Source organism: Sporosarcina trichiuri, assembly GCF_030406775.1.
In the GTDB taxonomy this organism is placed as follows: Bacteria; Bacillota; Bacilli; order Bacillales_A; family Planococcaceae; genus Sporosarcina; species Sporosarcina trichiuri.
Genome location: NZ_CP129119.1, coordinates 2,307,501 through 2,364,266, shown reverse-complemented (window position 1 = coordinate 2,364,266; position 56,766 = coordinate 2,307,501). Strand labels below are relative to the sequence as shown.

Here is a 56,766-nt window from a genome sequence, read left to right as displayed (position 1 = left end):
GCCCAGCTCGATCATAAGAAAGCGACGGAAGGCAGCGCCGCCAGCAGCCTCATGGCAGCCGCACTCGCCACCGGCAACTGGCCGCTCGTCGGCCGCATGATGGACCGCGACATCTTCCACGAACCGTACCGGAAAGACCGGTTCCCGGACTTCGATAACATCCGGGAAGCCAGCCACAAGCACGGAGCTTATGGCATGACGCTGAGCGGCGCCGGCCCTTCCCTGTTCGTCGCCGTACCAGCCGGCCGCGAGCAGGAGATCGCCCAGGCACTGGAAACCGCTTTTCCGTACTACAAGGCGATTGCTGTGCAGCCTGTGGCGGTGGGTTCGAGCGGTAATTGATATGTTGAAATTGAAAAGACATCCTGGCACTGTCCAGTCTCCGTCGTTTTTACGCCAGGAGACCTGGAGGGGCGGGGTGTTTTTTATCATTTTGGATTGAGTGTGGAGAGCAGTCTAGCAGTGATGCAGGGAAACAGGAAGTAGCTCTTCAGATAGCAGTTAAATAAAATTAAAAGTTTTTTAATTAACAAGGATACAATGCAAGCTTTATATTGAAAACAAAAAGCTAACAAATTGTATGACAACCTGTATATTGCGCAATATAGAAGCAATTCTTTGATTTAAAGTTGGTTTGAGGACTAGCTAAAGCCATCATATAGTCATGATTCTAAGGAAAAAAATCAATACACACTACGAATAACTCTCTGTTAGCAGTCATTTACGACTATTTTACTTCTTTTTAATAGATGAGTAGTATGCTTACAAAGAATAGAATGGTTGATACACAAACAGGAGGTGACAAAGGCATTAAGGAGACTAAATAGTTTTTCACAGTAAAAAATAAAGGAAAGTGAAGTGAAATGAAAAAGTATTTCATCGTTTGTTTAATCTTAGTATTATTAAACCTTAATCTGACGAATGTGAATGCTAACGAATCTCTAGAAGTAAAAAGTGATAAAGACAGATTTACGACTCCTATACTAGATAAGTACTCAGGAGAAATTGTTGGTGAGAGATTATACAAAGTAGAAAAGGTTAGTGAATACTTAGAGGACGATGTAAAAATAATAAAGATTAAGGCACGTGTTGAGAGTACCAAATTTGAAAAAGATGAGACGGAAGTAAGCACTGTGACTGATATATTAGAATTTAGGGATGGAAATCTTACTAAGTTAAATGAAGATGCAATAACCGAAGAGACAAATGAACCACTTGTTTCACTGAGTGTATTTCAAAGCAAAAGAGTATTAATGCTTGGCAACATATATAAACAAGGTGAAATATCTATGGAGGAATATAGAAAGGCAGCTAAAGAAATAGCAACTACAATTATGATTGAAAATGATAACATTGATGGTTTTTATGACGCTTTTCATTCAAAAAAGCTCCATAATGCAATAGGGTATGAAAAACGCGCAAGTGGCTATTATGTATATGCAGGTAAAATGCTGAGAAGGGATAATTTAAATTCATTCATGTTAGATCCCAAAGGTGTGCAAGCTAATTCAAAGACATCTAGAATAGTATACGATTCTAGTTTCATTAATTCTTTTGTGGACAAGGCAGACGATGTTTGGAATGCTAGAACTGAGCTGCTTGCAGAGGGTGTTGTGTTAATGGGAATATTAGGTGTGACAGCTTTGACGTTTGCTACTATAGTTGGTGCCCTTGGAGGAGCCGGTTCTGCCGCTGTAGTGGCAGTGAGAATGAATGTAATATCTTCGGGAGCACACGTTAAAATTCAGAGTGCCTATGCACAACTGTGGAGATAGGAATAATTAGTTTCTGAAGGGGTAAAAAGAGGAGGTAATGTGCATTAATTTCATGATAGATGTAATGGTAGTAATACTCATTACGGGATCTTTATTTGCATTAATAGAAAAGAAAAGTATCAATAAATCCGACAAATTCATTTTCTACTTGATAATTCTTGGCGGGTTACTTGCTTTGAAGTATTGGACTTAAGTAGAATGCCTGAGCAACTTAGTGTAGGGTGCCTGTGCATTAAACTTTCATGTTTGTTTAAACATTCACGATAGTTTTTCGCACAGGCACCATTCATTTCAGGCACCATTCATCATTGGTACCGTCCGCCAGAAACTGGCGGACGTCTCAAAAGCCCCATTCACCTCTTGAAAGCGCTCCCTTGCCGGCAGGAAAAAACATCAAAGGAGTAACCGCTTTTTTCAGCAATCACTTGTCGGTTGTGAAATTACTCTTTACCGAAGTGGTTTCTTTCATCTTATCTAGGTTAATGACCCAAAAGACGCTAACGATTAGATAATAAAATATGATAATTGGAAGAGATGATTCGAATGCGCTCCAAACGTCATTGCTTCTCGATATCATTTTAAACACTGTCAGTAACGTTATGGAAATGATGTGACCGTCAAGTAGAATTAAGCAGTTTTCGGCAATTATCACACAACAGTTTTCAACAATTAAGATTCAACACCTGTTGTCGTAAATAACGTCTGACGATATTTCATTCGAATGCTGTTCTGCTCCTCGCTGAACGTTAAAATCTCGCTCCTATGCAGTAAACGATCCAGGATGGCTGTGGTCAATGTCGGATCTCCTAAAAACTTCCCCCACTCTCCAGGCCCCTTGTTGGATGTCAAAATAAAGGCTGCTTGATCATACAGTTCATAAATGAACTGGAAAAATAAATGAGCTTCCTGCGGCTCGTAGGCCATGTACATGACGTCATCGATAATGATTAAATCGGATTTGACGATTCGTTTGTAGCGGGTTTTAGACTTGGCCGTATAATCCTTGGTCTTCAATACATACATCAATCGGTCCATCGAGATGAAGGACACTTGGTGTCCTCTCTCAATCGCATGAATGCCTAATGCTGTAGATAGATGGGTTTTGCCGACACCCGTCGGCCCCATCATGATCAGTGTGAAACATTCTTCTACCCACGCTAGCTCCTTTAAGACATTCAGTTGCTTGGCCCCGATTGCGGTCTGTTCTTCCAACCGAAAGTTCTCCAAGGTGAGCAGTTCAGGAAACTCTGCCCATTTCATCAACTTATCCCGACTCTTTGTCTCCCGGCATCGCACCTCATAATGAAGGAATTCATGCATCAATTCATGATACGTCCATCCCTTCGATTCGGCCTCCCGTAAAATTCGGGGCAGCTCCTTTGCGGCCTCTGCTAAGCGCAGGGTCCGGCATTGATCTTGCAGATCTTCGTAGAGTGGCTTCATACCAGATCACCTCCTTGGAAAATCTGAAGGTAGATATCTTCTTTCCGTTCGGGGGCTCGAAGATCTTGATATTTTTCATTTACCGCTGCTTCACGCTGTCCAGTCTTCTTCTCTTCCATCTCCAACGAGATGGCGATGTCCCGTAAGTCATGAGCGCTGCTGAGTCGCAGTCGTCGCATCTCCTGAACAGCCGGGGATAAGAATTCAGGATACTGAAGGCCGACTGTCTGGACAATCTGCAATTGATCGAGCAGGTGACGCGGATATCGTTCCTTCAATACCTCAATCAGCCAGTTGGAGAGCTCAGCGTCCGCGATCATTTCGGTCACCTGTCGGATTGATGTGTCGCGTTTTGTCTGGTTCCGTTTCCGGTGGCCTGGATCGGATATAAGCTGGCCTTTTCCCTTCGCGATGGTATGTTTGGCGATCACCGGTCCTGTTTGCTGCAGACGGATCAGAAGGTGATCTTTATGTTCTTCTACATAGGCGATGTTCGGCGCGTCCGACCGGAACGTACCAAGTGGTACGCTATAGCGGTTCCCTCCAAAGCGAATCACATTGTCTTTGTGAATCTGTCTTGTTATACTGGACGTACAGACATTTTCGAAAATGTAGGTTCCTGAGACCGGTCTGAGGTGTTCCTTTTCCAGAGTATACACTTCGGCAGGTCTTTTTTTCGTCGTGTGATGAACGTTATAATTCCCGGTCCGTTTCAGCCATTTCATGCAGGTATCTTGCCAGTGGCGTAATTGATCGAATACCCGGTTCTTGGCGAAGTTTCCTTTTACGTACTGGATCACCCGTTCAATTTTCCCCTTTGTTTCCGGGTCAGCTTTCCGGCACAGATAAATCCTGAACTTCCGTTTCTGATGATACCTGGCGAACTCTGCGGTCAGAATAATATCTCCCGCATTTTCACTGACGGCCAGAAGGTTGTCCTGATCATATACGATTTCTTCGGTCATGCCTCCAAAATAGGCGAAGGCATTCTCATGCATCCGAATCAAATCCTTTGTGGTAAAGGGCCTGTCGAGCCACTCTACATATTTATAGCGAGAATGGGCCAGGACGAAACCGATGAAATAGAGTTTCTGGCTTTTTCCATCAACCGTTGGCTGTCGTGTCTGCCCGAAATCGACTTGTATCTGGAGTCCCTTAGGAAGTTCGGGCACAGCCGCATATTCTCGTTCTGCCAACTGTTTAGGAATACAATATTTCTCTCTAATTTCGTTAACGTAATTCCTCACAGTCCCTTCACTGACGAAGTTCACCTCCAGCTTTTCCTTTAGCCAGTCTGCGATTTGTGCACCTGTAAGATCTGGATGCTCTCTCAGCCATCCAAGGATCTGCTTCTCATACGGATCCAGTTTCTTCTTTCTTGTCTGTAAAGACAAGGCAAACTCGTGAAATTCCTCCGGAGTCTTTCCCCCATAATCTTTCACTCTGTTTCTAGAAATCTTAAGCTTTCTAGCGATCGCTGCGTCTGAAAATCCTTCCTCACGCAGTCGCTTCACTTCAAAATACACCATCCAAATTTCCACTTCCTCTTTCCTCACTTTCTATAGACTATCTCTAGTATATAGAAAGCAATATAGTAGCGGAAAACTGTTGTGTCTTATTTGTTGAAAACTGCTCTCTCTAGTTTAACGTTTACAAATGATCGGTACCAACAAAAAGAAAACGCTGAATATCTTTTTCTCCATAATCAGTCCTCTTTTCTTTTCAAGTTAATTTTAGGACCTCTTTCTAATTGTATCTATTCAATACTGACTTGAAAAGGGAAAGGATATATATAAAAGTAAAATTAATTTCACTATGAATTAATTATTTTCTTCTATGTGATGCATCGACAAATTCTCCTGACAGCACCATCACCTGCATTACAAACGCACCGTATACCGAGAGACCTCTCCTTCCGTCATCCGCAGCAGCCCCTCTTCGTCCAACACCTCCAGTATCGTCATCCCTTTATCAATCCAACATTGGCCGCCTTCCTCCATCACCTGCAGGCAGATGCCTTTCCGCACATAACAGACCGCCAGCTGCAGGAAGGCTTTATGTTGTTTGGCAAGAGGAATGGCCGCTTCCGCCTCCTCCAGCGCCTCGGCGAATCGATTCTCTTTCATCAGCAGCGCAGTCTGGGCGCTTTTGGAAACTGGCTGTAGCGGGCCAGACTGTACTCTGCCAGCTTGCGCACCTCGAGCATCGTTTCCAAAGGAAAGAGATAAAAGATAGCATTCAGCAAATACAAATCCGTAAGATACAGCTGATTTTTGCCAGACAGCCGTTCCCACACACTGGTGACAGAGGCTTTGAGCGATTCCTCATTGCTTGTATGGACAAACAAAAGCAACCCTTCAAACAAAGCTTGGATATCTCTGACTAACAGATCGTCCTCGCTGTCCAAATAGGCGTCTGCCCAACATACCAACTCGTTCAATTGTTCTTCATCATTATAGGAAATCGAGGTGAATGCGCTAATAATCCGGTTCTTTGCAGACGGACAGAAGCCGTTATGGATATAGAGAAACTCATCCATCGAGACCTCTAAATTCTCCAGGATTTTGGCTAACGAGAAAAACGAAATGTCCGTCTTATTCAGCTCGAACTTTGAATACGCACTTTGTGTCATGATGCCGTCGGTCACATAGCGCTGTGAATAATTTTTGTCCGTTCTGATCTTCCGTATCGTGGAACCGATCGTCCTCTCCACTCCCTATTCCTCCATTTGTAGTCATTTACGACTTTTTTAATCTATTATAAACTTTTTGGAGTATTATGACAATGAACGATAATATAGGAACAGGTGGTGATCCTCATGCTGGATATCGTTATCTCGTTGCTGGATATTTGGTTTATTGGAGGGGGTTGAGTCAGGGAGTAGCAGGTAAATGAAAGTGCCCGTGCCATGGGAAAGCTTTTAGGAAATTGATAACCTCATTGTCTAAAGGAATTCGTATGCCATCGCGTGACGGAGTATGTAAATTACGACTAGCTTGTACCAATCCACTCTACTAAATACACTACGAGGAGTGCTGAACGTGAAAAAAACGATTTTAGCTCTTTCTTTAACGACCACTATGTTATTTAGCCAAGCGGGTACTGCAGATGCTAGTTCAACGTTGCGTGAGATACTGACTCTCCAGCCGGATGTCTCGAAAAATGAGTTATTACAAGATGTTCGAACGATCGCTGCGAACACGGGGCAATCCGAAGAGAGCGTACTCAACCAAATTTACGAAGAGTTATCAGCCAACGAAGAAAAGGGGAAGGCAGAGAAGTTAGCCAGGGCTGATATCTCCGACTATGGATCTTCGGGAGGAACGGTCAGTGTTGGCTCGAGCACGAAAGGCAACTTTTACTACACGCCGTCTCAAACCGCTTATTTAGATCATGGTCACGTGGGCATGTATTACTCCTCCACCACCATTGTAGAATCTGTGCCTTCTGATGGGGTTCGGACCATTTCCACGACGGCCCGAAAAGTGGATAGCTCTGGAGCCATGGTGAAGTCGGTCACCACTACCGCGACGAATCGGAACAAGGCGGCAGATTGGGCAAAGACTCAAGTCGGACAGTCCTATTCGTATAACTTTGCAACCAATCGGAAAACCAGTCACACGGGAGCAAAAAACTGTTCCAAGTTGATCTGGTCAGCGTATAAGCTGAATGGCTCGCTCGATCTGGATGTGGATGGCGGATTAGGGGTCTACCCGCGCGATGTCCGGGATGCCAAAGCCACGAAGCTCGTTAGAAATATTTAACCTATCAGAAGGGCCGTCTACCTTATCCAAGACGGCCTTTTTTCAAAGTGGGAGGGGATTCACATGAAGAGAAAAGCGTGGATGAGCGCTGTTGTGATCACAGTATGTTTCGTTGCCCTTGCCTTCATTCTCACGAGGAGCAAAGACGCTCCTGCAAAATCGATTGTTTCGCTGGAGACGATCCCTGAATCGGAACTGTTGGATAAGACAAAAGCGGTTCTGTATGTGTCGACGACCGCCGACCAGGACATTGACAATAAGGGGGTCAGTTATGCCGTTTTCATACAAGAGGATCACTCCGTCCAAGCGTTGTCCATGAACGGGTTGGAACTGGGAGGTGTGGCGGTAGGCGGCAGGGACGTATTGTTGGAAGACAAAGACACCATCCATATTGTCAGCGATCACACTAAAAGTTTTAAGATGGATGCCTCCCAATATACGGGGGAGCGGACCGGGTACCTTCCAGGTAAGGAGCTGTTTTTCAGTATTTACAACAGCGGGTTTGTTGAAGATGGATATCGTTCCGATGTTCGTTTCGGAGATTCCCAGGGGTTCCGCACAGACAGCATCCCGTATTACATAGCTGCCTCGGGGACCACTGATGAGACAGTGACGATTCTTACGCAAGATTTGGAAGAAAACAAGTTCTACTTGAAGGAAGTTGTGTTTGATAAAGAACTGAAAGTGAACGATCTCACGACCATCCAGTCCGGTACGACTGAAAATATGCAAGTCCTTGCGCCGGTACTGGCGGATGACACGTACTACTATTTGACATTGTCGACCATTCACGATGATACGAATGAGACGGTATCGATCCACAGAGTGAACAAAAAGACGTTACAGCAAGACTCCTTTGAATTGGTGGACTATAAAAATGAAGACCTGACGGCGACCATTCCGTACAACTACAAAAATTCTGCAGCGCTGCATAACAAGAAATTATATTACGTAAACGGGTTAGGGCAGGTGTATTCATTTAGCACCGAGTCAACAGCAGTATCACAAGAGTTTACCCTGAAGAACGTCGATGCTTCGAAAATCCGCCACAATGAAGAGACGTATTTCAAAGAGGGCGATCTGTACGTATTGCGCTACAGCCCGGATAAACAGGAGCATTACTACTTGGAAACGTACGCGCTGGACAGTGGCGATCTGACAGATTCCTTCGATATCGAAGGGCTCGATGCAATCATCCAGAGCAACAAGAGCAAGAACGTCTACTCGTATGATTTAAAAGTGCTGGAGTAGTAGGTGTACGGCTTGTGAAGGCAGGAGGAATTTCAGCTGCGACCACGAAAAAAGCTGCCCGTCGGAATTCTCCGGCTGGACAGCTTGTTCTATGATATAAAAGTTCGTGCTTATGTATGGAGGAGGTAGAGGGATTCGAACCCCCGCGGGTTTTGACACCCCTGTCGGTTTTCAAGACCGATCCCTTCAGCCAGACTTGGGTATACCTCCGTAATCGGACAAGAACTACTATAGCAAGCGGAAAATCGGAAGTCAACAGATTTTCGAAAAAAGGGGTCCTGTTGACTCTGGCGCTCCGAGTTGATTTTTCCGCACCCACCCTCTATAATGGAGGATGCCGTGCTAGGTGGGGAGGTAGCGGTGCCCTGTCACTTGCAATCCGCTCTAGCAAGACTGAATCCCTTTCCTGAGGCCGTCCGTATTGTAGGGCCTGCCTCTTGCACGTAGTGTTGACATCTGGGTCCTGCGCAATGGGAACCCATGAACCATGTCAGGTCCGGAAGGAAGCAGCATTAAGTGGACTCTCTCATGTGCCGCGGGGTCGCCTAGATCGAGCCAACGACAAGAGTAACGCTTATGTGCGGCGGTCGAAGGAAGGTGCACGGTATACATACGCGAACGCCCCCCATCCCTTTTTCGGGTGGGGGGCGTTTGCATGCCTGCGGGGATGCGTGTCGGTTGTTTTCATCGGACAGCGGCTGCGTATTCCGCAGGCGTTTTTTCTGCCCGGCTGTGCTATAATGGAAGGAACGGACGTAACAGACAGAAAGGGGAGCGGACGGTTGGGTTATCAAGCTTTCTACCGGGTGTACCGGCCTCAGACATTCGACGAGATGTCAGGACAGCGGCATGTCAAACAGACACTTCAAAACGCTCTCCTCCACAACAAAACCACTCATGCCTATCTGTTTTCAGGACCCCGCGGCACCGGGAAGACGAGTGCCGCCAAGATCTTCGCGAAAGCGCTGAACTGTGAGAACGGGCCGGCCAAGGAACCGTGCAATGCGTGCGACACGTGCCGGACGATCACGGAAGGCTCGAACACGGATGTCATCGAGTTTGACGCCGCCTCCAATTCCCGCGTGGAGGAGATGCGCGATATCATCGAAAAGGTTCGGTATGCGCCGGCCTCCTCCAAGTACAAAGTCTACATCATCGATGAAGTGCATATGCTGTCCAACTCGGCGTTCAACGCGCTGCTGAAGACACTTGAGGAGCCGCCTGCCCATGCGGTGTTCATCCTCGCGACGACGGAACCGCACAAACTGCCGCTGACGATCATCTCCCGCTGCCAGCGGTTCGACTTCAAGCCGATCACCGCAGCGGAGATCACGGAGCGGATGGCGTACGTGCTCGACGAAGCGGGTATTGAAGCTGACAACAGTGCCTTGAAAGTCATCGCGCAGGCAGCGTCAGGCGGGATGCGGGATGCGCTCAGCATGCTCGACCAGGTCGTGTCGTTCAGCGGGGAGCGGGTGACGGCAGAAGAAGCCCTGCTCGTGACGGGCTCGGTCGGTGAGGACATCTTTTACGAGCTCGCTTGTGCCTTGCAGTCGAAAGACGCCGGCACCGCACTCACGCTGCTGAACCGGCTCATCGCAGAAGGCAAGGATGTCTCGCGGCTGGCGGAAGATCTGATCACGTTCTTCCGGGATCTGCTGCTGCTGCATACGGCGCCGAACCTGACCGACCTGCTGGAAGCGATCTCCGGGGATGACCGGTTCGTTGCGCTCGCCGCGGACTTCGATCCCGATCTGCTCTATGCGTATATCGATATACTAGGAGACACCCAGGCGGAGATGCGGTTTTCGAACCATGCGAAAGTGTACATCGAGTCCGCGCTGCTGAAAATGATCCAGACGAAAGGTGCGGTGACCGGCGCCGCCGGAGCTGCTGCCGTCCCGGCTGAACTGGAACAGAAGATCGCGAGTCTCGAACGGCTCGTCGGCGACCTGCAGAAACAGCTCGCTGACGGGGTTCCGGCCGGGACGCCTGCGGCCCAGGCACCCGCCGCACGCAAGAACTCATCCAACAATGCCCGGGCGTACAAGATTCCGACGGGCAAAGTCCATCAGGTGCTGAGTGCTGCGACGAAGCAGGACATCCAGGTGATCCGGGAGGAATGGGCGCGCATGATGCAGACGATGCAGCGGTCGCATTCGGCGCTCCTCGAAGAAACCGAACCGGTTGCGGCATCGGACAGCGCCTTTGTGTTAAAATTCAAATATGAAATTCACTGCCTGATGGCGTCCGAGAATGCGTCGCTCCGCTCGGGGCTTGCCGAGGCGCTGCGTCAGCAGACCGGCAAGGCCTATGACGTGGTCTATGTGCCAGAAGAAGGCTGGCTGAAAGTCAGGGAGGATTTCATCCGCAAGAACGGGCTGGCGAAACAGCCGTCTTCCGGGGAGTCCCGTCCTGAAGGTGAGGGAGCATCTGCTGAACCTGCAGGGCAGGAAGAGCTGCCTGCGTTCCTGGAAGGCGCGGAGCTGACGGAAGAGGACGGCCTCGTGTCCGAAGCGGAAAAACTGTTCGGCAAGGAATTCATTACCGTCCATGACGAGTAAGACAACTGACAAGGAGGAATTCACATGCGTGGTATGGGAAATATGCAAGGTATGATGAAACAGATGCAGAAGATGCAGAAACAGATGGCGGAGGCTCAGGAGAAACTGGGGGACGAGCGCCTTGAAGGTACAGCTGGCGGCGGAATGGTGAAAGTCATCGTCTCCGGCGATAAGAAAGTCGTCGATGTCGTTGTCGATCCGTCCGTGATCGATCCGGAAGATGCGGAAATGCTGCAGGACCTGATTCTCGTGGCGACGAACAACGCGATGGAACAAGCGGATGAATTAACGAACTCCACTATGGGACAATTCACGAAAGGATTGAACCTGCCGGGGATGTTCTAGGAGGCAGACCTATGCATTATCCAGAACCGATCTCGAAACTGATCGACAGTTTTATGAAACTGCCAGGTATCGGCCCGAAAACCGCGGGCCGTCTGGCGTTTTTTGTGTTAAGCATGAAAGAGGACACCGTGCTCGACTTCGCGAAAGCGCTCGTCGATGCGAAGCGGAATCTTCGGTTCTGCAGTGTGTGCGGCCATATCACCGATATCGACCCGTGTCACATCTGCCAGGATACGTCGCGCGACCGTTCGCTGATCTGCGTCGTACAGGATCCGAAAGACGTCATCGCCATGGAGAAGATGCGCGATTACAACGGGCTCTATCACGTACTGCACGGGGCGATCTCCCCGATGGACGGCATCGGCCCGGAGGATATCAACGTGCCCGACTTGCTGAAGCGCCTGCAGGATGACGAAGTGCAGGAGCTGATCCTCGCAACGAATCCAACCATCGAAGGGGAGGCGACCGCGATGTACATCTCCCGGCTCGTCAAGCCGTCGGGCATCACGACGACGCGGATCGCCCACGGCCTGCCGGTCGGCGGTGATCTGGAGTACGCGGACGAAGTGACCTTGTCGAAAGCGCTGGAAGGGCGGCGTGAACTGTGAGGCGGTCGGCCGGCCTGTTCCGCCGCAAGCACAAAATGAAGCGGGAGTACGATGACAAGCTGCGCACGCTTATGATGGAGACGCGCCAGGAATGGGAGCATGCGAAACAGATCGAGAAGTATGCCGATGACCTGGATGCGGAAGTGCTTATCCGGCGGAAAATCGCCGAATGCAGCCATTTCTATCTGTATAAAGAAGCCAAGCAGCGCAACCTCGGCCTGGAATGACTGTGCACGCCTCTGCATATACTGGTGACGGGCTGAGTGGAGCGGAAGGCTCCGCTTCTGCTGAGATCCTGGACATGCAAAGGGGGGAGTCTGCATGAAAGCGGCGATCATTCTGGCGCTCGGTGTGCTGTTTCTTTTCATTCTGCGGCTGACCAAGCCTCAGCTGCAGCAGGCGGCTGAAAAGATATCGGTCTTCTGGTTCCGTATCGCCTTTTCGTTCCTGGTTTTGTTTTTACTGAATATCGCAGGAGGATTTGTCGGCCTGTATGTGCCGATCAATCTCGGATCAGGCCTGCTGCTCGCCATTCTCGGTCTGCCCGGGGCGGCGTCGCTGCTCGTGCTGGCCGTTTTCCTGTAAGGGCGGTGTACCGCCGACCGCAGTACTGCCAGCCGACTGTCGCGCTGGCTTTTTTACATAGAAGACTACCAGTTTAGAAGGAGGATTCGATATGGATCAGCAAAAACGGCCGATCGTGGAAGCACTGGAAGCGTTCCAGGCGGCGGATCCGGTCTCGTTCCACGTGCCGGGTCACAAAACCGGCCGGCTGTCCGGACTGCCGGACGGCCTGCGTGCGGCGATGCGTTATGACGCCACCGAACTGACGGGACTTGACGATCTGCACGCCCCGATCGGTGCCATCCGGGAAGCCGAAGAGCTGCTTGCAGACGCGTACGGGGCGGATTGCAGTTTCCTGCTCGTCAATGGTTCCACTGCAGGCAATCTCGCAATGGTCCGTGCTGTCTGCACACCCGGCGACGTGCTGCTCGTCCAGCGGAATGCCCACAAATCCGTGTTCCATGCGGTTGAACTGGCAGGAGCCCAGGCGGTCTTCCTGAATCCCGAGTGGGACGGGATGACTTGTACCGCGGGAGCGGTCTCTGTCGACACGGTCCGGGAGGCGCTCGACCGGCATCCGGAAGCGAAAGGGATTTTTGTGACGTATCCGACCTATTACGGAACCGCCGGAGAGACCCTCTCCGACATCATTTCCTGTGCACATGGGCACGGCATTCCGGTGCTCGCCGATGAAGCGCACGGCGCTCATCTGCTGGCGGGCCCGCCGTTTCCGCCGTCTGCCCTCGCGCTCGGTGCGGACGCAGTCGTACAGTCCGCGCACAAAACACTGAGTGCGATGACGCAAGGATCGTTCCTGCACGTGAATTCGAGCCTGGTCGACGCCGACCGGATCGCCCGCGGACTGTCCATGCTGCAGACGAGCAGTCCATCTTATGTACTGCTCGCCTCGCTCGACGATGCCCGTGCACGGATTGCGGCCTATTCGGAAGCGGACAAGCACGCATTCCTCGAGTGGCGCCGGCAGTTCATCGACCGATGCCGGAAGCTGGCAAAACTCGACATCATCGAGCCGGACGATCCACTGAAAGTGCTCGTACGGCACAAACACGTATCCGGGTATGCCCTGCAGCAGGCGCTTGAACAGCAGGGGATCTACACGGAACTCGCGGACGAGCGTCAGGTGCTGTTCATCCTGCCGCTGCTCACCGAAGGGGCGGACTATCCGGCCGAGCGGGTGGCAAGCGCACTTGCGAAAGCCATCCGGACGCTCGAATCCGAGGACGAAGAGAAGAAACCTGAACCGGGGCCTGCGCTGCCGGCGGATCGTCCCGCTATCCGGATATCAGGCGGACCCGCCGGCAGTCCATCCGAATGGGTGCCTGTCGACGAGGCGGCAGGCCGTTCTGCTGCTGGAGCGATCATTCCGTATCCGCCAGGCATCCCGCTCATCCTGGAGGACGAACCGTTATCCGGTGAAACGATTGACACCGTCTGCCGGATGGCGGCTTCGGGCGCCGCTTTCCAGGGAGCGGTGCGGACGAGCGATGGAAGGGTCGAATTCGAAGTGAAAACAGAACAGGGAGGCGACGGAAATGGCTGACGGCGTATTCATATCATTCGAAGGTCCGGAAGGCGCTGGCAAAACGACGGTGATCCGCGAGATCCACAGGCGGCTGACGGAAGAAGGACGGGCTGTCGTGCTGACACGGGAGCCGGGCGGCATCCGGATCGCAGAGAAGATCCGGAGCATCATCCTGGATAACGACCATGCAGAGATGGACGGACGGACGGAAGCGCTGCTGTATGCGGCTGCGCGCCGCCAGCACCTCGTCGAAAAAGTGCTGCCGGCCCTTGCACAAGGGGCGATTGTGCTGTGCGACCGGTTCGTCGACAGTTCGCTTGCGTACCAAGGCTACGCCCGCGGTCTCGGTATCGATCAAGTGCTCGCCATCAACGAGTTCGCCATCCAGGGGATCATGCCCGACCATACGATCTTCTTTGACATCCCCCCCACGGCAGGGCTTGCCCGGATTGCCGCAAACAGCAATCGGGAACAGAACCGGCTGGACAATGAGACACTTGCGTTCCATGAATCCGTCTATGAAGGCTACCGTCTCGTCCGCGAGCGGTTTTCGGATCGGATCACTGCAGTGGATGCGTCGGAATCATTGGAAACCGTTACGGAGACTGTATGGGGGCAGATTGCATCATTCATATCCTGAGCCATTTCATGGTATACTAAAAGAAAGTGGAAAAAGGAGAGATCTCTGTGAAACTTATCGTGGCAGTAGTACAAGACCAAGACAGCAACCGGCTTTCATCCGCATTGACGAAAGGTGATTTCCGGGCGACGAAACTGGCTAGTACAGGCGGCTTCCTGAAGTCGGGGAATACGACATTCCTGATCGGGACGGACGACAGCCTCGTGCCGAAATGTCTGGATCTCATCCGGGACAACTGCCGGTCGCGTGACCAGATGGTCGCACCGGTCTCCCCGATGGGCGGCAACGCAGATTCCTACATCCCGTACCCGGTTGAAGTGGAAGTCGGCGGCGCCACCGTTTTCGTCCTGCCAATCGAACAGTTCCGTCATTTCTGATGACGCTCGGAGTGAACGCATATGAAAGTGAATAATGAGGTCCGGACGGGTCTCGATAAACTGAGGAACGATCCGCTGAAAGCGCCGCAGGGCGGGGACCGGTTCGGCCAGATGGTGCAGAAACAGGAATCCCGCCTGCATGGTGAGCAGATCACCCGCCTGCTCGGTGACATTTCATCGGCAGGCGATCGGCTGGCCCGTTCTCGGAACTTGCGCGACATGGCGAAATTCAAAATGCTTGTGAAACGGTTCTTGAAAGAGTCCGTCGAAGGCGGTCTCGGCTTGAAACAGTCCCATACATGGAACCAGTTCGGCGAAGGGCGTCGGCTCAAACTGGTGGAAACGATCGATCAGAAACTGGTCGAACTGGCGGAACAGCTCTTGCAGGATGAGGAATCGTCCGTCGATCTCCTTGCCAGAATCGGGGAAATCAAAGGACTGCTCATCAACCTATATACATGAGGGCGTTTTCTGCAGTTACGGGAAAACGCCTTTTTCAACGAAAGGGGGCAGCGGGATGGACCAGCAGCCTGCACAGCGTTTACAGACAGAACAGCCGCGGATTGCTGCAACCTTGCGTGCTGCCTTCCGCAATAACCGGATTGCACATGCTTATATTTTCGACGGTGAAACGGGGGTTGGAAAGAAAAACGCCGCCCTGTACTTTGCACAGCTGCTGCTTTGTGAGAATCCTGTCGAAAATGTTCCATGTGAAACATGCCGGGCGTGCAAACGTGTCGAATCGGGGAATCATCCGAACATACTGATCGTCGAGCCGGATGGCCAGGACATCAAAAAGGATCAGATGACACAGCTGCTGAACGTCATGACGAAGAAAGGCTACGAAAGCGGGCGACGCATCTACATCATCGAGCAGGCGCACCGGCTGAATACCGCTGCCGCCAATGCGCTGCTGAAATTCCTGGAGGAACCGGATGGCGACATTACAGCCATCCTGCTGACGGATGCCTATCATATGATGCTGCCGACCATTCAGTCGCGCTGTCAGCGGATATCCTTCCTGCCTCCCCAGCGCGAACAGATCATCCAGATGCTGACAGAGGAAGGGATTTCCCCTTCGCTTGCAGCGACGGTAACCTGCCTGACAGCAGACAGAAGCCGGGCAGCCGAACTGGCCGCAGATGAGCAGTTTGTCAATCTGCGAAAGACAGTGGTAAAATTAGTGCAGGCCATCGATCTGCATGTGACCGATGCGCTGATGCTGATCCAGACCGAGTGGGGTCCCTTCCTGAAAGAGAAGGACGACACCGAGACAGGCCTGGACTTGCTTCTCTATATGTACCGTGATATCGTGGCGAAGAAAGCGGGATTGACCGCAATAGCCGCCTATCCGGATCTGGAGGAGTTCACTGCCGGTCTTGCCATGAAACTGACCTATGAGCAGCTGGCCGCCAATCTGGAAGCGATATTGCAGGCGAAAAAACAATTGCATCGCAATATGCACCGAACGCTTTTATTGGAACAACTGGTGCTTAGTATGCAGGAGGGGTTATCCGTTGTATAACGTAGCAGGAATCCGCTTTAAAAAAGCGGGTAAAATACAGTATTTCGACCCTATGGCTTATGAGCTGAAGGCAGATGATTATGTAATCGTCGAGTCTGCCCGCGGCACGGAATTCGGCAAAGTCGTCAACGTCCGGGAAGGGGTGGATGCCGCCGACCTGGTCCTGCCTCTGAAGAAAGTGATCCGGCCGGCAAGCCCGGAAGATCTGGAGCAGGTGAACGAGAACCGGCTTGACGCCGAGAAAGCGTTTGATACGTGTGTGAAGAAAGTCCGCGAGCATAAGCTGGACATGAAAGTGGTCGATGTGGAGTACACGTTCGACCGCAATAAAGTGATCTTCTATTTCACGGCGGAAGGACGAGTCGATTTCCGGAATTTAGTGAAAGACTTGGCGTCCATCTTCAGGACACGCATCGAACTCCGTCAGATCGGTGTGCGGGACGAAGCGAAAATGCTAGGCGGAATCGGTCCTTGCGGCAGGATGCTCTGCTGCTCGACGTTCCTCGGGGATTTCGAACCGGTCTCCATCAAAATGGCGAAGGACCAGAACTTGTCCCTCAACCCATCCAAGATTTCGGGATTGTGCGGCCGCCTCATGTGCTGCCTGAAATATGAGAACGATGAGTATGAGGAAGCGAAAGCCCTGATGCCCGACATCGGTTCACGTATCGAGACGCCCGACGGACCGGGCAAAGTGGTCGGCCTGAACTTGCTGGAACGCCTGCTGAAAGTCAGGCTGCAGGATCAGGACCAGACACTGGAATATGCGTGGGAAGAACTTTCGAAGAGGGCGGGACAGCCCGTCAATTGATGAAGCGGTGAGGTGAAAAAGTTGAAAGAAGGGAACTTTCTCGACAAGGTAATCGAATACGAACAGCAACTCGACTCCATGCACAAGCAATTCCGGGAAATCATCGGTTTTGTTGCCAAGATGACAGAAGAGAACCATTCACTTCAACTTGAAAATCATCATCTGCGTACGCGGCTGAACGAACTCGACCTGGAGGCGAAAGCGGCAGCTGACAAGAAACAGTCCGAGCGGCTCCAGCGGGCGGATGTGGGCGAAGGGGTCGATAACCTCGCCCGCCTCTATAACGAAGGGTTCCATGTGTGCAATGTCCATTACGGCAGCACGCGCAAAGGGGAAGACTGCCTGTTCTGCCTGTCGTTTTTAAGTAAACAGAATCTGTAACAGAGAACCGATCCCTACAACCCATAGGAATCGGTTTTTCTTTATCATCATCGAGTGAGGAGTCCATTATGGAAACAAATTTACTGCGGGGCGATGAGCGCCTCGATTATTTGCTGGCGGAGGACTTGCGGATCATCCAAAGCCCGTCCGTGTTCTCGTTTTCCCTGGATGCGGTGCTGCTGGCGCGTTTTGCATACATGCCCATCCGGAAAGGGAAGGTCGTGGATCTATGTGCGGGCAACGGGGCGATCCCGTTGTTTCTGAGTGCCCGGACGAACGCCCATATCACGGCTGTCGAACTGCAGGAACAGCTTGCGGATATGGCGGAACGCAGTATCGCCTTCAATGGGCTCAGCGGACAGATCGGCGTCATGTGTGACGATGTGATCGGCATTGCCGCGAAGATCGGCTATGAGAAGTACGATACCGTTACGTGCAATCCGCCCTATTTCAAGGCCCATGAAAAGAGTGAGCAGAATTTGAAGGAACCGCTGACGATCGCCCGGCACGAGGTGAAGCTGACGCTGGAGCAGGCGGTACGATCGGCGAGTGAGCTGCTGAAACAGGGCGGGAAGGCGGCATTCGTCCACCGGCCGGGCCGGCTGCTGGATATCGTCACGGCCATGCGGGCGAACCGGCTGGAACCGAAACGGATCCGGTTTGTCTATCCGAAGGAAGGGAAAGAGGCGAACACTCTGCTGATCGAGGGCACGAAAGACGGGAAGCCTGATTTGAAGATCCTGCCGCCGCTGATCGTCTATCAGGCGGACGGTACGTATACGGAGGAAGTGAGGGAGCTGCTGTATGGAGCCGAAGACGGGCCATCTGTTCTACGTCCTTGAATGCAGCGATGGCTCCTATTACGGCGGCTATACAACAGATCTTAACCGTCGGGTGGATCTGCACAATGCAGGGAAAGGCGCAAAATACACGAGGGCGAAAGGTCCCGTCCGCTGCATCCATTCCGAGCCGTTCACAACGAAGCGGGAGGCCATGCAGGCGGAATACCGGTTCAAACAGCTGACCCGGGCCGCCAAAGAGCGGTATTTACGACAACAGGAGGCGGAGCAATGATCACACAAAAAAGTGCCGAGGCTGCCGGCGGGGTGCTCTACCTGGTCGGAACGCCGATCGGCAATCTGGAAGACATGAGCTACCGCGCGATCCGCATTCTGCAGGAAGCGGACCTGATTGCAGCGGAGGATACACGGAACACCGTCAAGCTGTCGAACCATTTCAAGATCGATACGCCGTTCATGAGCTATCACGAGCACAATCTCGAAGCCGGCGGACGCAAGATCTTGGACCTGCTGACGGACGGGAAGACGGTCGCCCTCGTCAGTGATGCCGGCATGCCGTGCATCTCGGATCCGGGAGCGGACATCGCTGAAAAGGCGATTGCGGCAGGAATTGCTGTCGTTCCGGTGCCTGGTCCGAATGCAGCGATCAGCGCACTGGTCGCATCCGGGCTGCCGTCACAGCCGTTCCTGTTCTTCGGCTTCCTGGACCGGCAAAAGAAGAAACGCCGTCAGCAACTGGACCTGCTGGCCCGCCGGCAGGAGACGCTGCTGTTCTACGAAGCGCCCCACCGTCTGAAAGAGACGCTGCGTGCCCTGTCCGAGCAATTTGGCGCAGACCGGCGCATCACACTGGCCCGCGAGCTGACGAAACGCTATGAGGAATTCATCCGGGGGACGGTTGAAGAGGTTCTCCAATGGGCAGAATCGACAGAGATCCGCGGAGAATTCTGCCTGGTTGTCGAAGGTGCCGGAGAACTGGAAGAGCAGGCCGCAGACGCCTGGTGGACCGGACTGTCAGCGGCTGAGCACGTCACCCGTCTCATGGAAGAGGAAGGGTGTTCCTCCAAGGAGGCTATCAAGAAAGCAGCGGCAGACCGTGGAATGAGCAAGCGGGATGTCTATCAGGCGTATCATGTCGAATGAAAAAAACACTTATTTCCCGTAATAAGGAAATAAGTGTTATGTAAATAAAAGTATTAAATCAAGACATCTTGTTTTCGATTTCAGCGATCAGCTGTTTTGCGCCTTCAGGGCTGAGAATGAGCTTTCCGTCGATGAGAGAGAGGTTATCGTCGGACACTTCGCCTGTTACGGAACAAGTCATGTTCGGCATATATTTCTTCAGGATGATTTTGTCGTCATCCACGTAAATTTCCAAAGCGTCTTTCTGGGCGATGCCGAGTGTTCTGCGCAGTTCGATCGGAATGACAACACGGCCAAGCTCGTCGACTTTACGTACGATTCCAGTGGATTTCATAAGATCGTGCCTCCTAAAATGGGTTTGTATTCGTCAAAAATCGACATTTTTCTCTTGTCTGCTTATCATCATACCAACTCTTCCAATTAACGTCAATAGAGAAACCCGTAAACTATGAAATGAATAACAAATACATGAAAAACTCACAATCAAATGAAATAAAAATACAATATGCAGCACTGTGGATGATTGGTCATAGCGTAAAACGGAAAAGTCCGCTAAACTAGAAACATCGATCTTGATACAGGAGGAATTAGAGTGGCGGAACAGAACAATACATTTTACATCACGACACCGATTTACTACCCGAGCGGTAAATTCCATATCGGGACAGCCTACACGACGATTGCCGCAGATGCCATCGCCCGCTACAAGCGGCTCCGGGGCTATGATGTCCGCTTCCTGACCGGGATGGATGAGCATGGTCAGAAGATCCAGGAGAAAGCGGAAGAAGCCGGCAAGCCGCCGCAAGAGTATGTCAACGAGATCGCAGACTACGCGAAAAACCTCTGGAAACTGATGGACATCACCTACGATGACTTCATCCAGACGACGGAAGAGCGCCATACGAAAGCAGTCGAAAAGATCTTCCGGAAATTCCTCGACAACGGCGATATCTATAAAGGTGAATATGAAGGCTGGAAGTGCATCCCGTGTGAATCGTATTTCACGGAAACCCAGCTCGTCGACGGCAACTGTCCGGACTGCAACCGCCCTGTGGAGCGGGTGCGGGAAGAGTCCTACTTCTTCAACATGAAAAAGTATGCGGACCGGCTGCTTCGCTATTATGAGGACCACCCGGGCTTCATTGAACCGGAATCCCGCAAAAATGAAATGATCAACAACTTCATCAAGCCGGGGCTTGAGGACCTGTCCGTGTCACGGATGTCGTTCGACTGGGGCATCAAAGTGCCGGGAGACCCGAAGCACGTCATCTACGTCTGGGTCGACGCTTTGACGAATTACATCACGTCACTCGGCTATCTGTCGGATGATGACTCGCTGTTCAAAAAATACTGGCCGGCGGATGTGCAGGTCGTCGGAAAGGATATCGTCCGCTTCCATACGATCTACTGGCCGATCTTCCTCATGGCGCTCGATCTGCCGCTGCCGAAAAAAGTGTTCGCACACGGATTTATCATGATGAAAGACGGCAAGATGTCGAAATCCAAAGGGAACGTCGTGTACCCGGATATGCTGGTCGAGCGCTACGGACTGGACGCGACACGCTACTTCCTGCTTCGTGAACTGCCGTTCGGCTCGGATGGCACCTTCTCGCCGGAAGCCTTCGTTGAGCGTACGAACTACGACTTAGCGAACGATCTTGGCAATCTGCTGAACCGTTCCGTCTCGATGATCAACAAATATTTCGATGGTGAGATTCCGGCTTCCCTTGCGGAGGAGACACCGTACGATGCAAGTCTGCGGAAAGCCATCACGGATACGGTGGACCGTTATGAAGAATCGATCGAGAAGATGCAGTTCAGCGTCACCCTGGCGGAACTTTGGACGCTCGTCTCACGGACGAACAAATATATCGACGAAACGGAGCCTTGGGTGCTTGCGAAAGATGAGAACGACCGCGGCAAGCTTGCGGCAGTCATGACGAATCTCGTCCACGCCCAGAGGCATATCGCAGTGATGCTTCAGCCATTCACACCTGAGACACCGAAAAAGATCATGGAACAGCTCGGTCTCCCGGAATCATTGCTCGCATGGGAGACACTTGGAAACTTCGAGGCGATTCCGGAAGGCGCAACAGTCATCGGCAAAGGGGTGCCGATCTTCCCGCGTCTCGATACTGAGGTGGAAATCCAATACATTAAAGATCAGATGGCTGTCACAGCGCCGAAGGAATCCGAAGAAACGCCTGCTGAAGTTATTGAGGCACCGGAACAGGCGCCGGAAATCACGATCGATGACTTCAATGCCGTCGATCTTCGGATTGCGACTGTCACAGCATGTGAAAAAATGCCGAAAGCCGATAAGCTTCTGAAGCTGCAGGTCGACCTCGGCTACGAACAGCGCCAGGTCGTCTCCGGTATCGCTCAGCATTACACACCTGATGAACTTGTCGGGCAGAAAGTGATCGTCGTTGCGAACCTGAAGCCGGTCAAGCTGCGCGGGGAATGGTCGCAGGGAATGATCCTCGCCGGGACGTCCGGTGATGTACTGAAGCTCGCCACCGCAGACGCATCTCTTGCAAACGGCGCACGCGTGAAATAATATAGGGCAGCGGACTCAAGAAAAGGTCCGCTGTCCTATTTTTGTTGTCATCGTTTTGTAATGTAATTGCGATATCCGTGTAAAGAGGATGCTTTAGACTATAACCATTGTGAGGCGATAGAGATGTTGATCGATACCCATGTCCACTTGAATGCAGACCAATATGAAGATGATATAGACGAGGTCATCCAGCGTGCACTGGACGCTGGCGTGGAACGTATGGTCGTGGTCGGTTTCGACCGTCCCACCATTACGAAAGCCATGGAACTCGCAGAAGTGCATGAGTTCATCTACGCAGTGGTCGGCTGGCATCCGGTTGATGCCATCGACTGCACAGAGGAAGATCTGAAATGGATCGAGGAGCTGGCAGCCCATCCGAAAGTCGTCGGCATCGGAGAGACCGGTCTCGACTACCACTGGGATAAGTCCCCGAAGGATGTCCAGCAGGCGCTGTTCCGGAAGCAGATCCGGCTGGCGCAGAAAGTGAAGCTGCCGGTCATTATCCATAATCGTGATGCCACTGGTGACGTGGTCCGGATCCTGCAGGAAGAGGAGGCGCACCTCACCGGCGGCATCATGCACTGCTACAGCGGCAGCGTGGAGACTGCACACCAATGCATCGACATGAATTTCATGATCTCGCTCGGCGGTCCGGTGACCTTCAAAAATGCCCGGATGCCGAAAGAGGTGGCGGCTGAAATACCGCTCGAGCATCTGCTGGTCGAGACCGATGCGCCGTACCTTGCGCCGCATCCGCACCGCGGAAAACGGAACGAACCCGCCTACGTAGCACTCGTTGCCGACCAGATTGCGGAACTGAAAGGAATCTCGGCTGAGGAAGTCGCGGAAACAACGACCCGGAATGCCATGAACCTGTTCGCCATCGACTGACCGTACGAGCCGGAAGCCTGCACAGCCTGACTGCAGCAGCCTTCCGGCGTTCTCATGCAGGAAAGGTCGATCGGTTGACAGTGCAAAAGAGGGTCTATATAATCAGCCGAGTGATTAAGGAGGAGAAACGTTAATGACGAAAAGAACCACAGGCAATCGATTCTTTCAATCATTGAGAATACAGAAAATCGCAGCCGGCATAGCAGTGCTTGCGGTTTTTGTGACTGTTCTTTCTCTTGTCCTGTATGAGGGCACGAAGAAAAACATCAGCATTGCGGCAGATGGAAAGACCATCGAACTCAAGACGCATGCAGCCACAGTGGCGGACGTCCTGGCGCTGCAGGACATAAAGGTCGGCTCACATGATGCCGTAACACCGGCAGCGGATACGCCGGTCGAAGACGGTATGTCGATCGACTGGAAGAAAGCGAATCCGGTGGCGGTCAACATGAACAATGATACAACGACAATCTGGACAACCGAGTCGACGGTTGGCTCCGTGCTGAAGGAAGCGGGCGTCGAACTGTCGGAACACGACGCGGTAACTCCTGCTCTGGACAGTAAGGTCGGTGAAGACGGGGAGATCACTGTCGACAAGGCGTTCCAGGTGACATTGAAGGACGGCAGCAAGGCGAAGAAAGTATGGTCCACTTCGACTACGGTCGCTGACTTTTTAAAGAACGAAAACGTCCAGTTGAGTGAACTGGATCGTGTGGAAGGCGACAAGCAGAAGCTTGTACTTCCGAAATCGGTTATTTCGGTTGTTCGTGTGGAAAAGGTCACCGATGTAGTGGAAGAGACGACGGATTTCGACGTGAAGACACGGGCTGATGAAACCCTGCTGAAAGGCCGCGAAAAAGTGGTCGCAAAAGGACAGAAGGGGAAAGTCAGGAAGAGATTCGAAATCGTCAAAGAAAACGGCAAAGAAGTATCGCGCAAATTGATCCGGGAGCACGTCGTCTCCCATCCGAAGCCGAAAGTGGTATCAGTCGGCGCAAAAGTGGAAATTGCAAGTGCACCTGCTGCGAAGTCGGTGAAAACAGTTAAAGCAGCTGCGGCAGCTAAACAGCCGGCAGTGACGACCGCTTCTGCGAAGACATCTGTTTCCCGTGGAAATGGCGGAGAATCCGGCAAGGTGATGTACATGAATGCCACTGCCTACACAGCGCACTGTACTGGCTGCAGCGGAATCACAGCAACGGGCATCAACCTTGCAGCAAATCCGGGCATGAAAGTGATCGCTGTTGACCCGGGTGTCATCCCCCTCGGCTCGAAAGTGTGGGTGGAAGGATACGGCTACGCAATCGCAGGAGATACGGGCGGTGCCATCAAAGGCAACCGGATCGATCTGCACGTGCCGAACAACGCAGCTGCCCGGCAATTCGGCCGGCGCCAGGTCAAGGTCAAAGTGCTGAACTGACCGTGCCATACAATTGGATACAGCAATTCCGGTACAATCCGCATGGCATTCCTGCTATGCGGATTGTTGTCCGTTTCATGGTTTTCTGTACAACCGTCCGTACAGCCGGTAAAATTGGTTCATCAGCTGAGTCACATAATGAGCAGACGCAACACGCCGTCCGCATACAGCAGAGGAAAGAGGAATACAGTGGACATTAAAGAAATCATCGTAGTGGAAGGGAAATCGGATACGATCGCTGTGCAGCGCGCAACAGGTGCTGACACGATCGAGACGAACGGATCGGCCGTCAGCGAAGAGACGCTGAGGAGGATCGAGCATGCCCAGCAGACGAGGGGCGTCATCGTCTTTACGGACCCCGATTATCCGGGCCGGCGCATCCGTGCCATCATCGAAGAACGGATCCCTGAGGTCAAGCACGCCTTCCTGGACCGCAAGAAGGCCATTGCCAAAAACGGCAAGAAAGTCGGTATCGAGCATGCGGCGGATGATGTGATCCGGCAGGCGCTCGAAGCCGTCTATACGACCGGGCCTGCAGACTTCGCAGAGATTCCGGCCAGCCGGCTGATTGAAGCGGGCCTGATCGGGCATCCTGAAGCCAGACAGCGGCGTGCGCGGCTTTCGGAACTGCTGCAGATCGGCCAAGTGAACGGCAAAGGGCTGCAGAAGCGGCTTGGGATGTTCCGCATCAGCGAAGCGGCATTCCGCCAGGCAGTGGAGACTATCGACAAGGAGGAACAGTCATGAGGAAAGACATCGCAACGCCTGTACGCACGAAAGAAATCCTGGAGAAACACGGGTTCTCTTTCAAGAAGAGCCTCGGCCAGAACTTTCTGATCGATCCCAATATCCTGACCAACATCATTTCGGCGGCCGGCATCACGAAGACGTCGGGTGTCATTGAAATCGGACCCGGCATCGGTGCATTGACGGAACCGATTGCACGGGCGGCCGGGAAGGTCACGGCATTCGAAATCGACGGGCGTCTGCTGCCTGTTCTTGAAGACACATTGTCGCCGTATCCGAATGTCTCGGTCATCCACCAGGACGTCCTGGAAGCGGATCTGCATGCCGTCATCAAGGAACGGATGGCAGATATGGAGGAAGTGGTCGTCGTTGCGAACCTGCCGTACTATGTCACGACCCCTATTATAATGAAGTTTCTCATGACGAATGTTCCGATCGACAGGATGATCATCATGTTGCAGCGGGAAGTCGCAGACCGGATCACCGCGTCGCCCGGCACGAAAGCATATGGCTCTCTCTCCATCGCCATCCAGTACTATATGGATGCGGAAGTGGCGATGATCGTGCCGAAGACCGTCTTCATGCCGCAGCCGAATGTCGAATCCGCCGTCCTCAAGCTGACCCGGAAAACGGCTCCGCCCGCCGACGTCATCAGTGAGGACTTCCTGTTCACCGTCGCCCGTGGATCGTTCGTCCAGCGCCGGAAGACGATCCTGAACAACCTGCAGTCGTCCCTGCCTGACGGGAAGACGAGAAAGGCCGACATCCTTACTGCGCTCGATACGGCAGGCATCGACCCGGGACGCCGGGGGGAGACGCTGTCCATCCAGGAATTCGCCGCGCTGTCGAATGCATTGTACGGCGTGTTCGGTGCGGCTGCTGCGGATAAGCAGTGAGGTGCTTGCTTTACAAAAGGGAGCAGATTGCCGGGGGAGAATCCGCCTGGCCGTCTGCTTTTTTTCATGGAAGGGGGCAGCCGTGCGAGGGAATGGAATCCAGCGGCTGGCAGGAGTGAATGATCGGTTCTGCACGGGAATTGATCGCTTGGCGGTGAGTATGGAGCGGTCAGCCGTCGTAATTGATCGGTTCGCACCGGGAAATGAGCGCTTCTGCATCTCCTTGACACTAAGGATTTTACCGAATAAAGCAAATATGACGATTCTGAGGAAAAAAGAATGTCGAAACGTAAAAAACTAGACTAAAAGCATTGACAAAGCTAAATTCAACCTGTTAAAATTTAAAGTTTTAATTGACAGAACTTTTTCACTGTGTTATGATAATACATAGTGAGGTGGAAGCGACATGCCAAAAACATTAGCGGACATTAAGAAGTCATTGGATGCTCACTTGGGAAAACGTATGCACCTTCGTGCAAACGGCGGTCGGAAGAAGACGATCGAACGAGCTGGAATCCTTCGTGACACGTATCGTGCAGTATTTGTAGTGGAACTTGATCAGGACGAAAATGCGTTTGAACGGGTATCATACAGTTATGCGGATATTTTGACCGAAGCGGTTGAAATAACGATACTGGACGGTGGAGACACCACAGCGTTTGAGATTAAATAGCACTTTTACTATCAGCGAATTCAATTTTACCGAAACACCCCAAACTTTCCTCTGGAAAGTATTACGGGGTGTTTTTTCGTTCCTTCCGGTCATGCTACGGTCGTCAGCCAATAAGGAGGAAACCTGAATGGCGAAACGGAATGGCGTAATGTCTGAGCAGCTGAAGGTGGAAATTGCGAAGGAACTTGGATTTTACGATGTGGTCGAGCGTGAAGGGTGGGGAGGCATCAAATCGCGGGATGCCGGTAATATGGTGAAGCGCGCGATTGAGATGGCACAACGGGGACTCTCGGAGCAGGAACGGCCGCACTAAGAGGACCAGTGCTGCATAACCCAAATCCAACGAATGGCTGACAGAAGAAGCTGTGGTTCTGCACAATCGTGCGGGCCCGGCTTTTTTTTGTGCTCTTTGCACAAACCCGGCATTTTTATTTGCGCCTATGGTAAAATAGGGGGCAATGAAGTTTGAATGGAGGCAGCCAGATGAGTATGATATCTGAAAAAGCGCCCGCAAAAATAAATCTAACGCTCGATGTCCTGCAGAAACGGCCGGACGGCTACCATGAAGTCGAAATGATCATGACGACGGTGGATCTTGCAGACCGTGTCTGGCTGAAACCGCTCGACCGCGGCATCATCATCCGCTCATCCGAGCGGTATGTCCCGAATGATAAGCGGAATCTCGCATGGCAGGCCGCTGATCTGCTGCGGAAGCGGCATCACGTGACTGAAGGCGTTGAAATTACATTGGACAAACATATACCGGTCGCTGCGGGTCTGGCAGGCGGAAGCTCGGATGCTGCTGCGACACTGCGCGGTCTGAACCGTCTGTGGAACCTCGGCTTGACGCTGGACGAGCTGGCGGAGCTCGGCGGCCAGATCGGCTCGGACATCCCCTTCTGTGTCTACGGCGGCACAGCGCTTGCATCCGGCCGCGGGGAAAAGATCCGGCACTTGGACGTTCCGCCGAACTGCTGGGTCATTTTGGCAAAACCGGCCATTTCCGTCTCGACCGCGGACATATACGGTGCCCTCGACGTGCAATCCATCCATCATCCGGATACAGCGGGCATGATGGCGGCTCTGGCGTCTGGTGACTATGATGCGATGTGCAGCCTTCTCGGCAACGCACTCGAACCGGTCACAATGCGCCTCCATCCCCAAGTGGCCGTCCTGAAGGAGCAGATGCTGAAATTCGGTGCGGATGCCGTGCTGATGAGCGGAAGCGGACCGACAGTGTTCGGGTTTGTGCAGCATGAATCCCAGGTGGCCCGTGTCTATAACGGACTGAAAGGCTTCTGTCCGGAAGTCTACGCTGTGCGGATGATGGGCGAACGGACCCATCTTGCTTGAAGACAGATGATTATGGTAGTCTAGATATAGAATATTCGGGTTTTAGGAGTTGTTGGCCATGAAGTGGAAGCGGAGTGAACGTCTCATCGAGATGACTCGCCATTTGCTGGAACACCCCCACCAGCTCATCCCGCTCACTGTTTTTTCTGAACGGTTCCAGTCGGCGAAGTCGTCCATCAGCGAAGATCTGACCATCGTGAAAGAGACGTTCGAAACGAGCGGTGCAGGCAGGCTGCTGACCGTTTCGGGTGCTGCCGGCGGCGTGAAATATATTCCTCTTATGTCTGAAGAGGCGGCACATGGTGTCATCGCCCAGCTCATGGAAGAACTGGGCCATACGGACCGTCTGCTGCCCGGCGGCTATTTATATATGACCGACCTGCTCGGCAATCCGCGGCTTATGGACAGTGTCGGGCGCCTGTTCGCGGCAGCGTTTGCGGACAGCGGGATCGATGTCATCATGACCGTGGCGACGAAAGGCATTCCGATCGCCCATGCGATCGCACATCATCTGAATGTGCCGGTCGTCATCGTTCGGCGTGACAGCAAGGTGACGGAAGGCTCCACGGTGAGTATCAATTACGTTTCGGGGTCGGCCCGCCGCATCCAGACGATGGTCCTGTCGAAACGCAGCATGAAAAGCGGTCAGCGTGTACTGATCACCGATGACTTCATGAAAGCCGGCGGCACGATGCTCGGCATGCGGAACCTCGTCGAAGAGTTCGATTGCCAAGTGGCAGGAGCGGCTGTATTGGTCGAATCCGAGCACTCGGAGCGGGTGCTGAAGGAAACGTACAGATCACTGGTGAAATTGCGCAGTGTGAATGAGGTCGACCGGACGATTGAACTCGAGGAAGGCAACTACTTTTCGGAAGGCGGAGAATAAGATGGACTACGTAGCGACAGAGAAGGCACCGAAGGCGATCGGCCCCTATGCACAAGCGGTCAAAGTGAACGGCATGGTTTACACATCAGGCCAGATCCCATTGCTTGCAAACGGTGAGCTTGCCGGTGCGACAATCGAAGAACAGACGGACCAGGTGTTCGAAAACCTGAAGGCTGTACTGGCGGAAGCCGGCTCTTCACTCGGACAGGTCGTCAAGGCGACGGTCTTCATCAAGGACATGAACGAATTCGGCGCGCTGAACGATGTTTACGCCCGCCATTTCGGGGAGCATACCCCTGCACGTGCAACCGTGGAAGTCGCACGTCTGCCGAAAGATGTGAAAGTCGAAATCGAAGTAATTGCAGTCGCTGGGTAAGCGGCATGTACAGCTGCTCGGACTGTCAGCCTCTGCTGATGGGCGGGCAGCTTTTTTGCACATGGAATAGTCGGAAAAATTTAAATTCCCATAAAGGGATTCGGGAGTCTATGTAGAACTTATACAAGAACACGTTTTGTCAGAAAGGGGAATGGAAAGGGATATGCAAGTAACGAATGTACGGCTGCGCAAGGTGGAGACAACGGGAAGGATGCGGGCGATCGCATCCATTACAATCGACGACGAATTCGTCATCCATGATATCCGGATCATCGAGGGGAATGCCGGCCTGTTCGTGGCCATGCCGAGCAAGCGGACGCCGGATGGGGAATTCCGCGACATCGCACATCCCATCAATCCGGACGCACGGATGAAAGTCCAGGATGCTGTATTGCAGGTCTACCATGCCGAGGAAGAAGTTCTGGATCCGGCACCTGTGTGAAACTGAATCTGTCGGTAAATTGTCACAGAGCCGCAAGCCTGCCCGCTTGCGGCTCTATTGGCGAGCGCTGAGCGGTTTGTCATCCGAAAAAGCCAATAATAATAAGACACTATGCATAAATTGTCAAGCGGCAATAGTTGAAAATCACTGCTGTGTCGGCTATAGTCTAATATGAAATCTAGGATGGGGGACAGCTCATGACAAGTACATATGCAATCGTACTGGCAGCAGGCCAGGGAACACGCATGAAGTCGAATTTATATAAAGTGCTGCACCCGGTTTGCGGGAAACCGATGGTGGAGCACGTCATCGATCACGTCAGAGGCATCGGGGCGGACCGTGTCGTCACCGTTGTCGGCCATGGAGCAGAAAAAGTGGAACAGACTCTCGGTTCCAAAAGTGAATACGTCCTGCAGGATGAGCAGCTCGGGACTGCGCATGCGGTACAGCAGGCGGAACAGCTGCTCGGCGATCTGGATGGCACGACACTTGTCGTCTGCGGAGACACGCCGCTGATCCGCTCGGAGACGATGGAGGCCCTTGTCCGTGAGCACCGGGAACTTGGCGCAAAAGCGACCATCCTGACCGCGATTGCAGACAACCCGGCAGGCTATGGCCGGATCATCCGCGGGGAAAACGGGGAAGTGCTGCGCAACGTTGAACAGAAGGATGCCACCCCTGAGGAACAGGCCGTCCGGGAGATCAACACCGGTACGTACTGCTTCGATAACCGGGCATTGTTCGAAGCACTGAAAAAAGTGAAGAACGACAATGCACAAGGGGAATACTATCTGCCGGACGTCATCGGCATCCTCCAGTCGGAAGGATCCCTGATTGGCGCATATGCCTGTGAAGACTTCAGTGAAACGCTCGGCGTCAATGACCGGGTCGTCCTGTCACAGGCGGAAGCGGTCATGCGCCGCCGGATAGCGGAAACACATATGCGGAACGGTGTGACGATCATTTCACCTGATACGGCAGTCATCAGCGCGGATGCTGAAATCGGCCGTGATACCGTCATCCAGCCGGGGACACTAATCGAAGGGGCTTGCCGCATCGGTGAAGAATGTGTGATCGGCCCGAACAGCCACCTGACGGACAGCACGATCGGCGACCGGACGACGGTGCACTCCTCGGTCGTCAAGTCGAGCATCATTGGTGCCGATACAGCTGTAGGCCCGTTCGCCCACATCCGGCCCGAGTCCGAACTCGGTGACCATGTCAAAGTCGGCAACTTCGTGGAAATCAAGAAATCGACATTCGGCAATGGCAGCAAGGTATCCCACCTCAGCTATATCGGGGATGCGGACGTCGGCTCCGCCGTCAACATCGGCTGCGGCTCGATCACGGTCAACTACGACGGTAAGAACAAGTTCAAGACGACAATCGAAGACGAGGCGTTCATTGGCTGCAATTCCAATCTGGTCGCACCGGTCAAGGTAGGCAAGGGTTCCTACGTCGCCGCGGGATCCACTGTCACGAAAGATGTCCCGGAAGACTCCCTGGCCATCGCCCGGGTCCGCCAAGAGAACAAGGAAGGCTATGCAGCGAAACTAAACTCTAAACGATAAAACAGGAGGTCCATCATGGCCAATCAATATCCGAACCACAAACTGAAAATCTTCACACTGAACGCAAACGAACCGCTGGCGAAAGAAGTCGCAGATTTCATCGGCTGCCCGCTCGGTGAATGTTCCGTCAAACGGTTCAGTGACGGTGAAGTTCAGATCAATATCGAAGAAAGCATCCGCGGCTGTGACGTATACGTCATCCAATCCACTTCCTACCCGGTCAACGATAACCTGATGGAACTTCTGATCATGATCGATGCACTGCGCCGTGCATCTGCCCGGACGATCAATGTCGTCATGCCGTATTACGGCTATGCCCGCCAGGACCGCAAAGCGCGTTCCCGTGAACCGATCACGGCCAAGCTCGTTGCGAACCTTCTGGAGAAAGCGGGAGCGGACCGGGTGATCGCGATGGACCTCCATGCGCCGCAGATCCAAGGGTTCTTCGATATCCCGATCGACCACCTGGTGGCCGTTCCGCTGCTGTCCGAGCACTTCAAAAACCAAGGGTTCAAAGGCGACGATATCGTCATCGTCTCGCCTGACCACGGCGGCGTGACGCGTGCCCGCAAAATGGCCGACCGCCTGAAAGCGCCGATTGCGATCATCGATAAGCGCCGTCCGAAACCGAACGTCAGTGAAGTGATGAACATTGTCGGCCAGGTCGAAGGCAAAATCGCCATCCTGATCGATGACATCATCGACACGGCCGGCACAATCACGGCCGGAGCCAATGCAATCGTTGAAGCGGGCGCAACGGAAGTCTATGCCTGCTGTACGCACCCTGTCCTGTCAGGACCGGCCATCCAGCGCATCAACGATTCGAAGATCAAGGAACTGGTCATCACGAACACCATCGAGCTTCCGGAAGACAAACACTCACCGAAGATCAAGCAGCTGTCCGTTGCGCGCCTCATCGGAGATGCGATCATCCGGGTGTTTGAAGAGAAATCCGTCAGCACACTGTTCGACTGAGCCGTCAGCGCAGCGTGCTGGAAACAGGCAGACAGGGTTTGGAACGTCATGTAACGGGTATTTACTATGTAGGAAAACTTCTTTTATAAAGGGGACTGAGCATATGAGTACAGCATTACAGTCGGAAAAACGTGAAACTGCTCCACAGTCAGCATTGCGCGAATTGCGCCAGGAGGGGAAAGTGCCCTCCGTCGTATACGGGTTCAGAACGGAATCCACTCCGATCACAGTGGAAGAACGCGACCTCATCAAGACCGTTCAGGAACACGGCCGCAATGGTGCGTTCAAACTATCGGTGGACGGAAACGATATAGACGTCATGCTCGGCGATTACCAGGCGGATGTCCTGACAGGCAAAGTCGAGCACGCAGACTTTCTCGCCATCAACATGTCGGAAGAGCTTGAGGTCGACGTGACGATCCACCTCACAGGCACATCACCGGGTGAGAAAGCGGGCGGCGTCGTCCAGCAGCCGCTTTGGGAACTGAAAGTCAAAGCAAAACCTTCGGACATCCCGGAGAGCATCGAAGTCGACGTGTCAAAACTGGACATCGGAGATACGATCCAAGTATCCGACCTGCGTGAAGGGACCAAGTACGAAATCCAGAACGAAGACGACGAAACGATCGTTCTCGTCTCTGCACCGCGTACTGAGGAAGAGCTTGACGCACTTGACGAAGAGTCCGGCGGCACAGCTGAACCGGAAGTCGTCAACGAAATAGACAAAGACAGCGAATAATACAAAGAGCGCACGGCACGCCGTGCGCTTGTTTTTACGTTTTACGATACATTCCCCATAGAAAGAGAGCGTTCCTATGAAAATGATCATCGGACTCGGAAATCCGGGTAAACAATATGAAATGACCCGTCACAATGTCGGTTTTCAAGCGATCGATCTGCTGGCGGAACAGCTGGATGCACCCGCCTTCCAGACGAAATTCAACGGTCTCTATACGACCGTCCGGGCCGGCGGTGAAAAAGTGATGCTCGTGAAACCGCTCACCTATATGAACTTGTCCGGCGAATGCGTGCGGCCGCTGATGGATTACTTCGAAGCGGACGATGAGGACATCGCCGTCATCTATGATGATCTCGATCTTACGCCCGGCAAACTGCGGCTGCGGGCGAAAGGCGGGGCTGGCGGGCATAACGGCGTGAAATCCCTTATTGCCCACTTGGGGACCGACGTGTTCAACCGGGTCAGGATCGGCATCGGCCGTCCGGACGGCCGCATGGCGGTAGCGGATTATGTACTGGGTCCTTTTTCCGAGGAGGAACAGCCGCTCATCCGTGAGGCCGTCGAACGCAGCGCCGCTGCCTGCCGCGACTGGCTGGGCAGACCGTTCCTTGAAGTGATGAACGACTATAACTGACCCGCAGGCATAAGCGCTGTCTGTGCTGCCTATACTTGTACAGCATGTACATTTGAAAGGCGGCGATGCGGATGGTCACCTACCGCTGCGGGCATTGCCGGACGGAGATCGGCTCCGTGCCATTTGCGTCCGTGAAGGAAACGATCGCTGAACTGCAGAAATCGGATGACGGGTTCCTGTCCGAGCACGGCCGGGGATCCTTCGAAATCCGCTGTATCTGCGAACAGTGCGAAGACTCGCTGAGCATGTTCCCCGAGTACTATACAGTTGAAAAGTGGCTTCAGTGAGAAGCCTGGCTTTGGCGCCTGCTGCAGGCGCGCAAAGCTTTTTGTGCTTATGCATTTCACGGAGAAAGGACGGATCCGAATGGACTCATTAGTAAACTATTACCGGAAGTCAGCAAAGATCGGGCAATTGGCGGACAAATTGGCGAAAGGCCAGGACCGGCAGCTGCTGACAGGTCTGACAGGAGGCGCAAAGACGCTGTTCTTCCAGACGCTCCAGCAGGAGATCGGCCGCCCGGTGGTCATCGTTTCGCCGAACATGCTGCAGGCACAGCGTACATATGACGATCTCGTCAAACAGCTGGGGGAGGAGTGTGTCCATCTGTATCCGGCAGAGGAACTGATAGCGGCGGACTTTGCATTCGCAAGCTTCGAACTGCGTGCAGGACGGATCGACACGCTCAGCCATCTGGCATCCAAAGGACAAGGCATCTACATCACGCCTGTCGCCGGATTGAAGAAACTGATCCCGACAAAGGGCCGGTTCGCCGCGGGCACCCTTTCCGTATCTGTCGGAGACAGTATCAATATGGACAGCTGGCTGAATCGGCTGACCGGCATGGGGTATGCCCGGAAAGACATGGTCACCGCTCCCGGGGAATTCGCTTTACGGGGCGGAATCCTGGATATCTATCCGCTGACGGCGGACGATCCGATCCGGATTGAGCTGTTCGACACCGATGTGGATTCAATCAGGACATTCTCGGCCGAAGACCAGCGTTCCACGGGCAAACTGACAGACGTCAGCCTGCAGCCGGCATCCGAATTCTCCTGGTCTGCCGGGGATCTGCTGATAATCGCAGACAAGCTGGAAGCGGCACTTGCCAAGAGCCTGAAAAAAGTCAAAGACGAGACAGTCAAAGAGAATCTGCTGGAGACGATCTCCGGGGATATCGAACTGATGAGAGCTGGCGTCCAGCCGGAAAGCATGGTGAAGTACGCCGGCTTCGCGGGGGACCAGGTCACGACCCTCAACACCTACTTGCCGGATGATGCGCTTGTCGTTTTCGATGAAATCAACCGGGTCCAGGAAGGCGCGGCCATGCTTGAGAAAGACGAAGAGGAATGGCGCCTGTCGTTGCTGGAAGAAGGAAAGATCGTACATGACGCGGTGCTGTCTGTGCCGTTTGCTGAAGTGCATGCCGCGCTCACTGCCCAAAAGCTGTATACGTCCCTGTTTACACGGACCCTCCCGGGAATTACGGTGAAGGAAGTGCTGTCCTATTCCTGCAAGCCGATGCAGGAGTTCCACGGACAGATGAACCTGCTGAAAGCGGAGACGGAGCGCTGGCAGCATGGCGGCTTCAATGTATTCGTTGTCGCAGAAGGGCGCGACCGGGTCGAAAAAGTCCGGTCCATCCTGGCCGATTATGATATTCAGGCAACCGGGAACGCGGCTGCTGCGGAAGCCGGCATGATCACAGTCATCGACGGCAGTCTCCATGCCGGGTTCGAGCTGCCGCTGCAGCATCTCGCTGTCATCACGGACGGTGAACTGTTCAAAGGGAAACCGAGGCGGAAAGCCCGTCCGCAGAAAATCTCGAACGCGGAACGCATCAAAAACTATTCGGAAATCAAACCCGGCGATTATATCGTGCACGTCCAGCACGGCATCGGTAAGTATTATGGTGTCGTGACCTTGGATGTCGGCGGTGTCAGCAAGGACTATCTCGATATCCGCTACCGCGGCGAAGATAAGCTGTTCGTGCCGGCCGATCAGATCGACCTCGTACAGAAGTATGTCGCATCCGGTGACAAAGAGCCGAAGCTCCACAAGCTCGGCGGGGCGGAATGGAAGAAGACGAAGACGAAAGTGTCAGCAGCCGTGAAAGACATCGCCGATGACCTCATCAAGCTGTATGCGGAGAGGGAAGCCCAGAAAGGGTTCGCCTTCTCGAAAGACGATGACCTGCAGCGGTCCTTCGAAAATGCATTCCCTTATGAAGAGACGGACGATCAGCTCCGGTCCATTGTCGAAGTGAAGCAGGACATGGAGAAGGAACGGCCGATGGACCGGCTGCTCTGCGGGGACGTCGGGTATGGCAAGACGGAAGTGGCCATCCGTGCTGCATTCAAAGCTGTATCGGACGGCAAGCAGGTCGCATTCCTCGTGCCGACGACAATTCTCGCCCAGCAGCATTACGAGACGATGAAGTCGCGGTTCGCCGACTTCCCGATCGAGGTCTCCCTGCTCAACCGGTTCCGGTCGAAAAAACAGCAGACAGAGACCAAGAAAGGACTGAAGAACGGCACGGTCGATATCGTCGTGGGCACACACCGCCTGCTGTCGAAGGACGTTGCCTATCAGGACCTCGGCCTGCTGATCGTCGACGAGGAACAGCGGTTCGGCGTCACACACAAAGAAAAGCTGAAACAGCTGAAGACGAATGTCGATGTACTGACACTCACCGCGACGCCGATTCCGAGAACGCTGCATATGTCGATGATCGGTGTACGCGACCTGTCGATCATCGAAACACCGCCAGCTAACCGGTTCCCTGTCCAGACCTATGTCATGGAGGATAACCTGGCGCTGGTGCGCGAGGCAATTGAGAGGGAGATGTCCCGCGGCGGACAAGTGTTCTACTTGTATAACCGGGTGGAGGATATGACGAAAAAGGTTGATGAGATCCGTCAGCTGGTGCCGGAAGCCCGTGTCGGATTCGCACACGGACAGATGGGGGAAGCGGCGCTGGAAGAGATCATCCTCAGCTTCCTCGAAGGGGAGTATGATGTCCTCGTGACCACGACGATCATCGAGACAGGAATCGATATCCCGAACGTCAATACGCTGCTCGTCCATGACGCCGACCGCATGGGCCTGTCCCAGCTGTATCAGCTGCGAGGCCGTGTCGGACGGTCGAACCGGGTTGCCTATGCCTATTTCCTGTATCAGCGCGACAAAGTGCTGACGGAAGTGGCGGAGAACCGTCTGCAGGCCATCAAGGAATTCACGGAACTCGGCTCCGGATTCAAAATTGCAATGCGTGACCTGTCCATCCGGGGAGCCGGGAATCTGCTCGGATCCCAACAGCACGGATTCATCGATTCGGTCGGGTTCGATCTCTATTCCCAGATGTTGCAGGAAGCCGTGGAGGAGAAACAGACCGGCATCTCGAAAGAAGACCGGCCTGACCTGGAGATCTCCCTGCCGATCAATGCCTATCTGCCGGATACGTACATCAAGGACGGCTACCAGAAGATCCAGATGTATAAACGCGTGAAAGCGATTGAGGGTGAGCAGGATTTCAACGAACTGTGGGACGAGATGACCGACCGGTTCGGCGATCTGCCGTTCGAAGCGGAACTGCTGCTTCGCGTAGGCCGCCTGAAAGCGTGGGGGAAAGAAGCGGGCGTTGCCTCCATCAAAAAACAGCAGTCCGTCATCGAAATCCGGTTCTCCGCTGAAGGGACCGCGAAGACGGACGGTGCGAAACTCGTCTCGAAAACGATGGCCTATGGCCGTGCTGTCGGCTTCACGATGGATGACGGCCGGCTGGTCATCACGATCGATGACCGGAAACTCGGTAAACAGACGGAGTTCGATGTGCTTGAAAAGATCATACAGCTGCTGCGGACAGCCGAGAAAGAAACTGCCGAAGTGGATGCCGGATAGTCCCGTCCCTGCATAAAATGCCCATGCATGAAGCATACTGAGTCCGTAAAGCGGATTTCAATTAGAAAGTGAGGCATCATGCATGAAGGCAACCGGTATTGTCCGCAGGATCGATGACTTGGGAAGGGTGGTCATCCCGAAAGAAATCCGGCGAACGCTCCGGATCCGGGAAGGGGACCCTCTTGAAATTTTTACGGATCGGGACGGCGAAGTCATCCTGAAAAAGTATTCCCCGATTTCCGAACTCGGCCAGTTTGCAGCGGAATATGCAGAAACACTTTATCAGACATTGGGCACGCCGGCACTTATCAGTGACCGGGATGAAATCATCGCGGTGGCCGGTCTTCCGAAGAAGGACTATTTGAATCGGCAGGTGTCTGCCGACGCTGAAGAGCTGCTGAAGCAGCGGGCGATGGTGACGGAAAAAATGGAGAAGACCGTGGAATGGGTGCCGGGACAGACCGAGCATGTGAAATCCTACTGTGTCACTCCGATTGTTGTGAACGGTGATACCATCGGCGCAATCTATTTATTGTCGAAAGTCCACTTTGTCGGGGAAGCCGAACAGAAGACTGCCGAAACGGCCGCCTTGTTTTTAGCCAAACAGATGGAACAGTAATCTGCCTGCACCGCCTGAACCCTTCAGGACGTGCAGGTTTTTTTGTGCGTGCCCCCGGGAAGCTGTCGTTTCAAGCGGGCAGTGGTATAATGGACACCATCCACAAAACGAAAGAGGACTCAGCATGGCAGCAGGCGATTGGAATATGAAAACATTTATGAAAGGCGCGTCAATGCTGACGGTCTCCGCCTTGATTGTCAAACTGCTCGGGGCCGTGTACCGTGTCCCCTTCCAGAACTTGGTCGGGGACAAAGGGTTCTACATTTATCAGCAAGTGTACCCGATCACCGGGATCTTCGTGATCTGGACGACGTACGGTGCGGCGGTTTCCATTTCCAAGCTGCTGGCGGGTACGGAACATCCCGGTGAACGGCGGGCGATCATCAATTTATCGTTCGTCTATCTGAGTGTACTGAGCATACTCGCGTTCGCAGGGCTGCTGACCGGTGCTCAAACGATCGCACGGATGATGGGGGATGCCGCCCTGGCGCCGCTGCTGCGTGCGGGTGCCTATATTTTGCTGGTCATGCCTCTGCTTGCGGTGTACAAGGGGGTCTTCCAATCCAAAGGGGACATGATGCCGATCGCCGTGTCGGGTGTCGGCGAGCAGGGAATCCGCGTCGCCATCATTCTGGCGGGTACGTGGCTCGCGGTTCGTTCGGGCGCGTCGCTGTATACGACAGGGGAGATTGCAGTCATTGGGACCGTGATCGGCCAGGCTGCCGGCGTCCTGATCCTGGCACTCTGGCATCGCCGGTCCGTGCGCGCCAGGCCCGCAGCCATCGACCGGAAACGCGTCATCCGCGAACTGACCGTCGTCAGTGTCAGTCTGAGTGCAAGTTCCCTCATCCTCCTGCTGTATCAGCTGGCGGATGCATTCACGGTACTGAACCTGCTGACAGCGGACAGCATCGATGACACGGCTGCCATGGTCCTGAAAGGGATCTATGACCGCGGCCAGCCGCTGCTGCAGCTCGGCAGCCTGATCGCCACGACGCTCGCGATGGCGATTGTGCCGCTGATCGCGCACCATACGGCAAGAAGCGGAGGACGGAGCGCCTGGCCGTTCGTACAGCTGACGTACCGTGTTGCTGTCTTGTTCGGATTTGCAGCCGCACTCGGTCTTGCGCTTCTGCTGCCTTATGTGAATGTGTTATTGTTTGAAACAAGAGACGGTTCCGGCGCACTTGCGATCTTCTGCCTGCAGATTTTCTGGCTGTCGCTCGTACTGCCGCTCTGTGCAATCCTGCAGGGGGCCGGTTCCGGGAAAGGCCCGGCAGCCTGGCTGGTACTCGGGCTGGCTGTGAAGGTCCTGTCGAATGTCCTGCTCGTCCCTGTATACGGGATTGCCGGGGCAGCGCTTGCCGGCAATATCGGGTTTGCGGTAACAGCGGCGGGTCTGCTTTTACTCTTCAAGAAAACCTGGCCGGCGCGCCTGGCCCCTGCCAGGTTCTATGGCTGGATAGGTGCGGCAGGCGCTGCAATGGCGGCCGTTGTGCTCGCCTGGACAGCGGGAATCGATGCGGCAGGCCTGGCAGGGGACAGCCGGCTGTCTGCAGCACTGTCGGCGTTGCCCGCTGTCGGACTCGGCGCTGCCGTATTCCTGTTCATCATCATGAAGACGCGTGTGCTGGGCGACCGGGATTGGTATTTGTTGCCGTTCGGGAAACGGCTTGCGCGCGTGCAGCTGGTATTGACGAAAAAGAGAAGGTGATTGTATGGAAAAAATAACGATAATCGGCCTTGGTGCCGGTGAACTCGACCAACTGCCGCTTGGCGTCTACAGGAAATTGAAAGCCGCCGGTACGCTCATCGTCCGGACGGATCATCATCCGGCCGTCGACGAGCTGAAAGCGGAAGGTGTCCAGGTGCGGAGTTTCGATGCCGTCTATGAGGCAAATGATTCGTTCGAAGCGGTCTATGAGGAGATTGTCCGGCAGCTGACGGAGCTGGCATCGGAACAGCCGGTTGTATATGCTGTGCCCGGCCATCCGCTCGTTGCGGAACGTACTGTCCAGCTGCTGATCGAGCAGGAACGGGCAGGGAATGCCATCCTGGAGATCGCGGGAGGCAGCAGCTTCCTCGACCCGATCTTTTCGGCACTCCGCATCGATCCGATTGAAGGGTTCCAGCTTTTGGATGCAGCGGACCTGCATCAGGATGATGTGCTGATGCAGCAGCATATCCTGATCGGCCAGGTCTATGATGCGTTCGTCGCTTCGGATGTAAAACTGGCACTGCTCGAGAAATACCCGGTCGAACATCCGGTCACGATTGTGAAGGCGGCCGGGACGTCGCTTGAGCGGGTGCGCACCCTTCCGCTTGTAGAACTCGACCGCGAGACGGAGATCGACAACCTGACGACGGTCTACGTGCCGCCTGTCCCTGAACAGACGGACAGGCTGAAGGAATGGCGGACATTCCGCGCGATCATTGCCGCACTCCGCGGACCGGACGGCTGCCCGTGGGATCGGGAACAGACGCATGAGTCGCTGAAACGATATCTGATAGAAGAAGCGCACGAAGTCCTTGATGCGATCGATCGGGAAGACGATGACGGGCTCATCGAGGAGCTCGGTGATGTGCTGCTGCAGGTCTTCCTGCATGCGCAGATCGGGGAGGATGAAGGCTATTTCGCTATGGAAGACATCCTGCAGGCGGTCGGGGATAAGATGATCCGCAGGCATCCGCATGTTTTCGGGGAAATTGAAGTCGAGGATACAGAGGATGTCCTGACCAATTGGCAGGCCATCAAGGCGGCTGAGAAACCGGAGCGTACCTCCCTGCTCGACGGACAGGCGCTGACAAGCTCGTCCCTGCTGACCTCGTTCAATTACCAGAAGGCGGCAGCCCGGGTCGGATTCGACTGGGAGGATGTAAAAGGAGCATTCGATAAGTTCGAAGAGGAATGGCAGGAATTCAAGGACGAAGTGGCAGAAGGGACGCAGGATACCCGCACGGACGAACTCGGCGACGTGTTCTTCACGCTCGTCAACATCGCCCGGTTCCTGAAGCTCTCACCGGAGGAAGCGATGCAGCATGCCAACCGCAAGTTCAGCACGCGGTTCGGCTACATCGAACAGGCCGTAGCCGCCGGGCGCGGTTCATTCAGCGATTATACACTGGACGAGCTGGAACAATTCTGGCAAGATGCCAAACGGACAGGAGGAACCCAGCATGAGACTCGATAAATTCTTGAAAGTATCCAGGCTTATCAAAAGAAGGACACTCGCAAAACAGGTCGCGGACCAGGGTCGGATCACGATCGACGGGAAAGTCGCGAAAGCATCATCGGATGTGGCACCGGGCAATGAACTCGCCATCCGGTTCGGCCAGAAGATCGTCACCGTCACAGTGAACGAACTGAAAGCCTCCACGAAAAAAGAGGATGCAGCTGCGATGTACACGATCGTCAAAGAAGAAAAACTCGACAAAGTGGAACCGGAATTCGTGGACGATGAAGACTGAGGAGGCATGACAGGATCTTTTCCTGTCATGTTTTTTATTGGACGCGCATAGGATGGCAGTGTACAAAATCGACAGGAGGACAGACTATGCAAATTCAAACTGAAAGTCCGACGTACACAATCCCATCCGGCGACCACGTCGTCACCATGCGCAACCGGAAACGAATGGATCTCACTTCTGTAAAGACTATCGACCGGTTCGACCAAGAAGAGTTCCTCGTCCGCACGTCCCAGGGAATGCTGACCATCAAAGGAGAAGAATTACGCATCGTCCACTTGGATGTCGACAAAGGCCTTCTCACATTGGAGGGCTCTGTCAGCACACTGCAGTACGATGAAGAAGAGACAGGCTCCCGTAATTTCCTCCATAAATTGTTCGGATGAGCATCTCCGGCCAGTTCCTCAGCCTGCTTGCGATGATCGGTTCAGGGGTCATTGCAGGCGCGTTCATGGACATGATCGGTACAGGGATCGACCGGACGCAGAAAGCATCGTACATCCGGAGGATCTCCGGCCTTCTGGAAGGCGCGGGCTGGCTGCTTGCCGGCTGCTTCGCTTTCGCTGTCCTGTTTGAATACCGTGCGGGCGAGTGGCGGATGTACGATCCGATCGCCCAGCTGGCCGGTCTGCTGCTGTATGCGAGTCTGTTCCATAGACCGTTCCGTCTGTTCGGCAGGCTGGTCATTGTGCTGGTCATCCGGCCGGTCACCTGGATCATCCGGCTGGTATATGTCTGCATCCGGGCAGTGTTCCGCATCCTTTTTACAGTGGTCTACGTCCTATTGGGACCAATCCGGTATATCTATCGCCGTTTTGCCAACTTATCCTTCAAAAAAAGGGCGGCATGACGTATACTGGGGAAAGAACCATCTGTAAATTGTAGTTGAGGGGGCTGTACAGGAGATGGAGCAAAAGGCAAGGAAACTGAATTCCTCATCTGTTGCGTCAATTGAAACTGAATATGTCCGCTCCATGCAGCGCAAAGAGGACTGGCGGCGCAAACAGAAGAAGCGGCTGAAAGTGAAACTGCTCGTGTTTGCGATGATCGCCATCGTCACATTCGGCGGCATTGCGGTCTACAATCATCAGCAGAAGGAATTGCTCGCAGCCAAACAGCTGGAGAAACAGGAATTGATCGAACAGCTCGCCGTGAAGACGGGCGAGCAGGAGCAGCTGAAGAAACAGCTGCTGAAACTGGACGACGAAGAATACATTGCAAAATTGGCCCGGAAAGAGTATTTCGTTTCCAATGAGGGTGAAATCATCTTCTCCCTTCCGGAAGGGAAGAAAAAACTGGACAAAAAAGATGACGGAAAAGAGTAGTCTTATTGACACTCTTTTTTTGTTGGATATAATGAAAGTAGGAATCTTGCGCAGGCAGGACCCGTAAAAACGGTTGCTAGGCTTTCTGAAAGGAAGGCCCGCTTAAATTCTAAGGAGGAGCATTTTTTTTATGTCAATTGAAGTAGGCAGCAAATTAGAGGGTAAAGTGACAGGGATCACTAATTTTGGGGCATTCGTTGAATTGCCGACCGGCGTAACAGGACTTGTCCACATCAGTGAAGTGGCAGACAACTACGTCAAAGATATCAACGACCACTTGAAAGTCGGCGACAAAGTTGAAGTGAAAGTCATGAACGTCGGATCTGACGGCAAAATCGGCCTGTCGATCCGGAAAGCGAAACCGGAATCCGAACGGCCGCAGCGACCGCAGCGACCATCACGCCCTCGTCAGGGAGGACGCGCACCGGAGCGTCCGGAGAATTTCGAGCAGAAAATGGCGAAATTCATGAAGGACAGCGAGGAACGCCTTACGACACTTAAGCGAGCAACTGAGTCCAAACGCGGAGGCCGCGGAGCACGCAGAGGCTGACGCCCGAGTACAAAGGTTGGAACGACCCTTCTGAGCTGTTTCAATACAGGAAAAAATGTCTTATAGATGAAAAGCTGAGTGTGTGCCTGACGGCGCCGCTCAGCTTTTTTCGTTGTCCGGCAGGTGTGTGCTGCAAACAACCGGGCGTTCGGGGAAGCGGGGTTGACGGCTGGGCACGGGCGTGCGGGAGACTGGATTGTGTAAAGTTATGAGCGCATTCGGCTGGTTTATGAGCGGAGTCCAGGGTTTATGATCACTTTACGAGGTTTATGAGCGAAATTCCAAGTTTATGATCACTTTCCGCGGTTTATGATCATAATCCGGGATTTATGATCACTTTCCTCGTTTTATGAGCACCCCTACAATTCCCCCTGGCGGCATCATGATCCGCGAGCAGTCCTAAAGCGCAAAAAAAAGGGCCTGTCATGTCGACAGACCCTTTGTGTGCAATTCGTATAGCGGCGGAGGGGATCGAACCCCCGACCTCACGGGTATGAACCGTACGCTCTAGCCAGCTGAGCTACACCGCCAAATGGATGATCCGCAACCTCTACAGTTGCGACCTTTTACATCATACAGACTGCAGGAATACTTGTCAACGGTTTCCGTACAATTTTCCATAGTGTGCACGAGCAAAGGAGAAATACCCCCGCGCGGCAAAATACGCGCGGCCCGGACCCGGATACGCGCAGCCCGCAAAAATAGCCCACCCACCCTGTCGACAACCTGCACGTAAACCGTCGAAATGTTTTTAGGACCTGGTGCCAGAAAGAGACAAAATATGAAGCCGCCCCCCGGTATACTTAACGGCAATAGGTCATAGGGGGAATGAGAAATGAAGATGGTCAGCAGCAATACAGAGAGAACGATGATGCATCCGCTTCACAGCCTGATCGGATCGATAATGGTACGGAAAGTGCACCTGCTTACATCGCTGTTGTTCGCGGTCGGCTCCTTCTTCTTGGCGCAGGCAGTCCTGTTCGATGCAGCGGTTCCATTTTTGCTGCCGGTTTGGGCACTTGCGGTCATGCGCTACCCGAAGTATATGATTCCGGCATTCGTCGGAGGCATGAGCGGAAGCCTGTTCCTCGGGTTAGGACAGGCCCTGCTGTTCGTGCTGCAGCTGCTTCTGTTCAATGTGGTCATCCGGCATTCATTCACAAGGAAATCGGTGCCGCTCACCGTTGCCGCTACGATCATCGCGGTGCAGGTGTTCTGGCAGCTGATCATGTATGCAGGCCAGCCGCCGCTGACGGTCCAGCTGTCCATCGGATTCGAAGCACTGCTGGCCCTGGTGATGACAATCTTCCTGTTCATCGCCTTCCCACCGGTCGATAAACTGCTGTATTCGCCATGGCGTGCGGAGCAGCTCGGGGCGGCCTGCATCATCGCTGCGATGGCGGCAACCGGGATGGACCGCCTGATGATCGGGCTCGTGTCCGTGCCGGGCGCGCTTCTTTATATGGCGATCCTCATCGCAGCAGTCTCAGGCGGCATCCTGTTCTCCACGACGGTCGCCATGATGATCGCCGCCATTACCGGGATGGCGGAACTGTCATTCACCGGAATGATGACGGTCTACGGCATGACGGGGTTTGCTGCCGGTGCCATGAAAGGGTTCGGGAAGCTGGGGGTGGCAACAGGCGGCTTATTCGCATCGGTCTTTTTCCTGCTGTATGACCTGACGCTGCCGCTCGATCAGACGCATTTCGTGACGATCGGAGCAGCGACATTGTTGTTCTTCTGCATTCCATCAAAACGGCTTGCATCCGTATCGGATATGCTGCAGCCGGAGCGGCAGGATCTCTCCGAGAAACGGCAGCAGTGGCTCGCCCGCCAGCTGGATGAGCAGCTGACGGACTTCCAGCAGTTCGCATCGTTCATGTCGACGATGGTGAATGACCAGTTCCCTGTCCAGGAGACCCAGCAGAAAGCACGTGCAGAGGAGACTCCGATCGCCTGCCGTTCGTGCTTCCGCTATGCGAAGTGCTGGGAATCGAATGACGACAGCATGCCTGCGCTCCTGTCCGAATGGGAGTCGACCTATTCGGCAACGAAAAAGGCGGCCCGGCACCGTGTCGAAGAGAAGATCCGCTATAAATGCGTCCGCCATAACGGGCTGATCGAGGAACTGGAGGAGCGCGGTGCCGACCGTCTGCTGATGGGCCAGCTGCAGCATGGCCGCAAGATGCTGGCACTCCAGCTGCGGGATATGAGCAACCATCTGGAAAAGATGATGAAAGATATCAAAGAGGACGTCACGGTCTATCAGCCGTCTGAGGAAGAGCTCGGCAATTGTCTGCGTGCGCAGGATATCGAGTTTTTCCAGATCGATATTTTATCGGAAGAGAAGGGGTCCATGCGGATCGTCTGTTCCATCCCGGAGCGCCGTTCGTCCTTCGAGACCGATACGACGGTTGCGGAACGGCTGATCCTGCCGATCTTGGAAGAGATGTACCAGGAGCCGTTCCAGGTGGAAAAAGCGGTGATGCGGGAGCAGCCGTTCACCCATCTGCAGCTGACGTTCACATCCGCTGTCCGTTTCTCCATGCAGTACGGCGTCGTCGCGACTGCCGGCGGCGGATCACTGTATGCCGGGGATGCGTATGAAGTATTCCCGATCCATGACGGGCTGACGGCGGTGCTGCTGTCGGACGGCATGGGGCAGGATCTCAACGCGTACTATGAAAGCCAGAAAGTGATCCGCCTCATGCGGGAGTGCCTGGACCGCAAGATGGGACCGGAGACAGCGATGCACACCCTGCATTATATGATGGCGCTGAACGGACTGGACGATATGTATGCGACCCTCGATCTAGCGCTGATCGATCTGCAGGACGGGCGGCTCTGGTCGTGGAAAGCAGGTTCCATGAGCACGTATATCAAACGGGGGGATGAATTCCTGCGTGTCGACAGCAAAGCGGTGCCGTTCGGGTTCCTGCCATCCTTTACCGTGGAGGCGAAAAACGAAGAACTGAAATCAGGCGATATCATCGTCATGATGACGGACGGCATTTTCAATGGGGATATTCCGCTGGAGCAGCAGGAACGGTCGCTCTGTCAGACGCTGGAGCGGCATGGCGGGCTGGACTGCGAAGCACTTGCGGACCGCATCATGGGCGAAATGGAAAGGAAGTTCAAAACGACAGCGGATGACCGTACTGTCCTGGTCATGAAGATGGACCATATCGTGCCGAGCTGGTCGAGTGTGAAAGTGCGGACACCATCACTTTTCCGGCAGAAAGTGGTAGTATGAGGGGAAGAGAAGGGGGCGGATGGGTATGGAGAAGACACAACTGCAGAAAGCGACAGACTTCATCCGTGAAAAGGGTCTGTTGCAGAAAGGAGACCGTGTGCTCGTCGCCTGCTCCGGCGGCGTGGACTCCATGGCGCTGCTGCACTATTTAGCAGCCATGCGCCCGGTTTTCGGCTTTGAGACGGCTGCCATACATGTCGATCACTGTCTCCGCGGCGCAGAATCCGCAGAAGACGGTGAAGTGGTGCAGCAGCTTGCGGACCGGCTGGGTGTCCGCTGCCACCGCACTGCCGTCCCTGTACCCGAACTTATGGAAACATCAGGCGGAAACGTCCAGGATGTCTGCCGCAGAGGAAGATATGCGAAATTCAAAGAAGTGATGGCGGAGGGGCGGTATGCTGTGCTTGCTGCTGCCCATCATTCGGAGGATCAGCTGGAGACCGTCCTGATGCAGATCACGAAAGGACAGCGGCCGAAAGGGATGCCCGCCGTCCGGCATCTCGGGGAGGGCCGGCTGATCCGTCCTTTCCTGCAGCTCGGAAAAGCCGATCTCTATGCATATGCAGCGGATCACGATCTTGCCTATCGGGAGGACCCGAGCAATATGAAAGACGACTATACACGCAACCGGTACCGGCATCACGTGCTGCCGGCACTGCTCCGTGAAGAGCCGGCTGCAGCTGTGCAGTCCGTACGGATGACGGAAACACTCCAAGAGGAGGATGACCTTCTTGGCGGCCTTGCGGAAGAGCAGACGGAAAAGCTTATCCGGCATGACGAAAAGGGGAGGCTCTGTATTGAAACGGAGATGTTTTCCGCCATGCACCCTGCTTTACAAAAGAGGACGGTTCCTCTACTATTGAAGTATCTTTACAATGGGGAAACTATACCTGCAATTTACAACGCTTCTCTGGTGAATCAAGTCGTCCGTCAGCTGAACGGGGTGCACGGCAGTGCTGCTGTCCATCTGCCGAAGGGCTGGAGGCTGGAACGGACATATGGCCGTTCCATATTCTTGCGGAACGGACCTGCAGAACGGGGCAGCCATCCCGTCTCCTTCCCGGAAAACCAGTGGATCCGATGGGGGGCGTTCCGGCTGCGCTGGTGCCGTGCGTCCGAGGCAGCCGCCGATGAATTGGCGGCTGTTTCGGAATGGCGGTATTTCCGGCCCGCGCCAGAAGGCTTTCCTGCGGAGATCCGGGTCCGGCAGCCGGGAGACCGGATCCGCCTGAAAGGGATGGACACGCCGAAGAAGCTGAGCCGGCTGTTCATCGATGAAAAGATCGGACACTCGCAGCGCGATGAACTGCCCGTTATCATCGCGGAAGACGGCAGTGTCTGTGCGGTGCCTTTCGTCCGGTATGGCGGACGATTCACAAGTGAAGAGCCGGATGGAGAAGCTTACATACTGATGACGGACCGGCAATAGTGCCGGCATCCTCCAGCAGCTCGTTGACCCACAAACCTTAGGAGGAATTATTCATGTTGGAAAAAGATATTCAGGAAGTGCTTATCACGGAAGAACAGCTCCAGGAAAAAGTGGCGGAACTCGGCCAGCAGCTGTCTGACGAGTATAAGGAGAAGTTCCCGCTTGTCATCGGCGTGCTGAAAGGTGCCCTTCCGTTCATGAGCGATCTTATCAAACGGTTCGATGCGTACATAGAACTCGATTTCATGGATGTATCCAGCTACGGGAATGCCACCGTTTCTTCCGGTGAAGTGAAGATCATCAAGGACTTGAATACGAGCATCGAAGGCCGTGACATCATCATCCTCGAGGACATCATCGACAGCGGGAAGACGCTGAAGTATTTGGTGGAGCTGTTCAAGTACCGGAAAGCGAACTCCATCAAAATCGTCACACTGCTCGACAAGCCGACCGGCCGCAAAGTCGATCTGAAAGCGGATATGGTCGGATTCGAAGTGCCGGATGCGTTCGTCGTCGGGTACGGTCTGGACTATGCGGAAAAATACCGCAACCTGCCATATATCGGTGTTCTGAAGAAGGAAATCTACACAACCTGAATACGATGTAAGAGCCTCTGAAAAAGGGAATGGCACTTGCTGTTCTGCAAAGTCATTTCCTTTGTGATTCAAATTGCATATATGATAAGATTGTCAATAGTTTTCTGTTGAAGAAATGAGGAGGCTTGGGATGAATCGAATATTTCGATACTTTCTATTATATGGGCTGATTTTTCTGGCGATCATGGGAATCTTCAGTTCGCTGAACAATCCAAACCCTAAAATGGAAAAGATCCGTTATGACGAATTTCTCACAGCATTAGAACAAGGGAAAGTGGAACGAGCCGAATTTCAGCCTGTCCAGCTTGTCTATGAAGTAAAAGGGCATATGAAAGGCGCGAAGAAAGACGAGACGTTCACGACCAACGTTCCGATGAATGATGAGACGACTATGAGCGATATCCGTGATCTTGCGAAGACAACGAAAACGGAAGTGGATATCCTGCCGGCACCTGAAACGAGTGCCTGGGTATCCTTCTTCACCGGCTTGGTGCCATTTATCATCATCATCATCCTGTTCTTCTTCCTGCTGAACCAGGCGCAGGGCGGCGGCGGTGGCGGAAAAGTGATGAATTTCGGGAAAAGCAAAGCGAAATTGCACTCCGATGACCGCAAGAAAGTCCGCTTCACCGATGTTGCCGGAGCGGATGAAGAGAAACAGGAACTTGTCGAAGTCGTCGACTTTCTGAAAGATCCGCGGAAATTCGCGGAAGTCGGCGCACGTATTCCGAAGGGGATCCTGTTAGTAGGACCTCCGGGTACCGGGAAAACCCTCCTGGCCCGTGCTGTAGCAGGGGAAGCCGGCGTGCCGTTCTTCTCGATCTCCGGTTCGGACTTCGTGGAAATGTTCGTCGGTGTCGGTGCATCCCGTGTGCGTGACTTGTTCGAAAATGCGAAGAAAAATGCACCATGTATCATTTTCATCGATGAAATCGACGCAGTCGGACGCCAGCGGGGCGCAGGCCTCGGCGGCGGTCATGATGAGCGTGAACAGACGCTCAACCAGCTGCTTGTCGAAATGGATGGCTTCGGCGAAAACGAAGGCATCATCATTGTCGCTGCAACGAACCGTCCGGATATCCTGGACCCGGCACTTCTGCGTCCAGGCCGTTTCGACCGTCAGATCACAGTCGGCCGCCCGGATGTCAAAGGCCGCGAGGCTGTACTCAAAGTGCATGCACGCAACAAGCCGCTCGATGAAACTGTCAACCTGAAGGCGCTCGCACAGCGGACCCCTGGATTCTCAGGAGCCGATCTTGAGAACCTCCTGAACGAGGCGGCGCTCGTTGCGGCCCGCCGCAACAAGACGACGATCGACATGGCGGATATCGATGAAGCGACAGACCGGGTCATTGCGGGTACCGCCAAGACGAGCCGTGTCATTTCCGAGAAGGAACGCCGCATTGTCGCAAACCACGAAGCAGGCCACGTCGTCGTAGGACTCATCCTGGATGACGCGGAGATCGTCCACAAAGTGACGATCGTGCCGCGCGGCCAGGCAGGCGGCTATGCGGTCATGCTGCCGAAGGAAGACCGGTACTTCATGACGAAGCCGGAACTCCTCGACAAGATCGCGGGTCTCCTCGGCGGCCGGGTTTCCGAAGAGATCGTTCTCGGCGAAGTGTCCACTGGTGCGCATAATGACTTCCAGCGGGCGACCGGCATTGCGCGCTCCATGGTGACGGAGTACGGGATGAGCGACAAACTCGGACCGATGCAATTCGGCCAGCAGCAGGGCGGCAACGTCTTCCTCGGCCGTGACTTCAACTCCGAGCAGAACTATTCCGATTCCATCGCGTATGAAATCGATCAGGAAATGCAGTCGATCATCAAAGGTGAATACGAGCGGACGAAACGGATCCTTACGGAGAACCGCGACCTGCTCGATCTGATCGCAAAAACGCTCCTCGAAGTGGAAACACTCGACGCCGAGCAGATCAACCACCTGAAAGATCACGGCACGCTGCCTGACCGTCCGTACGACCGGAAAGAAGTCGGTGAAGATGCGGATGCCAATCCGGATGTCACCGGTGCACCGGCAGATCCATCTGTCGGCAACCTGCCGGACAGCTCAGGTCCTGAAGAAGCACCTGGCTCGATGGACGAGAAACGAAACGACTTTTAATCATCATCAGCAGCTGGCTGTCCGCCATGAGACAGCCAGCTGTTTTTTTTGAAAAGATGTATGGTATGATGTGAGGGAAAAAAGACTATTGAGAACAGTGAGGAATGGGACATGCTCTTAGTTTTGGATACAGGCAATACGAACATCGTACTGGGCGTCTACGAAGGGGATGGCCTGAAGCATCATTGGCGTATGGAGACCTACCGCCAAAAGACCGAAGATGAGTACGCCATGCAGGTGAAATCGTTGTTTGCGCATGTCGGTCTTGAGTTCTCGGACATTTCAGGGATCATCATTTCGTCCGTTGTACCGCCTGTCATGCATCCGCTGGAACAGATGTGTAAAAAGTATTTCAAACAGGAACCTGTCATTGTCGGTCCGGGGGTGAAAACGGGCCTGAACATAAAGTATGAAAACCCACGGGAAGTCGGGGCGGACCGGATTGTCAACGCGGTGGCGGCGATACATGAATACGGCAGTCCGCTTATCATCGTAGATTTCGGCACCGCGACGACTTATTGTTATATCAACGAACGGGCAGAGTATATGGGAGGAGCCATCGCGCCGGGTGTCAGCATTTCCATGGAAGCGCTGTTCGACCGCGCCTCCAAACTTCCGCGAGTGGAACTCACCCGTCCTGAACACGTCGTCGGGAAGAACACAGTGTCCGCCATGCAGGCAGGCATCCTGTACGGCTACGTCGGACAAGTGGAAGGTCTCGTCAACCGGATGAAAAACGCCGGCCGGGAGAATCCGACAGTCATTGCCACCGGCGGGCTTGCTCCGCTGATCGGCAAGGAGACCGAAGTGATCGATGTCATCGATGAGTTCCTGACATTGAAGGGGCTGAAACTGATTTACGAACGCAACCGATAAGGAGAGATAGGCAGATGAATGATTACTTAGTAAAAGCACTGGCGTTCGGAGGGACCATCCGCGCATACGCCGCAACCACAACGGGAGCGGTCGGTGAAATGCAGCGGCGTCATTATTCATGGCCGACTGCGACCGCAGCCATCGGCCGGACGATGACAGCGACAGTCATGATGGGTGCCATGCTGAAAGGCGACGACAAACTGACTGTCAAACTGGATGGCGGCGGACCCCTCGGGGCCATCGTCACCGACGCGGACGCGCATGGCCATATCCGCGGCTATGCCATTAATCCGCAGACGCACTTCGACTTGAATGCCCAAGGGAAACTCGACGTCCGGCGCGCTGTCGGAACGGACGGCTTGCTGACGGTCGTCAAAGATCTCGGACTCCGGGATATGTTCACCGGCCAGACGCCGATTGTATCTGGCGAAGTGGCGGAAGACTTCACGCAGTACTTCGTCGTGTCAGAGCAGGTGCCTTCCGCAGTAGCACTCGGTGTCCTGGTGAACCCGGACAACACGGTGAAAGCGTCGGGCGGTTTCATTATCCAAGTGATGCCGGGAGCCGAGGACGAAACCATTACGGAACTGGAGACGCGTATCAGCCGTATGGAGCCGATCTCAAAAATGATCGACCGCGGGCTGTCTCCGGAGCAGGTGCTCGAAGAAGTGCTGGGTGCTGACATTGTACAGATTGTCGATAAGATGGACGTGAACTTCCATTGCAGCTGCTCGAAAGACCGCTTCGGCACGGCCATCAAGAGTCTCGGGGAAGCGGAAATCCTCCAGATGATCGCTGAAGACGGCCAGGCGGAGGCGGAATGCCATTTCTGTCTGGAAACGTATACGTACTCCAAAGAAGAATTAGAGGAATTTGTCGATGAACTCCGGGCGGGTTCCTGACCGTTCAGGAGGCGCACAGCCGAAGCGCAGACTGAAGACAGGGCCTCTGCTGCTCCTGATCGCCATCCTGGCGGCAGGGAACCTCCTGTGGTTCATCGGTTGGCTCATACCCGACAAGGCGGAAAGCCCGTTCGAGGCGGGCGAGGAAGTGGCCTCCGTCGCAGGCAAACCGATCACCCGTGAGGAATGGATGATGGCGATGGAGCAGGAAGTCGGACGCGATGTCCTGCTTGGACTGGTCAATGAGCGGGTCATGGAGACAGCGGCTGACGAGTACAAGATCAAAGTCACCGACGAGGAAGTGGACCGGGAACTTGCACTGCTGTCGTCATCTGACGGCAAAGCCTATACCGGGCTGGATGCGGAACAGATGAGAAAGAAAGTGCGTTCCGATCTCATCCTGGACAGTGTCCTGACAAAAGATATCGTGGTCGAGGACGAAGCGGTGTCCGCTTATTACAAGAAGAACAAAGACCAATATGAAATCCCTTCGGCGCATCGTACATCGCTTCTCGCGGCGTCCACCAAGGAGGATGCCGAGCAGGCGGCGGCCGAGCTGAAAGGCGGGTCAAGTTTCTCTGTGCTTGCGAAGGAGCGGTCCGTCGATCCGGCCTCGGCATCCATCGGCGGCGACCTCGGCTTTATCAGCAGCCGCTCCGAAGAGACCGACCCGGCGATCGTCAAACAGGTCGAGTCCATGAAAGCAGGGGACACAAGCGGTATCATCCGGCTCTCTGACGGCACATATGGAATTCTGCATGTAAAAGATGTGCTGAAGGGCAGATCGTTCAAATTGAAAGACGTTAAGGAGCATATCCGAAGGGAACTCGCACTTCAGCAGCTTTCCCAGTCGGTCACGCCGGAAACATTCTGGCAGGAATTCGATGCTCATTGGTTTTATGGAAACTGAAGGACTCCGCATTTTTGCGGGGTTTTTTTAATGCGGGAAGGGATAGAGATGTTTGACAACTGTCACAATACTCTTGTACACTGAATACAGTACAAAACCTACCTACTAACTAGGAATTGGAGTGTTCGAGATGAAAAACATTGGAAATTCAGTAGCGGATCTGGTCGGCCGGACGCCTTTGGTCAAGCTGAACCGTCTGGTGGGACCTGATGACGCAGATGTCTATTTGAAATTGGAGTATTTCAATCCGGGCTCCAGTGTCAAGGACCGGATCGCACTTGCGATGATTGAGGCAGCGGAACAGTCGGGAGAATTGAAGGAAGGCGGAACGCTGATCGAGCCGACGAGCGGCAATACCGGAATCGGGCTGGCGATGATTGCTGCAGCGAAAGGCTACAAAGCTGTCCTCGTCATGCCGGATACGATGAGTCTCGAGCGGCGCAACCTGCTGCGCGCATACGGAGCCGAGCTGGTTCTCACACCTGGCGCCGAAGGGATGAAAGGCGCCATTGCCAAAGCGGAGCAGCTGGCTGAGGAAAAGGGCTGGTTCCTTCCGCAGCAATTCAACAACGAGGCGAATCCGGAAGTCCACCGTCTGACGACAGGACCTGAAATTGCTGATGCACTGGAACAGGTCGATGCATTCGTTTCAGCGGTCGGCACAGGCGGAACAATCACAGGTGTCGGCAGTGTGCTGAAAGAGCGTTTCCCCGGTGTGAAGATCATCGCCGTGGAGCCGACCGACTCGGCAGTGCTGTCCGGAGGGAAGCCGGGTCCCCACAAAATTCAGGGGATCGGTGCCGGCTTCGTGCCCAAAGTGCTCGATACAGACATTTACGATGACATCACGCAAGTCACGAACGATGAATCGTATCAATATGCCCGGAGACTTGCGAAAGAGGAAGGGATTCTCGGAGGGGTTTCATCAGGAGCGGCCGTGTTTGCAGCCCTGAAAGCGGCACGGGAACTCGGCAAAGGAAAAACCGTCGTTGCGATTCTTCCGTCAAATGGCGAACGGTATTTGAGTACACCGCTCTATCAATTCGAAGAAGAATAAGGTATACGGGAAAAGGGGGGAGCGGACTGCTTCCCCCTTTTTGTGCATTTCATTAGAAAAAGCGGCAGGCAGCCAGTAAACTGGGGAGTACGAGTGTAGACAGACGGGAGAGGAACCGCATGAGATTGCAACATGCAAAGAAGATCTATCAGCTTGGGGATACCTTCATCGATTTCCAGAACGAAACGGTCGTTATGGGCATACTGAACGTAACGCCGGATTCGTTCTCGGACGGCGGCCGCTACAGCCGGACGGACGCGGCGCTGCGGCATGCGGAAGAAATGGTTGCTGCCGGTGCGAAGATCATCGACATCGGCGGGGAATCGACGCGCCCGGGCCACACACCTGTGCCGCTTGAGGAAGAGCTGGCCCGCACGATCCCGATCATCGAGGCGCTTAGCGCGGAATTCGGCTGTGCATTGTCGATCGATACATACAAAGCGGATGTGGCGGAAGCGGCCCTCGCAGCAGGCGCCCATATCATCAACGACGTCTGGGGGGCGAAACGGGAACCCAGGATTGCTGAAGTGGCGGCAGCCTGCGATGCGCCGATCATCCTGATGCATAACCGTGAACAAGCTGTCTATGATGGGGAGCTGGGTGATGAACTGATTACGGATATGGAAGAAAGTATTGCGATTGCGGAACAGGCGGGAGTGGAGGCCGGAAACATCTGGCTCGATCCGGGTATCGGATTCGCAAAAGACGTCCGGCAGAACATCGAAGCGATGCAGAGTCTCGGCCGGTTGTCGGAACTCGGCTACCCGGTGCTGCTCGGGACATCGAAAAAGTCTCTGGTCGGCCGTGTCCTTGATCTGCCTGTCGATCAGCGGTTGGAAGGGACGGGGGCGACTGTCTGCTACGGCGTCGAACACGGCTGCCATATTGTCCGGGTGCATGACGTGGAACCGATTGCCCGGATGGTCAGAATGATGGATGTGCTGACAGGAAAACAGCATTATACCGAGTGAGAAGGGGGCGGAACGATTGGACTTCATTCATATAAACGAAATGCAGTTCTACGGCTATCATGGCGCGCTGGCAGAAGAGACGGTTCTCGGCCAGCGGTTCACCATATCGGTGACACTGGCTGCGGATCTGCAGCAGGCAGGCAGGACGGATGATCTCTCCGCGACAGTGAATTATGCAGAGGTCTACGAGACGGTCCGCAGTATTGCGGAAGGTGAGCCGGTGAAGCTGATAGAGACTGTAGCCGAGCGGGTTGCGGCAAAGCTTCTGACGGATTATCAGGAGCAGGTGAGCGGTGTGCGCGTGAAAGTCGTGAAACCCGATCCGCCGATCCCGGGACACTATGCATCCGTGGCAGTCGAGGTCGAGAGGGGGCAGCTGCGTTGAATACAGCCTATCTGTCCATCGGTACAAACATGGGAGACCGGGAAGCGAACCTGGCGCGTGCGGTGGATCTGCTGCGCGCAGCGGACGGCGTCGGGCCGGCTGTCGTCTCGTCGATCTATGAGACAGCGCCGGTCGGACTGACCGAGCAGGCGGACTTCCTCAATGTCGCTGTCCGGGTCGAGACGTCTTTGTCTGCCGGTGAGCTGCTGGAGGTGTGCCAGCGGATCGAACAGGAGCTAGGACGCGTCCGTACAGTACGGTGGGGACCGCGGACAGCAGATCTCGACATCCTTCTGTATAATGAAGAAAGAATGGATACGGAAACACTGACAATTCCGCATCCGCGTATGCATGAACGCGCATTTGTGCTGATACCGCTTGCAGAACTCGCTCCGGACGTGCAGGAACCCGGCAGCGGCCGCCTATATCGCGAAATGCCTGCAGCGGCGGAAGGCGGTGTCAGGCTGTGGAAAGCAGCGGATACCGGCTGGAATGGCAAAGAATGAACTCTGCCCCGGCACCGGATCATCTTGCGAAGGAGAGACCGCTTAGCAAGCGGCTTTTTTTACGCAGCGGATTTGTGTACAATGGACATAGTACACGCTGTAAACGCACGACCAATCTAGAGGAGTGAACAGGATGTCGAATAACGAAGAATTGAATGACCAGCTTCAGGTCAGACGCCAGAAGATGGAAGATATAC

61 protein-coding genes, 2 tRNA genes and 1 other RNA gene (2 of these 64 running past the window's edge) are annotated in these 56,766 nt (G+C 53.9%); 57 read left to right on the top strand and 7 right to left on the bottom strand.

The window, feature by feature from the left end; genetic code table 11:
* Together thrB and QWT68_RS11965 are read left to right on the top strand one after the other, a co-directional pair.
* Positions 1-342, top strand: the end of a protein-coding gene (thrB, locus tag QWT68_RS11970; RefSeq protein ID WP_290150485.1) for a homoserine kinase. 546 nt of this gene lie to the left of the window's left edge; only the last 342 of its 888 coding nucleotides appear in the window; its start codon lies beyond the left edge, outside the window; the stop codon is at positions 340-342.
* Positions 343-863: 521 nt separating this feature from the next.
* Entirely contained in the window at positions 864-1,775 is a 912-nt protein-coding gene (locus QWT68_RS11965) for a hypothetical protein (RefSeq protein ID WP_040285215.1), read from the top strand.
* A gap of 669 nt (positions 1,776-2,444) precedes the next feature.
* Here QWT68_RS11965 and istB read toward each other — a convergent pair.
* The 4 genes from istB to QWT68_RS11945 form a co-directional block, all read right to left on the bottom strand.
* Entirely contained in the window at positions 2,445-3,218 is a 774-nt protein-coding gene (istB, locus tag QWT68_RS11960; RefSeq protein ID WP_290148489.1) for an IS21-like element helper ATPase IstB, read from the bottom strand.
* Complete coding sequence (istA, locus tag QWT68_RS11955; RefSeq protein WP_290148487.1) at positions 3,215-4,747, bottom strand: IS21 family transposase; 1,533 nt, start codon at positions 4,745-4,747, stop codon at positions 3,215-3,217. The genes istB and istA overlap by 4 nt, the downstream gene beginning before the upstream one ends.
* A gap of 351 nt (positions 4,748-5,098) precedes the next feature.
* Entirely contained in the window at positions 5,099-5,344 is a 246-nt protein-coding gene (locus tag QWT68_RS11950) for a hypothetical protein (RefSeq protein ID WP_290148521.1), read from the bottom strand.
* On the bottom strand, positions 5,344-5,931 hold the full coding sequence (locus QWT68_RS11945) for a helix-turn-helix domain-containing protein (RefSeq protein WP_290148520.1): 588 nt from the start codon (positions 5,929-5,931) through the stop codon (positions 5,344-5,346). The genes QWT68_RS11950 and QWT68_RS11945 overlap by 1 nt, the downstream gene beginning before the upstream one ends.
* A 367-nt stretch (positions 5,932-6,298) precedes the next feature.
* On the opposite strand from QWT68_RS11945, the gene QWT68_RS11940 reads away from it, so the two are divergent.
* Both QWT68_RS11940 and QWT68_RS11935 read left to right on the top strand, forming a co-directional pair.
* Positions 6,299-6,982 carry a YiiX/YebB-like N1pC/P60 family cysteine hydrolase gene (locus QWT68_RS11940; protein ID WP_052461639.1) on the top strand — a complete coding sequence of 228 codons (684 nt, stop codon included), beginning with the start codon at positions 6,299-6,301 and terminating at the stop codon, positions 6,980-6,982.
* 63 nt (positions 6,983-7,045) lie between these two features.
* A complete protein-coding gene (locus tag QWT68_RS11935) occupies positions 7,046-8,233 on the top strand; it encodes a hypothetical protein (RefSeq protein ID WP_290148519.1) in 1,188 nt (395 codons plus the stop codon).
* A gap of 117 nt (positions 8,234-8,350) precedes the next feature.
* Here the strand turns inward: QWT68_RS11935 and QWT68_RS11930 are convergent.
* A tRNA-Ser gene (locus QWT68_RS11930) sits at positions 8,351-8,443 on the bottom strand.
* Positions 8,444-8,570: 127 nt separating this feature from the next.
* Between QWT68_RS11930 and ffs the strand changes: the two genes are divergently transcribed.
* The 16 genes from ffs to rsmI all read left to right on the top strand — a co-directional run bounded on the left by ffs (position 8,571) and on the right by rsmI (position 19,534).
* Positions 8,571-8,838: signal recognition particle sRNA large type (gene ffs / locus QWT68_RS11925), an RNA gene on the top strand.
* A gap of 177 nt (positions 8,839-9,015) precedes the next feature.
* The gene (gene dnaX, locus QWT68_RS11920; protein ID WP_290148518.1) at positions 9,016-10,797 is read left to right on the top strand and encodes a DNA polymerase III subunit gamma/tau; all 1,782 of its coding nucleotides are present in this window, start codon (positions 9,016-9,018) and stop codon (positions 10,795-10,797) included.
* Positions 10,798-10,821: 24 nt separating this feature from the next.
* Positions 10,822-11,142 carry a YbaB/EbfC family nucleoid-associated protein gene (locus tag QWT68_RS11915; protein WP_040285221.1) on the top strand — a complete coding sequence of 107 codons (321 nt, stop codon included), beginning with the start codon at positions 10,822-10,824 and terminating at the stop codon, positions 11,140-11,142.
* Positions 11,143-11,153: 11 nt separating this feature from the next.
* Positions 11,154-11,750 carry a recombination mediator RecR gene (gene recR / locus QWT68_RS11910; protein WP_040285222.1) on the top strand — a complete coding sequence of 199 codons (597 nt, stop codon included), beginning with the start codon at positions 11,154-11,156 and terminating at the stop codon, positions 11,748-11,750.
* Complete coding sequence (locus tag QWT68_RS11905) at positions 11,747-11,977, top strand: YaaL family protein (protein WP_244898649.1); 231 nt, start codon at positions 11,747-11,749, stop codon at positions 11,975-11,977. The genes recR and QWT68_RS11905 overlap by 4 nt, the downstream gene beginning before the upstream one ends.
* Before the next feature lie 94 nt (positions 11,978-12,071).
* Positions 12,072-12,335, top strand: coding sequence for a pro-sigmaK processing inhibitor BofA family protein (locus QWT68_RS11900; protein ID WP_040285223.1), 264 nt, complete (start codon positions 12,072-12,074; stop codon positions 12,333-12,335).
* 91 nt (positions 12,336-12,426) lie between these two features.
* Positions 12,427-13,875, top strand: a complete 1,449-nt coding sequence (locus QWT68_RS11895) for an aminotransferase class I/II-fold pyridoxal phosphate-dependent enzyme (RefSeq protein ID WP_290148517.1) — start codon at positions 12,427-12,429, stop codon at positions 13,873-13,875.
* A complete protein-coding gene (gene tmk / locus QWT68_RS11890) occupies positions 13,868-14,497 on the top strand; it encodes a dTMP kinase (protein WP_040285225.1) in 630 nt (209 codons plus the stop codon). Before QWT68_RS11895 ends, tmk begins: the two co-directional genes overlap by 8 nt.
* 47 nt (positions 14,498-14,544) lie before the next feature.
* Entirely contained in the window at positions 14,545-14,874 is a 330-nt protein-coding gene (locus QWT68_RS11885; RefSeq protein WP_040285226.1) for a cyclic di-AMP receptor DarA, read from the top strand.
* Between the two features lie 21 nt (positions 14,875-14,895).
* Positions 14,896-15,336: a YaaR family protein gene (locus QWT68_RS11880; RefSeq protein WP_040285227.1), complete on the top strand. Its 441-nt coding sequence runs from the start codon at positions 14,896-14,898 to the stop codon at positions 15,334-15,336.
* A 55-nt stretch (positions 15,337-15,391) separates the two neighbouring features.
* The gene (holB, locus tag QWT68_RS11875) at positions 15,392-16,399 is read left to right on the top strand and encodes a DNA polymerase III subunit delta' (protein ID WP_290148516.1); all 1,008 of its coding nucleotides are present in this window, start codon (positions 15,392-15,394) and stop codon (positions 16,397-16,399) included.
* Complete coding sequence (locus QWT68_RS11870; RefSeq protein ID WP_040285229.1) at positions 16,392-17,210, top strand: PSP1 domain-containing protein; 819 nt, start codon at positions 16,392-16,394, stop codon at positions 17,208-17,210. The genes holB and QWT68_RS11870 overlap by 8 nt, the downstream gene beginning before the upstream one ends.
* A 21-nt stretch (positions 17,211-17,231) precedes the next feature.
* Positions 17,232-17,591: a DNA replication initiation control protein YabA gene (yabA, locus tag QWT68_RS11865; protein ID WP_040285279.1), complete on the top strand. Its 360-nt coding sequence runs from the start codon at positions 17,232-17,234 to the stop codon at positions 17,589-17,591.
* 68 nt (positions 17,592-17,659) lie between these two features.
* Positions 17,660-18,433, top strand: a complete 774-nt coding sequence (locus QWT68_RS11860) for a tRNA1(Val) (adenine(37)-N6)-methyltransferase (protein WP_040285230.1) — start codon at positions 17,660-17,662, stop codon at positions 18,431-18,433.
* Positions 18,396-18,665 (top strand): GIY-YIG nuclease family protein, encoded by a 270-nt coding sequence (locus QWT68_RS11855; protein ID WP_040285231.1) that lies wholly within the window; start codon positions 18,396-18,398, stop codon positions 18,663-18,665. Before QWT68_RS11860 ends, QWT68_RS11855 begins: the two co-directional genes overlap by 38 nt.
* Positions 18,662-19,534 carry a 16S rRNA (cytidine(1402)-2'-O)-methyltransferase gene (rsmI, locus tag QWT68_RS11850; RefSeq protein ID WP_040285232.1) on the top strand — a complete coding sequence of 291 codons (873 nt, stop codon included), beginning with the start codon at positions 18,662-18,664 and terminating at the stop codon, positions 19,532-19,534. The genes QWT68_RS11855 and rsmI overlap by 4 nt, the downstream gene beginning before the upstream one ends.
* 58 nt (positions 19,535-19,592) lie before the next feature.
* Here the strand turns inward: rsmI and abrB are convergent, their stop codons facing one another.
* Entirely contained in the window at positions 19,593-19,868 is a 276-nt protein-coding gene (abrB, locus tag QWT68_RS11845) for a transition state genes transcriptional regulator AbrB (RefSeq protein WP_040285233.1), read from the bottom strand.
* A 258-nt stretch (positions 19,869-20,126) separates the two neighbouring features.
* Between abrB and metG the strand changes: the two genes are divergently transcribed.
* The 25 genes from metG (at position 20,127) to QWT68_RS11720 (ending at position 43,556) form a co-directional block, all read left to right on the top strand.
* On the top strand, positions 20,127-22,094 hold the full coding sequence (gene metG / locus QWT68_RS11840; RefSeq protein ID WP_040285234.1) for a methionine--tRNA ligase: 1,968 nt from the start codon (positions 20,127-20,129) through the stop codon (positions 22,092-22,094).
* 123 nt (positions 22,095-22,217) lie between these two features.
* Positions 22,218-22,985 carry a TatD family hydrolase gene (locus tag QWT68_RS11835; RefSeq protein WP_040285235.1) on the top strand — a complete coding sequence of 256 codons (768 nt, stop codon included), beginning with the start codon at positions 22,218-22,220 and terminating at the stop codon, positions 22,983-22,985.
* 133 nt (positions 22,986-23,118) lie between these two features.
* On the top strand, positions 23,119-24,405 hold the full coding sequence (locus tag QWT68_RS11830) for a resuscitation-promoting factor (protein ID WP_290148515.1): 1,287 nt from the start codon (positions 23,119-23,121) through the stop codon (positions 24,403-24,405).
* Between the two features lie 189 nt (positions 24,406-24,594).
* Positions 24,595-25,152: a ribonuclease M5 gene (gene rnmV / locus QWT68_RS11825; RefSeq protein WP_040285237.1), complete on the top strand. Its 558-nt coding sequence runs from the start codon at positions 24,595-24,597 to the stop codon at positions 25,150-25,152.
* Positions 25,149-26,048 carry a 16S rRNA (adenine(1518)-N(6)/adenine(1519)-N(6))-dimethyltransferase RsmA gene (gene rsmA / locus QWT68_RS11820; RefSeq protein ID WP_290148514.1) on the top strand — a complete coding sequence of 300 codons (900 nt, stop codon included), beginning with the start codon at positions 25,149-25,151 and terminating at the stop codon, positions 26,046-26,048. The genes rnmV and rsmA overlap by 4 nt, the downstream gene beginning before the upstream one ends.
* Before the next feature lie 406 nt (positions 26,049-26,454).
* Positions 26,455-26,721, top strand: a complete 267-nt coding sequence (gene veg, locus QWT68_RS11815; RefSeq protein ID WP_040285239.1) for a biofilm formation stimulator Veg — start codon at positions 26,455-26,457, stop codon at positions 26,719-26,721.
* Positions 26,722-26,848: 127 nt separating this feature from the next.
* Complete coding sequence (locus QWT68_RS11810) at positions 26,849-27,034, top strand: small, acid-soluble spore protein, alpha/beta type (RefSeq protein WP_040285240.1); 186 nt, start codon at positions 26,849-26,851, stop codon at positions 27,032-27,034.
* Between the two features lie 176 nt (positions 27,035-27,210).
* Positions 27,211-28,074, top strand: a complete 864-nt coding sequence (gene ispE, locus QWT68_RS11805; RefSeq protein WP_290150484.1) for a 4-(cytidine 5'-diphospho)-2-C-methyl-D-erythritol kinase — start codon at positions 27,211-27,213, stop codon at positions 28,072-28,074.
* Between the two features lie 58 nt (positions 28,075-28,132).
* Positions 28,133-28,960 carry a pur operon repressor gene (gene purR / locus QWT68_RS11800; RefSeq protein WP_040285241.1) on the top strand — a complete coding sequence of 276 codons (828 nt, stop codon included), beginning with the start codon at positions 28,133-28,135 and terminating at the stop codon, positions 28,958-28,960.
* A 1-nt stretch (position 28,961) separates the two neighbouring features.
* On the top strand, positions 28,962-29,336 hold the full coding sequence (locus tag QWT68_RS11795; RefSeq protein WP_040285242.1) for a RidA family protein: 375 nt from the start codon (positions 28,962-28,964) through the stop codon (positions 29,334-29,336).
* Positions 29,337-29,499: 163 nt separating this feature from the next.
* Positions 29,500-29,778: a septation regulator SpoVG gene (gene spoVG, locus QWT68_RS11790; RefSeq protein WP_040285243.1), complete on the top strand. Its 279-nt coding sequence runs from the start codon at positions 29,500-29,502 to the stop codon at positions 29,776-29,778.
* Positions 29,779-29,975: 197 nt separating this feature from the next.
* Positions 29,976-31,349, top strand: a complete 1,374-nt coding sequence (gene glmU, locus QWT68_RS11785; RefSeq protein WP_040285244.1) for a bifunctional UDP-N-acetylglucosamine diphosphorylase/glucosamine-1-phosphate N-acetyltransferase GlmU — start codon at positions 29,976-29,978, stop codon at positions 31,347-31,349.
* 15 nt (positions 31,350-31,364) lie between these two features.
* On the top strand, positions 31,365-32,324 hold the full coding sequence (locus QWT68_RS11780; protein WP_040285245.1) for a ribose-phosphate diphosphokinase: 960 nt from the start codon (positions 31,365-31,367) through the stop codon (positions 32,322-32,324).
* 103 nt (positions 32,325-32,427) lie between these two features.
* A complete protein-coding gene (locus tag QWT68_RS11775) occupies positions 32,428-33,063 on the top strand; it encodes a 50S ribosomal protein L25/general stress protein Ctc (RefSeq protein ID WP_040285246.1) in 636 nt (211 codons plus the stop codon).
* 76 nt (positions 33,064-33,139) lie between these two features.
* On the top strand, positions 33,140-33,697 hold the full coding sequence (gene pth / locus QWT68_RS11770; protein WP_290148513.1) for an aminoacyl-tRNA hydrolase: 558 nt from the start codon (positions 33,140-33,142) through the stop codon (positions 33,695-33,697).
* 71 nt (positions 33,698-33,768) lie between these two features.
* Positions 33,769-33,984: an anti-sigma-F factor Fin gene (locus tag QWT68_RS11765; protein ID WP_040285248.1), complete on the top strand. Its 216-nt coding sequence runs from the start codon at positions 33,769-33,771 to the stop codon at positions 33,982-33,984.
* A gap of 79 nt (positions 33,985-34,063) precedes the next feature.
* On the top strand, positions 34,064-37,597 hold the full coding sequence (gene mfd / locus QWT68_RS11760; protein ID WP_290148512.1) for a transcription-repair coupling factor: 3,534 nt from the start codon (positions 34,064-34,066) through the stop codon (positions 37,595-37,597).
* 82 nt (positions 37,598-37,679) lie between these two features.
* Positions 37,680-38,216: a stage V sporulation protein T gene (spoVT, locus tag QWT68_RS11755; protein ID WP_040285250.1), complete on the top strand. Its 537-nt coding sequence runs from the start codon at positions 37,680-37,682 to the stop codon at positions 38,214-38,216.
* A gap of 145 nt (positions 38,217-38,361) precedes the next feature.
* A complete protein-coding gene (locus QWT68_RS11750; protein ID WP_244898651.1) occupies positions 38,362-39,930 on the top strand; it encodes a putative polysaccharide biosynthesis protein in 1,569 nt (522 codons plus the stop codon).
* Between the two features lie 4 nt (positions 39,931-39,934).
* The gene (gene yabN, locus QWT68_RS11745; protein WP_040285252.1) at positions 39,935-41,407 is read left to right on the top strand and encodes a bifunctional methyltransferase/pyrophosphohydrolase YabN; all 1,473 of its coding nucleotides are present in this window, start codon (positions 39,935-39,937) and stop codon (positions 41,405-41,407) included.
* Complete coding sequence (locus tag QWT68_RS11740; protein WP_040285253.1) at positions 41,394-41,684, top strand: RNA-binding S4 domain-containing protein; 291 nt, start codon at positions 41,394-41,396, stop codon at positions 41,682-41,684. The genes yabN and QWT68_RS11740 overlap by 14 nt, the downstream gene beginning before the upstream one ends.
* 86 nt (positions 41,685-41,770) lie before the next feature.
* Entirely contained in the window at positions 41,771-42,067 is a 297-nt protein-coding gene (gene yabP, locus QWT68_RS11735) for a sporulation protein YabP (protein ID WP_040285254.1), read from the top strand.
* Entirely contained in the window at positions 42,064-42,531 is a 468-nt protein-coding gene (gene yabQ, locus QWT68_RS11730) for a spore cortex biosynthesis protein YabQ (RefSeq protein WP_040285255.1), read from the top strand. Before yabP ends, yabQ begins: the two co-directional genes overlap by 4 nt.
* Before the next feature lie 55 nt (positions 42,532-42,586).
* Positions 42,587-43,006, top strand: coding sequence for an FtsB family cell division protein (locus QWT68_RS11725; RefSeq protein WP_040285256.1), 420 nt, complete (start codon positions 42,587-42,589; stop codon positions 43,004-43,006).
* 130 nt (positions 43,007-43,136) lie between these two features.
* Positions 43,137-43,556 carry a S1 domain-containing RNA-binding protein gene (locus QWT68_RS11720; RefSeq protein ID WP_040285257.1) on the top strand — a complete coding sequence of 140 codons (420 nt, stop codon included), beginning with the start codon at positions 43,137-43,139 and terminating at the stop codon, positions 43,554-43,556.
* A gap of 456 nt (positions 43,557-44,012) precedes the next feature.
* Here QWT68_RS11720 and QWT68_RS11715 read toward each other — a convergent pair.
* A tRNA-Met gene (locus tag QWT68_RS11715) sits at positions 44,013-44,086 on the bottom strand.
* Positions 44,087-44,391: 305 nt separating this feature from the next.
* Between QWT68_RS11715 and QWT68_RS11710 the strand changes: the two genes are divergently transcribed.
* The 12 genes from QWT68_RS11710 to lysS all read left to right on the top strand — a co-directional run.
* On the top strand, positions 44,392-46,812 hold the full coding sequence (locus QWT68_RS11710) for a SpoIIE family protein phosphatase (protein ID WP_052461637.1): 2,421 nt from the start codon (positions 44,392-44,394) through the stop codon (positions 46,810-46,812).
* A 25-nt stretch (positions 46,813-46,837) separates the two neighbouring features.
* On the top strand, positions 46,838-48,241 hold the full coding sequence (gene tilS / locus QWT68_RS11705) for a tRNA lysidine(34) synthetase TilS (protein ID WP_290148500.1): 1,404 nt from the start codon (positions 46,838-46,840) through the stop codon (positions 48,239-48,241).
* A gap of 53 nt (positions 48,242-48,294) precedes the next feature.
* Positions 48,295-48,837 (top strand): hypoxanthine phosphoribosyltransferase, encoded by a 543-nt coding sequence (hpt, locus tag QWT68_RS11700; RefSeq protein ID WP_040285259.1) that lies wholly within the window; start codon positions 48,295-48,297, stop codon positions 48,835-48,837.
* A gap of 130 nt (positions 48,838-48,967) precedes the next feature.
* On the top strand, positions 48,968-50,962 hold the full coding sequence (gene ftsH / locus QWT68_RS11695; protein WP_040285260.1) for an ATP-dependent zinc metalloprotease FtsH: 1,995 nt from the start codon (positions 48,968-48,970) through the stop codon (positions 50,960-50,962).
* Between the two features lie 111 nt (positions 50,963-51,073).
* A complete protein-coding gene (locus tag QWT68_RS11690) occupies positions 51,074-51,838 on the top strand; it encodes a type III pantothenate kinase (protein WP_040285261.1) in 765 nt (254 codons plus the stop codon).
* A 14-nt stretch (positions 51,839-51,852) separates the two neighbouring features.
* Entirely contained in the window at positions 51,853-52,740 is an 888-nt protein-coding gene (gene hslO, locus QWT68_RS11685; RefSeq protein ID WP_040285262.1) for an Hsp33 family molecular chaperone HslO, read from the top strand.
* Positions 52,718-53,650, top strand: coding sequence for a peptidyl-prolyl cis-trans isomerase (locus QWT68_RS11680; RefSeq protein ID WP_040285263.1), 933 nt, complete (start codon positions 52,718-52,720; stop codon positions 53,648-53,650). Before hslO ends, QWT68_RS11680 begins: the two co-directional genes overlap by 23 nt.
* A gap of 130 nt (positions 53,651-53,780) precedes the next feature.
* Positions 53,781-54,707, top strand: coding sequence for a cysteine synthase A (gene cysK, locus QWT68_RS11675; protein WP_040285264.1), 927 nt, complete (start codon positions 53,781-53,783; stop codon positions 54,705-54,707).
* A 119-nt stretch (positions 54,708-54,826) separates the two neighbouring features.
* Positions 54,827-55,678 carry a dihydropteroate synthase gene (folP, locus tag QWT68_RS11670; protein WP_040285265.1) on the top strand — a complete coding sequence of 284 codons (852 nt, stop codon included), beginning with the start codon at positions 54,827-54,829 and terminating at the stop codon, positions 55,676-55,678.
* A 16-nt stretch (positions 55,679-55,694) separates the two neighbouring features.
* Positions 55,695-56,063, top strand: coding sequence for a dihydroneopterin aldolase (gene folB / locus QWT68_RS11665; RefSeq protein ID WP_040285266.1), 369 nt, complete (start codon positions 55,695-55,697; stop codon positions 56,061-56,063).
* Positions 56,060-56,569 (top strand): 2-amino-4-hydroxy-6-hydroxymethyldihydropteridine diphosphokinase, encoded by a 510-nt coding sequence (folK, locus tag QWT68_RS11660; RefSeq protein WP_290148493.1) that lies wholly within the window; start codon positions 56,060-56,062, stop codon positions 56,567-56,569. Before folB ends, folK begins: the two co-directional genes overlap by 4 nt.
* Before the next feature lie 133 nt (positions 56,570-56,702).
* Positions 56,703-56,766: the start of a lysine--tRNA ligase gene (lysS, locus tag QWT68_RS11655; RefSeq protein WP_040285268.1), read on the top strand. The gene runs 1,445 nt beyond the window's last position; 64 of the gene's 1,509 nt are visible here — the first part of the coding sequence; its start codon is at positions 56,703-56,705; its stop codon lies beyond the right edge, outside the window.

Bases quoted from the DNA above. Each gene is read 5' to 3' on its own strand.
- QWT68_RS11965 (WP_040285215.1), top strand. From the start codon at position 864: ATGAAAAAGTATTTCATCGTTTGTTTAATCTTAGTATTATTAAACCTT.
- istB (WP_290148489.1), bottom strand. From the start codon at position 3,218: ATGAAGCCACTCTACGAAGATCTGCAAGATCAATGCCGGACCCTGCGC.
- istA (WP_290148487.1), bottom strand. From the start codon at position 4,747: ATGGTGTATTTTGAAGTGAAGCGACTGCGTGAGGAAGGATTTTCAGAC.
- QWT68_RS11950 (WP_290148521.1), bottom strand. From the start codon at position 5,344: ATGAAAGAGAATCGATTCGCCGAGGCGCTGGAGGAGGCGGAAGCGGCC.
- QWT68_RS11940 (WP_052461639.1), top strand. From the start codon at position 6,299: ATGTTATTTAGCCAAGCGGGTACTGCAGATGCTAGTTCAACGTTGCGT.
- QWT68_RS11935 (WP_290148519.1), top strand. From the start codon at position 7,046: ATGAAGAGAAAAGCGTGGATGAGCGCTGTTGTGATCACAGTATGTTTC.
- QWT68_RS11915 (WP_040285221.1), top strand. From the start codon at position 10,822: ATGCGTGGTATGGGAAATATGCAAGGTATGATGAAACAGATGCAGAAG.
- recR (WP_040285222.1), top strand. From the start codon at position 11,154: ATGCATTATCCAGAACCGATCTCGAAACTGATCGACAGTTTTATGAAA.
- QWT68_RS11900 (WP_040285223.1), top strand. From the start codon at position 12,072: ATGAAAGCGGCGATCATTCTGGCGCTCGGTGTGCTGTTTCTTTTCATT.
- QWT68_RS11895 (WP_290148517.1), top strand. From the start codon at position 12,427: ATGGATCAGCAAAAACGGCCGATCGTGGAAGCACTGGAAGCGTTCCAG.
- tmk (WP_040285225.1), top strand. From the start codon at position 13,868: ATGGCTGACGGCGTATTCATATCATTCGAAGGTCCGGAAGGCGCTGGC.
- QWT68_RS11880 (WP_040285227.1), top strand. From the start codon at position 14,896: ATGAAAGTGAATAATGAGGTCCGGACGGGTCTCGATAAACTGAGGAAC.
- holB (WP_290148516.1), top strand. From the start codon at position 15,392: ATGGACCAGCAGCCTGCACAGCGTTTACAGACAGAACAGCCGCGGATT.
- QWT68_RS11860 (WP_040285230.1), top strand. From the start codon at position 17,660: ATGGAAACAAATTTACTGCGGGGCGATGAGCGCCTCGATTATTTGCTG.
- QWT68_RS11855 (WP_040285231.1), top strand. From the start codon at position 18,396: ATGGAGCCGAAGACGGGCCATCTGTTCTACGTCCTTGAATGCAGCGAT.
- rsmI (WP_040285232.1), top strand. From the start codon at position 18,662: ATGATCACACAAAAAAGTGCCGAGGCTGCCGGCGGGGTGCTCTACCTG.
- abrB (WP_040285233.1), bottom strand. From the start codon at position 19,868: ATGAAATCCACTGGAATCGTACGTAAAGTCGACGAGCTTGGCCGTGTT.
- QWT68_RS11835 (WP_040285235.1), top strand. From the start codon at position 22,218: ATGTTGATCGATACCCATGTCCACTTGAATGCAGACCAATATGAAGAT.
- QWT68_RS11830 (WP_290148515.1), top strand. From the start codon at position 23,119: ATGACGAAAAGAACCACAGGCAATCGATTCTTTCAATCATTGAGAATA.
- rsmA (WP_290148514.1), top strand. From the start codon at position 25,149: ATGAGGAAAGACATCGCAACGCCTGTACGCACGAAAGAAATCCTGGAG.
- veg (WP_040285239.1), top strand. From the start codon at position 26,455: ATGCCAAAAACATTAGCGGACATTAAGAAGTCATTGGATGCTCACTTG.
- QWT68_RS11810 (WP_040285240.1), top strand. From the start codon at position 26,849: ATGGCGAAACGGAATGGCGTAATGTCTGAGCAGCTGAAGGTGGAAATT.
- ispE (WP_290150484.1), top strand. From the start codon at position 27,211: ATGATATCTGAAAAAGCGCCCGCAAAAATAAATCTAACGCTCGATGTC.
- purR (WP_040285241.1), top strand. From the start codon at position 28,133: ATGAAGTGGAAGCGGAGTGAACGTCTCATCGAGATGACTCGCCATTTG.
- QWT68_RS11795 (WP_040285242.1), top strand. From the start codon at position 28,962: ATGGACTACGTAGCGACAGAGAAGGCACCGAAGGCGATCGGCCCCTAT.
- spoVG (WP_040285243.1), top strand. From the start codon at position 29,500: ATGCAAGTAACGAATGTACGGCTGCGCAAGGTGGAGACAACGGGAAGG.
- glmU (WP_040285244.1), top strand. From the start codon at position 29,976: ATGACAAGTACATATGCAATCGTACTGGCAGCAGGCCAGGGAACACGC.
- QWT68_RS11780 (WP_040285245.1), top strand. From the start codon at position 31,365: ATGGCCAATCAATATCCGAACCACAAACTGAAAATCTTCACACTGAAC.
- QWT68_RS11775 (WP_040285246.1), top strand. From the start codon at position 32,428: ATGAGTACAGCATTACAGTCGGAAAAACGTGAAACTGCTCCACAGTCA.
- pth (WP_290148513.1), top strand. From the start codon at position 33,140: ATGAAAATGATCATCGGACTCGGAAATCCGGGTAAACAATATGAAATG.
- QWT68_RS11765 (WP_040285248.1), top strand. From the start codon at position 33,769: ATGGTCACCTACCGCTGCGGGCATTGCCGGACGGAGATCGGCTCCGTG.
- mfd (WP_290148512.1), top strand. From the start codon at position 34,064: ATGGACTCATTAGTAAACTATTACCGGAAGTCAGCAAAGATCGGGCAA.
- spoVT (WP_040285250.1), top strand. From the start codon at position 37,680: ATGAAGGCAACCGGTATTGTCCGCAGGATCGATGACTTGGGAAGGGTG.
- QWT68_RS11750 (WP_244898651.1), top strand. From the start codon at position 38,362: ATGAAAACATTTATGAAAGGCGCGTCAATGCTGACGGTCTCCGCCTTG.
- yabN (WP_040285252.1), top strand. From the start codon at position 39,935: ATGGAAAAAATAACGATAATCGGCCTTGGTGCCGGTGAACTCGACCAA.
- QWT68_RS11740 (WP_040285253.1), top strand. From the start codon at position 41,394: ATGAGACTCGATAAATTCTTGAAAGTATCCAGGCTTATCAAAAGAAGG.
- yabP (WP_040285254.1), top strand. From the start codon at position 41,771: ATGCAAATTCAAACTGAAAGTCCGACGTACACAATCCCATCCGGCGAC.
- yabQ (WP_040285255.1), top strand. From the start codon at position 42,064: ATGAGCATCTCCGGCCAGTTCCTCAGCCTGCTTGCGATGATCGGTTCA.
- QWT68_RS11725 (WP_040285256.1), top strand. From the start codon at position 42,587: ATGGAGCAAAAGGCAAGGAAACTGAATTCCTCATCTGTTGCGTCAATT.
- QWT68_RS11720 (WP_040285257.1), top strand. From the start codon at position 43,137: ATGTCAATTGAAGTAGGCAGCAAATTAGAGGGTAAAGTGACAGGGATC.
- QWT68_RS11710 (WP_052461637.1), top strand. From the start codon at position 44,392: ATGAAGATGGTCAGCAGCAATACAGAGAGAACGATGATGCATCCGCTT.
- tilS (WP_290148500.1), top strand. From the start codon at position 46,838: ATGGAGAAGACACAACTGCAGAAAGCGACAGACTTCATCCGTGAAAAG.
- hpt (WP_040285259.1), top strand. From the start codon at position 48,295: ATGTTGGAAAAAGATATTCAGGAAGTGCTTATCACGGAAGAACAGCTC.
- ftsH (WP_040285260.1), top strand. From the start codon at position 48,968: ATGAATCGAATATTTCGATACTTTCTATTATATGGGCTGATTTTTCTG.
- QWT68_RS11690 (WP_040285261.1), top strand. From the start codon at position 51,074: ATGCTCTTAGTTTTGGATACAGGCAATACGAACATCGTACTGGGCGTC.
- hslO (WP_040285262.1), top strand. From the start codon at position 51,853: ATGAATGATTACTTAGTAAAAGCACTGGCGTTCGGAGGGACCATCCGC.
- QWT68_RS11680 (WP_040285263.1), top strand. From the start codon at position 52,718: ATGAACTCCGGGCGGGTTCCTGACCGTTCAGGAGGCGCACAGCCGAAG.
- cysK (WP_040285264.1), top strand. From the start codon at position 53,781: ATGAAAAACATTGGAAATTCAGTAGCGGATCTGGTCGGCCGGACGCCT.
- folP (WP_040285265.1), top strand. From the start codon at position 54,827: ATGAGATTGCAACATGCAAAGAAGATCTATCAGCTTGGGGATACCTTC.